The sequence below is a fragment of the Candidatus Paceibacterota bacterium genome, from assembly GCA_041661265.1.
GTDB lineage: Bacteria > Patescibacteriota > Minisyncoccia > JAHIHE01 > JAGLIN01 > JBAZUT01.
In genome coordinates this window covers 1-57,671 of record JBAZUT010000008.1, presented here as the reverse complement: position 1 = coordinate 57,671, position 57,671 = coordinate 1, and the positions used below count along the sequence as shown (strand labels likewise).

General features: G+C 41.1%; 53 protein-coding genes and 2 tRNA genes (1 of these 55 running past the window's edge). 13 read left to right on the top strand and 42 right to left on the bottom strand.

Annotation, left to right across the window (positions count from 1 at the left end; translation table 11 throughout):
- From rfbB to xerA, 21 genes are all read right to left on the bottom strand, one after another.
- On the bottom strand, positions 1-704 hold the 5' portion of the coding sequence (gene rfbB, locus WC788_06450; GenBank protein MFA6097240.1) for a dTDP-glucose 4,6-dehydratase. 310 nt of this gene lie to the left of the window's left edge; only the first 704 of its 1,014 coding nucleotides appear in the window; the start codon lies at positions 702-704; its stop codon lies off the left edge, out of view.
- Positions 705-814: 110 nt separating this feature from the next.
- Positions 815-2,008, bottom strand: a complete 1,194-nt coding sequence (locus WC788_06445; protein MFA6097239.1) for a glycosyltransferase — start codon at positions 2,006-2,008, stop codon at positions 815-817.
- 12 nt (positions 2,009-2,020) lie between these two features.
- Positions 2,021-3,487, bottom strand: a complete 1,467-nt coding sequence (locus tag WC788_06440; GenBank protein MFA6097238.1) for an MOP flippase family protein — start codon at positions 3,485-3,487, stop codon at positions 2,021-2,023.
- A gap of 377 nt (positions 3,488-3,864) precedes the next feature.
- Positions 3,865-4,503 (bottom strand): class I SAM-dependent methyltransferase, encoded by a 639-nt coding sequence (locus WC788_06435; protein ID MFA6097237.1) that lies wholly within the window; start codon positions 4,501-4,503, stop codon positions 3,865-3,867.
- 127 nt (positions 4,504-4,630) lie between these two features.
- The gene (locus WC788_06430) at positions 4,631-5,422 is read right to left on the bottom strand and encodes a class I SAM-dependent methyltransferase (protein MFA6097236.1); all 792 of its coding nucleotides are present in this window, start codon (positions 5,420-5,422) and stop codon (positions 4,631-4,633) included.
- 6 nt (positions 5,423-5,428) lie between these two features.
- The gene (locus WC788_06425) at positions 5,429-6,574 is read right to left on the bottom strand and encodes a DegT/DnrJ/EryC1/StrS family aminotransferase (protein MFA6097235.1); all 1,146 of its coding nucleotides are present in this window, start codon (positions 6,572-6,574) and stop codon (positions 5,429-5,431) included.
- Positions 6,575-6,715: 141 nt separating this feature from the next.
- On the bottom strand, positions 6,716-7,642 hold the full coding sequence (locus tag WC788_06420; GenBank protein MFA6097234.1) for a glycosyltransferase family A protein: 927 nt from the start codon (positions 7,640-7,642) through the stop codon (positions 6,716-6,718).
- Between the two features lie 317 nt (positions 7,643-7,959).
- Positions 7,960-8,940 (bottom strand): methyltransferase domain-containing protein, encoded by a 981-nt coding sequence (locus tag WC788_06415; protein ID MFA6097233.1) that lies wholly within the window; start codon positions 8,938-8,940, stop codon positions 7,960-7,962.
- A gap of 73 nt (positions 8,941-9,013) precedes the next feature.
- Positions 9,014-10,057, bottom strand: coding sequence for a glycosyltransferase family 2 protein (locus WC788_06410; protein MFA6097232.1), 1,044 nt, complete (start codon positions 10,055-10,057; stop codon positions 9,014-9,016).
- Positions 10,058-10,089: 32 nt separating this feature from the next.
- Complete coding sequence (locus tag WC788_06405) at positions 10,090-11,205, bottom strand: glycosyltransferase family 1 protein (GenBank protein MFA6097231.1); 1,116 nt, start codon at positions 11,203-11,205, stop codon at positions 10,090-10,092.
- A 15-nt stretch (positions 11,206-11,220) separates the two neighbouring features.
- On the bottom strand, positions 11,221-12,363 hold the full coding sequence (locus WC788_06400) for a glycosyltransferase family 4 protein (protein ID MFA6097230.1): 1,143 nt from the start codon (positions 12,361-12,363) through the stop codon (positions 11,221-11,223).
- Positions 12,360-13,310 (bottom strand): glycosyltransferase family 2 protein, encoded by a 951-nt coding sequence (locus tag WC788_06395; GenBank protein MFA6097229.1) that lies wholly within the window; start codon positions 13,308-13,310, stop codon positions 12,360-12,362. Before WC788_06395 ends, WC788_06400 begins: the two co-directional genes overlap by 4 nt.
- Positions 13,311-13,328: 18 nt before the next feature.
- On the bottom strand, positions 13,329-14,972 hold the full coding sequence (locus WC788_06390) for a glycosyltransferase family 39 protein (protein MFA6097228.1): 1,644 nt from the start codon (positions 14,970-14,972) through the stop codon (positions 13,329-13,331).
- A 62-nt stretch (positions 14,973-15,034) separates the two neighbouring features.
- Positions 15,035-16,690 carry a glycosyltransferase family 39 protein gene (locus WC788_06385; protein MFA6097227.1) on the bottom strand — a complete coding sequence of 552 codons (1,656 nt, stop codon included), beginning with the start codon at positions 16,688-16,690 and terminating at the stop codon, positions 15,035-15,037.
- A gap of 66 nt (positions 16,691-16,756) precedes the next feature.
- Entirely contained in the window at positions 16,757-18,454 is a 1,698-nt protein-coding gene (locus tag WC788_06380; GenBank protein ID MFA6097226.1) for a glycosyltransferase family 39 protein, read from the bottom strand.
- A 73-nt stretch (positions 18,455-18,527) separates the two neighbouring features.
- Positions 18,528-19,262 carry a methyltransferase domain-containing protein gene (locus tag WC788_06375; protein ID MFA6097225.1) on the bottom strand — a complete coding sequence of 245 codons (735 nt, stop codon included), beginning with the start codon at positions 19,260-19,262 and terminating at the stop codon, positions 18,528-18,530.
- On the bottom strand, positions 19,259-20,557 hold the full coding sequence (locus WC788_06370; GenBank protein ID MFA6097224.1) for a UDP-glucose/GDP-mannose dehydrogenase family protein: 1,299 nt from the start codon (positions 20,555-20,557) through the stop codon (positions 19,259-19,261). Before WC788_06370 ends, WC788_06375 begins: the two co-directional genes overlap by 4 nt.
- Positions 20,558-20,600: 43 nt before the next feature.
- Entirely contained in the window at positions 20,601-21,923 is a 1,323-nt protein-coding gene (locus WC788_06365; GenBank protein ID MFA6097223.1) for a hypothetical protein, read from the bottom strand.
- Positions 21,924-21,966: 43 nt separating this feature from the next.
- Positions 21,967-23,295 (bottom strand): hypothetical protein, encoded by a 1,329-nt coding sequence (locus WC788_06360; GenBank protein ID MFA6097222.1) that lies wholly within the window; start codon positions 23,293-23,295, stop codon positions 21,967-21,969.
- Positions 23,296-23,414: 119 nt separating this feature from the next.
- Positions 23,415-23,497 (bottom strand) — tRNA-Leu (locus WC788_06355).
- A gap of 181 nt (positions 23,498-23,678) precedes the next feature.
- On the bottom strand, positions 23,679-24,614 hold the full coding sequence (xerA, locus tag WC788_06350; protein MFA6097221.1) for a site-specific tyrosine recombinase/integron integrase: 936 nt from the start codon (positions 24,612-24,614) through the stop codon (positions 23,679-23,681).
- A gap of 350 nt (positions 24,615-24,964) precedes the next feature.
- Here xerA and rpsO point away from each other — a divergent pair, with 350 nt between their 5' ends.
- From rpsO to WC788_06320, 6 genes are all read left to right on the top strand, one after another.
- Positions 24,965-25,270, top strand: a complete 306-nt coding sequence (rpsO, locus tag WC788_06345; GenBank protein MFA6097220.1) for a 30S ribosomal protein S15 — start codon at positions 24,965-24,967, stop codon at positions 25,268-25,270.
- Positions 25,254-25,793 carry an NYN domain-containing protein gene (locus WC788_06340; GenBank protein ID MFA6097219.1) on the top strand — a complete coding sequence of 180 codons (540 nt, stop codon included), beginning with the start codon at positions 25,254-25,256 and terminating at the stop codon, positions 25,791-25,793. Before rpsO ends, WC788_06340 begins: the two co-directional genes overlap by 17 nt.
- 40 nt (positions 25,794-25,833) lie before the next feature.
- Positions 25,834-26,046, top strand: coding sequence for a hypothetical protein (locus tag WC788_06335; GenBank protein ID MFA6097218.1), 213 nt, complete (start codon positions 25,834-25,836; stop codon positions 26,044-26,046).
- A 144-nt stretch (positions 26,047-26,190) separates the two neighbouring features.
- A complete protein-coding gene (locus WC788_06330) occupies positions 26,191-28,272 on the top strand; it encodes a polyribonucleotide nucleotidyltransferase (GenBank protein MFA6097217.1) in 2,082 nt (693 codons plus the stop codon).
- A 95-nt stretch (positions 28,273-28,367) separates the two neighbouring features.
- Complete coding sequence (locus WC788_06325; GenBank protein ID MFA6097216.1) at positions 28,368-30,785, top strand: hypothetical protein; 2,418 nt, start codon at positions 28,368-28,370, stop codon at positions 30,783-30,785.
- A 680-nt stretch (positions 30,786-31,465) separates the two neighbouring features.
- Positions 31,466-31,552: transfer RNA gene (locus WC788_06320), tRNA-Ser, on the top strand.
- 119 nt (positions 31,553-31,671) lie between these two features.
- Here the strand turns inward: WC788_06320 and WC788_06315 are convergent.
- Genes WC788_06315 through WC788_06305 form a run of 3 tightly spaced genes read right to left on the bottom strand, consistent with a single transcriptional unit; the run spans position 31,672 to position 34,210 of the window.
- Entirely contained in the window at positions 31,672-32,703 is a 1,032-nt protein-coding gene (locus WC788_06315) for a hypothetical protein (GenBank protein MFA6097215.1), read from the bottom strand.
- Entirely contained in the window at positions 32,700-33,551 is an 852-nt protein-coding gene (locus tag WC788_06310) for an ABC transporter substrate-binding protein (protein MFA6097214.1), read from the bottom strand. Before WC788_06310 ends, WC788_06315 begins: the two co-directional genes overlap by 4 nt.
- Before the next feature lie 44 nt (positions 33,552-33,595).
- Entirely contained in the window at positions 33,596-34,210 is a 615-nt protein-coding gene (locus tag WC788_06305; protein ID MFA6097213.1) for a LemA family protein, read from the bottom strand.
- A 299-nt stretch (positions 34,211-34,509) separates the two neighbouring features.
- On the opposite strand from WC788_06305, the gene WC788_06300 reads away from it, so the two are divergent.
- Complete coding sequence (locus tag WC788_06300; GenBank protein ID MFA6097212.1) at positions 34,510-34,812, top strand: hypothetical protein; 303 nt, start codon at positions 34,510-34,512, stop codon at positions 34,810-34,812.
- A gap of 100 nt (positions 34,813-34,912) precedes the next feature.
- Here the strand turns inward: WC788_06300 and WC788_06295 are convergent, their stop codons facing one another.
- Positions 34,913-35,158 carry a hypothetical protein gene (locus WC788_06295; protein ID MFA6097211.1) on the bottom strand — a complete coding sequence of 82 codons (246 nt, stop codon included), beginning with the start codon at positions 35,156-35,158 and terminating at the stop codon, positions 34,913-34,915.
- A gap of 396 nt (positions 35,159-35,554) precedes the next feature.
- Positions 35,555-36,010, bottom strand: a complete 456-nt coding sequence (locus tag WC788_06290) for a hypothetical protein (protein MFA6097210.1) — start codon at positions 36,008-36,010, stop codon at positions 35,555-35,557.
- 459 nt (positions 36,011-36,469) lie between these two features.
- Here WC788_06290 and WC788_06285 point away from each other — a divergent pair, with 459 nt between their 5' ends.
- The 6 genes from WC788_06285 to WC788_06260 all read left to right on the top strand — a co-directional run bounded on the left by WC788_06285 (position 36,470) and on the right by WC788_06260 (position 41,553).
- Positions 36,470-37,096: a hypothetical protein gene (locus tag WC788_06285; protein ID MFA6097209.1), complete on the top strand. Its 627-nt coding sequence runs from the start codon at positions 36,470-36,472 to the stop codon at positions 37,094-37,096.
- A gap of 162 nt (positions 37,097-37,258) precedes the next feature.
- Positions 37,259-37,897, top strand: coding sequence for a hypothetical protein (locus WC788_06280; protein MFA6097208.1), 639 nt, complete (start codon positions 37,259-37,261; stop codon positions 37,895-37,897).
- Positions 37,890-38,720, top strand: a complete 831-nt coding sequence (locus WC788_06275) for a nucleotidyl transferase AbiEii/AbiGii toxin family protein (GenBank protein MFA6097207.1) — start codon at positions 37,890-37,892, stop codon at positions 38,718-38,720. The genes WC788_06280 and WC788_06275 overlap by 8 nt, the downstream gene beginning before the upstream one ends.
- Positions 38,721-39,141: 421 nt before the next feature.
- On the top strand, positions 39,142-39,780 hold the full coding sequence (locus WC788_06270; protein MFA6097206.1) for a hypothetical protein: 639 nt from the start codon (positions 39,142-39,144) through the stop codon (positions 39,778-39,780).
- A 164-nt stretch (positions 39,781-39,944) separates the two neighbouring features.
- Positions 39,945-40,439: a hypothetical protein gene (locus tag WC788_06265; GenBank protein MFA6097205.1), complete on the top strand. Its 495-nt coding sequence runs from the start codon at positions 39,945-39,947 to the stop codon at positions 40,437-40,439.
- Positions 40,440-41,037: 598 nt separating this feature from the next.
- Positions 41,038-41,553, top strand: coding sequence for a hypothetical protein (locus tag WC788_06260; protein ID MFA6097204.1), 516 nt, complete (start codon positions 41,038-41,040; stop codon positions 41,551-41,553).
- 134 nt (positions 41,554-41,687) lie between these two features.
- On the opposite strand, the gene WC788_06255 is transcribed toward WC788_06260, so the two are convergent.
- The 16 genes from WC788_06255 to WC788_06180 form a co-directional block, all read right to left on the bottom strand.
- Entirely contained in the window at positions 41,688-42,686 is a 999-nt protein-coding gene (locus WC788_06255) for a pilin (GenBank protein ID MFA6097203.1), read from the bottom strand.
- 131 nt (positions 42,687-42,817) lie between these two features.
- Entirely contained in the window at positions 42,818-43,096 is a 279-nt protein-coding gene (locus WC788_06250; protein ID MFA6097202.1) for a GIY-YIG nuclease family protein, read from the bottom strand.
- A gap of 411 nt (positions 43,097-43,507) precedes the next feature.
- Positions 43,508-44,479 carry a pro-sigmaK processing inhibitor BofA family protein gene (locus tag WC788_06245; protein ID MFA6097201.1) on the bottom strand — a complete coding sequence of 324 codons (972 nt, stop codon included), beginning with the start codon at positions 44,477-44,479 and terminating at the stop codon, positions 43,508-43,510.
- A gap of 277 nt (positions 44,480-44,756) precedes the next feature.
- Positions 44,757-45,035, bottom strand: coding sequence for a GIY-YIG nuclease family protein (locus tag WC788_06240; GenBank protein MFA6097200.1), 279 nt, complete (start codon positions 45,033-45,035; stop codon positions 44,757-44,759).
- Positions 45,036-45,205: 170 nt separating this feature from the next.
- Positions 45,206-47,065: a DUF87 domain-containing protein gene (locus WC788_06235; GenBank protein MFA6097199.1), complete on the bottom strand. Its 1,860-nt coding sequence runs from the start codon at positions 47,063-47,065 to the stop codon at positions 45,206-45,208.
- A 55-nt stretch (positions 47,066-47,120) separates the two neighbouring features.
- Positions 47,121-47,492 carry a four helix bundle protein gene (locus WC788_06230; GenBank protein MFA6097198.1) on the bottom strand — a complete coding sequence of 124 codons (372 nt, stop codon included), beginning with the start codon at positions 47,490-47,492 and terminating at the stop codon, positions 47,121-47,123.
- 30 nt (positions 47,493-47,522) lie between these two features.
- Positions 47,523-48,197: a hypothetical protein gene (locus WC788_06225; GenBank protein MFA6097197.1), complete on the bottom strand. Its 675-nt coding sequence runs from the start codon at positions 48,195-48,197 to the stop codon at positions 47,523-47,525.
- 55 nt (positions 48,198-48,252) lie between these two features.
- Complete coding sequence (locus WC788_06220) at positions 48,253-48,624, bottom strand: four helix bundle protein (GenBank protein ID MFA6097196.1); 372 nt, start codon at positions 48,622-48,624, stop codon at positions 48,253-48,255.
- A gap of 31 nt (positions 48,625-48,655) precedes the next feature.
- Positions 48,656-49,108: a PrgI family protein gene (locus WC788_06215; GenBank protein MFA6097195.1), complete on the bottom strand. Its 453-nt coding sequence runs from the start codon at positions 49,106-49,108 to the stop codon at positions 48,656-48,658.
- Positions 49,109-49,214: 106 nt separating this feature from the next.
- On the bottom strand, positions 49,215-49,580 hold the full coding sequence (locus WC788_06210) for a four helix bundle protein (GenBank protein ID MFA6097194.1): 366 nt from the start codon (positions 49,578-49,580) through the stop codon (positions 49,215-49,217).
- A 76-nt stretch (positions 49,581-49,656) separates the two neighbouring features.
- On the bottom strand, positions 49,657-50,439 hold the full coding sequence (locus WC788_06205) for a hypothetical protein (protein MFA6097193.1): 783 nt from the start codon (positions 50,437-50,439) through the stop codon (positions 49,657-49,659).
- A complete protein-coding gene (locus tag WC788_06200; GenBank protein ID MFA6097192.1) occupies positions 50,439-52,751 on the bottom strand; it encodes a hypothetical protein in 2,313 nt (770 codons plus the stop codon). Before WC788_06200 ends, WC788_06205 begins: the two co-directional genes overlap by 1 nt.
- Positions 52,752-53,416: 665 nt before the next feature.
- Complete coding sequence (locus WC788_06195) at positions 53,417-54,190, bottom strand: hypothetical protein (protein ID MFA6097191.1); 774 nt, start codon at positions 54,188-54,190, stop codon at positions 53,417-53,419.
- A gap of 38 nt (positions 54,191-54,228) precedes the next feature.
- The gene (locus WC788_06190) at positions 54,229-55,686 is read right to left on the bottom strand and encodes an SPFH domain-containing protein (GenBank protein ID MFA6097190.1); all 1,458 of its coding nucleotides are present in this window, start codon (positions 55,684-55,686) and stop codon (positions 54,229-54,231) included.
- Positions 55,687-56,268: 582 nt separating this feature from the next.
- Positions 56,269-57,096 (bottom strand): 16S rRNA (adenine(1518)-N(6)/adenine(1519)-N(6))-dimethyltransferase RsmA, encoded by an 828-nt coding sequence (rsmA, locus tag WC788_06185; GenBank protein ID MFA6097189.1) that lies wholly within the window; start codon positions 57,094-57,096, stop codon positions 56,269-56,271.
- 45 nt (positions 57,097-57,141) lie between these two features.
- Positions 57,142-57,513: a four helix bundle protein gene (locus tag WC788_06180; GenBank protein ID MFA6097188.1), complete on the bottom strand. Its 372-nt coding sequence runs from the start codon at positions 57,511-57,513 to the stop codon at positions 57,142-57,144.
- Positions 57,514-57,671: the final 158 nt, after the last annotated feature.

The following is a 57,671-nucleotide window of genomic DNA, read 5'->3' as shown; positions in this document are numbered from 1 at the left end:
ACATTTCCTTTGTGCAAAACAATGTCTATTCCGATACAATTGTCTAAAACATAGATCCAATCGCGTATATTGGAACCATCTCCGTATAATGTAACTTTTTTATTTTCCAGAAGATTTGTAATAAAAAAAGGAATTAGTTTCTCCGGAAACTGAAATGATCCGAAATTATTGGATGAACGCGTAACAACCACCGGCAATCCAAAGGTATTATAATAAGACCTCGCCAACAGATCGGCTCCGGCCTTGGATGATGAGTATGGATTATTTGGAGATATGTTATCGGTTTCTTTGAATTTATGTTCGTCTGCACTGCCATAGACCTCATCGGTAGATATTTGTAAAAATTTCTTTATGCCGAATTTTCTCGCCGCTTCAAGTAAAATATGAACGCCTAAAACATTCGTTTCCGTGAACACTTCAGGTTCAATGATCGATTGGTCGACATTAGTCGCAGCAGCGAAGTTAACAACAAGTTCCGGCATTTCTCTCTTAAAAATCCCTTCTATCGCTTTTTTATTGCAGATATTTCCCCTTATGAACTTATAGCGAGGATCTCTTTCAACATCTCTCAGATTATACAGATTTCCTGCATAAGTTAACTTGTCTATGTTTATAACAGAATAATCGTCATATTTTTCCAAAATATAACGAATGAAATTGCTTGCAATAAATCCCGCTCCGCCAGTTATAAGTATTTTAGTCATGATGCTTCTTATATTGATAAAATTCGCCGGTATTCTCATTTTAAATCATTTTCACATAGCCTTGCGCAATTTCCTTGACTGTCAATTCCGGTATTATCCCTAAAACTGCATTATTGTTTTAAACTTGATCTCATACTAACACATTCGTCATATATGTCCTCCAATTTTATGGCTTGTTTTATCATATCATATTCGTCCTCAATACGCCGTCTTCCACATAAACCCATTTTCTTCCATAAATCACAATTAGTCAACATGAATTCCAACCTTTCCTCCAAAGCCTCGACATTTCTTTCCGGAACCAAAAAACCGCTCTTATTATCAATGACTACTTCCGGTATATCACAATGAAAAGTCGACAAAATTGGAATCCCGGAAGCAGAAGCTTCTATTATGGACACGGGAGATCCTCCTTCGGTGTCACCATTAGAAGCATGAACGCTTGGATGTATAAAAATATGATTTTCATAAAGCTCCTTCACAAAAATATCATGCGGCTGATAGCCCAGCATCCTGACTTTGCTCTTTAGGTCATACTTTTCTATCAATTCAATGATCTTCTTCTTTTCCCTCTCTCCCTCGTCGTTTCCATTCGAATCTCCGATTATAGTAAGTGTTAACCCGGACCGCTTCCTAGCCACCCTCCCCACCGCCTCAATTGCGAAAGGTATGCCCTTTTTTTCTCTGAAACTGGCAGCTATAAGAATTTTGATATCCCCGTTTTCTGCGTATTTGTCTCTCGCAACAAATTTAATTTTTTTGAGATCCACGCCAAGATGGAAGATGCGTATTTTTTCTTCGGGACAGCCCAACTTCACCAAACAATTCCTCATATGGCTTCCTTCAACAAGAAATCTTTCTCCTTCTGCGAATAATTTTTTATATCTCTTTCTCCACTTGGGCTGCTCCAGGGGGAGCATGCTAAGGTCATAGCCATAAAAAGTCGTTATCATGGGCACATGATAATAATCCTTTAGTTTTAAAAAACTATACCCGGAAGGACCGAAATGGGCATGTATCAGATCGGGCTTATCTTTTCTTAAATAGTAGCAGAACATCGGATAAAAACTAAATATTTTATTGAATATTCTGTTAAGAAACATCAGGGGCGTTCTGCGCTCTGAAGATCCTTTTCTGCAAGGCCCAAATGATCTTATGCATTCGGTCGGATAGACATTCAGATTCTCCGAACATAATGCGTAAACGATTGGCCTATATCTTTTCAGGTTCTTTGTCTGGCTATATATCCAATTTTCAGTAATACCAAGATAAGAACCGTTCTTGTAGTGAATAACTACTTTCATAATTTTTAAGATTTACTTTCCGGCATCTGTAAAATATAACAATTGCCTGATTAAAATAATACTGTCTCTGCACAAAGGCTTATCAAATATCGACATGAAGATAGCATAACTTATAGCGCCAATAAATACTTCTGTAAGAAAAATGATCATATCATTTTCTACTGACAACTTTATCATTATAACATTCGAAAATATTACCATTAATCCCATTCCCATCGCTGAAAGAAAAATCGATCTGAATTGCTTGATAAAATAAGACAATTTTAGATCTATTAACCTAAAAGGAATAATAAAATTAGGAAGTGCCAGAGATAATGAAACTATTGCATAGGCAGCAGCCACTCCCTCTATATCCCACTGCGCCCCCACAATAAAAGAAGCTACGATTATGATCGAAGCATATCTTCCCCAGCGAAACATAATATCCATCCTTCCTTGTGATTGATAGATCCACCCCACAGTTGTTCCAATTGACTGTATCAATCCGATAAAGGCAAGAATTTGAAGAATCAAAACAGATCTTTCCCACTTATCTCCGAAAACTATCCTTATAAACTGAGGCGCCACCAAAAAAAGGCCCGTCATCAAAGGGAACGTTATTGCGGCAATATGTCGAGTCGCCTTAATATACATAAGACTGATTTTATCTTTATTGCCCTGGATCAATGCAAGACTGGGGAACATGACCCTGCCAATAACCTGGGAGATGTTATTTAAGGGAAAAAGCATCAGCCTATAAGACAAATTATAGAATCCCAATGATACGGGTCCTAATGTTTTTCCAATAAAAATATTATCAAAATTACGGTTAAAATAATTCAGCAAACTGAAACCGGTGAGGTTTAGACCGAAACCTAACAACTCCTTTATCCGCTGCCATTCGAACAATAGTTTAGGCCTCCATTTTGAAAACACCCAAAGAAAGACCGTTGCAATGAAACTAAGAATGACTTGCTGCCAGACAAGGCTCCAAACCCCAAACCCATAAAAAGCTAATGCTATGGCGATTACACCGGAAATAAAAACTGCCAGTATTTCAATTATGGCCAGAGACTTGAAATCAAGCTGCCTTGTGAATATGGCGGATTGAACCATGCCAAAAGAAGAGATGAAGAATATCGAGGCCAACACCAGAACAACGGATATGACCCTGCTCTCCCCATAGAAACCGGCAATTGTCGAGGCCAACAACATTACCACCAGCATTAAAATAAAACCGGCCAAAATATTTAACCAGAACACTGAGGAAAAATGCTCTTCCATGGGTTCTTTATATTGTACTAACGCTGCAGTTAATCCAAGGTCATAAAAGATTGCAAAGAAATTTGTGAAAGAAACAACCATCGCAAACATTCCAAAATCTCCCGGCACCAGCACTCTGGCCAGGATCGCCGTTATGACAAAATTAAACAACAAACGGATAAACAGTGAAATGCCGGACCAACCAAGACCCCTAATGGTCCTTTTTTCTAGATTCATATATTCTCAACTAATTAATACCAACCGCGTAAAGCTTTCTGAATGGTCTATGCAGTACAAAGAATAGTATCGAAACAACTATCATCTGCAGGAAAAGAATAGTCATCCCCAATCAAATCAATTTTTGACTTGTTGCGAAACATATCTTTGTGATAAAAGCCGATATTCATCGACACAGGATATAACGATGCTTTCATGCAGTTTATCGCCGCACCCGATATCTGAAAACTTGCCAATTGAATATTTCGATATGGCACCTTCTAAACCGGGAACAAATGTTTTGTAAACGAGAAGATCCATTAATTGCGCGAAAGACACAGTAAACAATAACGCTTCTTGCCTGCCGGCCGCACACCAACCAGCCCCATCTGATGTCCTCACTTATCTTTAACAGCGATACAATTTGCCGAAGCCGACAAGTGATCGATCGGAAACAGTTTAAATAACAGATAAATTATATTTTTTGATATTCTGTTTGTACCAAGAATCTTCATGGGACTATTGAGCGATGCGACTGTCCTAAAACCCGCTTTTTCAAGCTTCATCTTCAGCGAACCGGGAGTGTACAGATTTATATGAGTTTCATCAGAATATCTTTCTCTTGTATTATATTTACAGGGAGAATTGATAAATATCACCCCATGAGGCTTCAGAATTCTATGACATTCCGAAAGCATATGATCTGCAGCTTCGAGCGAAAGATGTTCTATTACTTGATTACACATTATAGTCGACATAGAATCATCTTCGAAAGGTAATTTGTTTTCCAAAAAATGCTGTCTGATGTCCAGACTGGAACACCGCGCTTTAGCAATATTTACAGCATCGGCCGATCCATCTATCCCGACACAATCGATCCCAAATTTTCCGGCACATTCGACAAAATAACCTGTGCCGCACCCTACATCAAGCCACTTCCCGGGAGCGCCATATTTTATGCATCCTGCCACCAGATCGCGATATCGATCCCAATTCCTTCCTCCATACCATTTAATGAAATAATCTTTTTCTGGCACATTATCTCCTATCATATAAACAATTTATCAAGTTAGTAATCACTTTGCCGCTCATTATGAATGCATCATCGGAATTCAAATTAACTGCCCCGGGCAAACCCCCGAAATTTACACTGCGCGGTAAAAATCAGCAATTTCTTTTAAATATCATTATTTTAATCGGAGAACTCTCTTTATTATCCTCTATCAAAAAGTCTCGCTTTCCTTTCAAGTATCTACGCGCTAATTCATTTAGATATCCGCTTGCCAAATGAGAAGCGGTATATTTCGAGAACATGTTCAGTGCTTTTACCAAAAAGCTGTTTCTATAGGACAGATAACTGTCACAGGGATGCTCTATCGGATGATAAAAGTTATAATATTTATTTAAGCTGAATCCACTTTCCAAAAACATCGAGCGCCATTCTTCCAGTTCCATAAATCTTTGATATTGCGTCTTCTGCTTCTTATGGTCCAGCGCATATTCGAATATAATAAGAGTGCCGTTGTCTTTTAATATACCCTGGAAATGCTTTATTGTTCTTGCCAGCTCGGAATCATCGATAATATGATCAAGCACCGTTACGGATAAAACAAGATCCAACGCCTTGTTTGACACTGGCACATTCTCAATGGAACCGCCGGAAAAAAATTGAATATTCTTAACTCTGCCGTATCTTTTCTTCGCTTTGACAATTACACTTTCGGAAACATCAAAAGCAACTACTTTGTTGAAATATCTTGACAACAGATCAGCAAAATCTCCCACACCAGTTCCAAAGTCCAAAGCAATTGATCCGTTTAGCGCCATAAGCTGTAATATCTTTTCGACAGCCATAAGACGAGCCTGTTGATCGTATGCATAGATAGAGCTATCGCTCCAGCCGGTGTGCCCATACTTGTCAACCCTATTATCCCAAAATTTCTTTATTTTATTCATATTTTGTTACAAAATATCTCTAACTGCCTCGATTACATCCTTCACATCTTTATCCGTCAGCTTCGCAGATAACGGCAATGAAACCGTTCTTTCAGAGATCCATTCTGCATTTGGAAAATCTCCCTTTTCATATCCGAACTCTTCCTTATAATACGGATGCAGGTGCAAGGCAATATAATGAACCCCTACGCCGATGTTCCTTGCTGTCATTTTGTCTAATAATTCATCTCTGCTGATTTTGATCTTATCAATATCTATCAGCAATGTATATAGATGATATGCATGCCTTGTATTTTCTTCAATGGGAGCAGGGATGAAAACGGGCAGATCTTTAAGTGCCTCATTGTACTGATTCCAAATCTCTTGGCGACGGAGCCAATATCTATCCACCCTGGGCAATTGATGGATCCCCAGTGCTGCCTGAATATCCATCATATTATATTTATACCCCGGATACAATACTTCATAGTGCTTATATCCGGAACTGCCGAATCTCTTCCATGCATCCTTGCTCATTCCATGAAGTCCGAGCATTTTTATCTTATCCCCATATTCTTCGTTATCAGTGATCGCCATCCCCCCTTCACCGGTAATTATATTCTTGGTCACATAGAAGCTGAAACATCCCAAATCCCCGAAAGTTCCGGCTTTTCGGCCTTTATATTCGGTTTCGATCGCATGTGCGCAATCTTCTATCACTTTCAACCCATGACGCTGTGCAATATCCATTATAGCGTCCATATTACATGCACGCCCGGCAAAATGAACAGGAACTATCGCTTTCGTTCTTGCAGTTATTTTTTTTTCTATGTCCAAAGGATCGATATTCATCGTATCCTTCTCGCAATCTGCAAAAACCGGCTTCCCGCCCGCATGAATTACAGTGCTGGCCGTTGCCGTAAATGTCATGGCAGGAACAATTACCTCGTCTCCGGAACGTATTCCGATGGCCAAAAGAGATAAATGCAGAGATGCCGTGCAGGAATTTAGAGCCAGTGCGAATTTTCTTCCTTTGTAGTCTTTGAACATATCTTCGAACTTCTTCACTTTCGGTCCAGTACCAGGCCAGCCGGCCCTGAGGGAATCAACTACTTCGCTTATTTCCCCCTCCTCAATTATCGGATTTCCAAATACCAAGAAGTTTTTTCTCATATTTACAAATATAATACTAATTACCGGAATACTTACTTCTTCCAACCTGCTGATGACCGGTCCAGTCTAAACCTTTCGGCTGACTATATATATTTCCAACGGCATTTTTAGATATTCAGTAAAACTCTCATCAAACTAAGCTTAATTCGTCAAATACGTTATCAATTCATCCAGTCTTTTGAAATTGTTTTTACCGAATCCTGCCCCGGACAATGTGAAAAATAACAGTGCTGGAATATTTAAAATGTTATGCCTGATCGACTTGATAAGATAGCTCCTTCCATCCTTGATCCTTCCATCCGAACACAATTCACTACCCATCCGGAAATAATGCCTCGACAGTATTTTTTTGTGTTTATATAAATATTCCCTATTTTTATCTATTATCAGTTCAATTGACTCCATAAGCGCACCGGAATTGTCCGATATGCTTCCGGGAGTATAGTGTTGCAACACTAAAGGTTCTTCGATAAAACAAAACTTATAATACCTTGAAAGCCTTAGTACAATGTCCCAGTCCTGAAGCCTGGACAATTTTTCATCAAACAACCCGGTTTTTGCGAAACATTCGCTTCTCACCAGGATCGTCTGAGTCGAAACGAAGTTTCTTTTGATCAGCTCTTCGTATATGGCGCCTTGTCTCTTCTTTACGGCCTTAGCCGGAATGTATATTTTTCTGCCATTTTTTAACTTCCAGAAACCTACATAAACCACGCCCACATCCCGAGCGGCTTTTTTGAAGACATTCATTTGTTTTTCCAACTTTTCAGGGAGCCACTCGTCATCACTGTCCTGAAAAGCAATAAATTCACCTCTGGCTGCCCTAATCCCGACATTTCTGGCAGCCGTAGCACCCCTATTTTCATTATACTTTATATATTTAATCCTCGGATCCCTGACCCCGCACACCACCTCTTCCGTATCGTCCGTAGATCCATCATCAACAATGATCACTTCAAAATCTCCGAATGTCTGGCTTAGAACGCTATCGATCGATCTTTTCAGCAAACTAGCCCTGTTATATGTAGGTATTATTACACTTACCGTAATTCTGTTTTCGTGTATCATTATATCTTACTATTATAGCATTTTATCGCTCAAATCCCTTGACTATTCAGTTTACCCAAATCCACATATTCCATTATAGCATAAAGATAATACAACATCTATTGTCAAATACAATACCTAATGTAAAAAATTCAGGCCATCCTTGCGGTTAACCTGCGAGTCCTCATAGACCGAAACAACGGAATATAGTTATCAAATCGACATCATATTGGCAGCATACTATCTGATTCGTCAGAACTAAGCAATAATCCTGTTTTTCCATACAATAAACCAAACCTCCTCCCGGAAACCTTCCCGCTTATATTATCCCGAAATAGTCATTCTTTTCTGCACACAGCAACGACAAAATCACTTTGAATCTCCTTGTGTTTGATTAAAACATCTTCAACATTGAAGCAGAGATCCAATAAATCCCTTGTTTCCTTGTCACCCGACAGAAAATTATGGCCGATTTCACTAAGTAGCATCATCAGGATAGTCCCGCCATATTCTTTAATCTCCATGACGTTAAAAACATCTTTCAACAAAGGAATTATATTCGATGATTCAACAGCCTCTGACGGATCACTTAAGATCAAATTTAACTTGCTCGGCCTGTAAACCCTATTCTTTATGCCACCACTTAGTTTTTTCTTGTATTTGACGGGCAGAACCGACAGTAAACCATTTATTATATCCAGCTGCCTATCTGTCCATTGAAATCTCGTCGGACCAACAAATTCATTGATGACAGCAAATCCGTGTGGCTTGAGAAAATTATCCATTTTAAGCAATATATTTCTTAGCGGAGAAAAGTGATGTAATGACTGTTCCATCAAGATGACATCGTACTGATTATCTAATTTTTCCAGTCCATAGATATCTCCGACCTGATAATTAATAATATTTTCGTATCCCGCCTCCTCGGCTTTTTTTTTCGCATATTCTATCCTATTTATTGAGAGATCGTATGCATCTATCTTTTCAAAATTACCCAACCCTGCCCACCTTAGCTCTCTATGTCCGGTTCCGCAACCAAGAGATAACGCTTTCATGTCTTTACGGTCCGAAAAATACTTTCGCGAGATATATTCATTATAATCAATATCTGCTCTTCCGGAGATCAGAAGATTCCAATGCTCATTCACCGCCGGTATGTCATACCAATTAGTAGGCGGTTTCTTTATATGCCTCCAGGAATCGGCTATCTTTGTCTGCTTGCTGCCTGTCAATTTGGATAAAACTCTCCCTAATTTTCCCTCCCTTACTGCGTTGCACAGCAACACGGCATCATATTTATTGATAAGATTATTGAGCATTTGTGTTATATATTTGCTTATAATAAAATCCATATTATGCCGAAGATCATCCCATTGCCATTCTGTCGCAGGCTTATTCAGCCTCCGATACATTATCGGCCTCACCAAGCAATGTAAACCATTCCGACACATCCCGATCACTCGCTATCCTCATCTTCTGTATTATTCTCCTCTTCTTTAACATCTTAAAGAAATGTGAGAAATAGCTGGACCATCCCAAGATTATGAACTTTGCCGTATTTAAATATCCTATTTTTTCCTTCGTTCTGGCGGAATAACCCTTGTTTCTGAATATGCTTTTAAAATAATGCAGATAACTGAATATAAATACAGCCATCCCTCTCGCCAAAAAGAATAGGGGATAGTTTTTCAACATCACGAACAAACGATTTCGATGCGAATGAAATGCCTTGAAATAGGAATAAGTTTGGCACGTCGCCGAGCCCTTATGAAACACGACCGATCCGGGAGCCGTGAAGCTTTTCCATCCCCTAAGCCTCATCCTCCAATCCAGATCTATGTCTTCACAATAGGCAAAAAAATCATTATCAAAATACTCATCTTCGATCACGATATCTTCAAGCATCTTCCTTTTATATAAGCAAGAACAGCCGCTTGTCCCGAATACCTCATATGACCTATCATAGCTTCCATCATCCTTCATATTCAACAGGTTATTCATACCGCTTCCAATAATGCGTATTTTTATGCCAAAACAGTCAAATTCATTTTTATGGTAATATTTGAGTATTTTGGGAGCAACTGAACCTATTCTATCATTTTGTTCAGCGACTTCCAGCATTTTGCCCAACCAGGACTTTTCCGCAACGGCATCGTTATTTAACAATGCCACATACTCCACTTCTTTGTCCTCAAGGGCCCTATGGATACCGACATTATTCGCCTTTGCAAAACCGGTATTCTTGTCTAACTGAATAATATCCACCTTTGGAAATCTTCCCCTCACAAATCCCGCTGATCCATCCGAAGATCCATTGTCGACAAATATTATCTTGCTATTGCCATAGATCTGGTTCTCAACCGAACATAAACATTCTTCCAATAGGACAATACCATTCCAATTTATGATAACGACCGCTATTTTCGGCTTATTCATGGTTTTGGATCTTTACTTATTAACAACTGCCGTTAAATACTTTCAAATATCTCCAAATGTTTTTTTGCGGTTATTTTCCAGCTGAATTCTCTCGCTTTCAGTTTTCCTTTTTTGGCTAATTCTGTTCCGAGACCGGGATCACTCATTATCATGCTGATCTTGTCTGCAATATCTTCCGCATTATATTCGTCCACATAAAGCCCTGCATCACCGACGAGCTCGGGAAAAGAAGAGTTATTGGGTACGATAACCGGAACCCCAAGACTCATAGCCTCCAAAACCGGAATTCCGAATCCTTCGTAAAGAGAGGGGAGTGCGAACATTAATGCCTTGCAATAAATACTTTTTAGCTCCTTCTCGCTTACTCCGCCTGTTACAAATATGTCTTTGGAATATCTGCTTCGGCTTATTCTCGCCAATATTTCCTGGTACAACCACCCTCTCTCTCCGCAAATGACAAGGCCGATATCGCTATTTCTATCCTTGCAGATTTCAAAAGCATCAACGAGTTTTATTATGTTTTTCCTGGGTTGTATCGCTCCCACAAAAAGGATGTAAGACTTTTTGATGTTAAGTGCATTATGAACATCAATTTCGCACAACTTCGGGCATTTCTCGCCCATTCTGCTCGCAAGATATACTACATCTATTTTTCCATCATCCGTTTTGTAATATTTGATAATATCCCTTTTCGTCGATTCCGAAATTGCAATTATCTTATCGGATCGTCGGACCGCAATTTTTGTATTTATATCCAAACCAATCTTATCCCCGGCCCTGAAGTGCTTCGGAAAGATCCTGAAGGCAATATCAAGAACGCTGGTTACGGTCTTTATTCCATACGGTTTCATGAAAATAAACGGATAGTTTTGCGCAGGTGAAAAAAAAATATCTACCTTATCTTCAATAGCCTGTTTTGGAAGTTTAAAATAAGTCCAATAAAGAAGGCCGAAATTTGATTTTACCAGGCTTAATGAAAATCTCGGATTGCTCAAAAAAGGCTTATCGCCGATATCACGCCTTGAGTATAAAATATAATCATTCTTATTATCAATCTCGGACAATTCCTTCAAGATCTGATAAATATAAACGCTTACGCCCCGTTTATTCGTCCTTGAAAGTTTATCAACATTAATTCCTATCTTCATTCTGTTGAAAAAATATTATTTATTCAAAACGGACATTATTGTCTCTTTTACACCTATTCCTATTTTTTCCAAATCGGCATTTGCCTTAAAAAGCAAATAAGCATTCTCTTCGATAGTTTTTTTCAATTCCGGGCTATTTCTAAGAAGCAATATGCTTTCCGCCAACGATCTGGGATCTTTATTCAAACAAAATAATATGTCCTCCCTATCCTTAAAAAACTCCCTTATAGCTGGCGTCTCACCCGTAATTACCGCCTTCCTGCATGCAATTGCCTGAAAAACCTTGTTCGGAATAACCCTGGAAGCCTTTTTGGAACCTCCGAAGACACCTAAAACGACGTCCGCTTTCGCAATCTCATTCAATAACTCATTATACTCTATCCATTTGACAAAATCAACGTTTACTACGCCCAACTTTTTGCTTAAATCAAGCATTTTTTCATATAATTGGCCGTTTCCAACCATTCTTATCCGCACGCCGTCATTTTCCAGCATCTTGGCCGCTTTTATGATATATTCAATCCCATGAAGCGGAATATATTTTCCAAAGAACAGCGCTGTGAATTTATCCGAATTGACCTTCGCGTCTATCGGATAAAAAACATCCTCGTCCGCTCCGACCCACACTCTTTTCAGCTTATTTTCATCCAGACTGAAAAGACTAGAAATGTATTTCACATGCTCATCGGTATCCATAATCATCACGTCCGCCGATCTGAAAGACAGCTTGTCGATAAAAAACAGGACTTTGGCAAAAAATCCTTTTTCTTTCGAGAGATTCCTGTCCACGATCGCCGTATCATAAAGCGAAACAAGCGGTACGAATATTATTTTCGGTTTTTTCCGGGTGAAAATTGTCAGAAATCTGAGAAAAATAATGTCTAATTGGCCGATATATCCGACAATAACGGCATCCGAGTTTCTGTGTGTCGAAAAGTATCTCGCTCCGAGCTTAAAATAGGCCAAAAGCATATCTATCGCAAACCTTGCAAGCGATGCAATAGTCAGGAATTTTCCATGTTTATCTCTATGCTTCTCCCATAAAGAAACATGGCATTCCTTCACGGCAATGCCATTTTTCTTCAAGCCTTTTATGATAACCCTGTTCATGGGATAATCTTTTTCATATGTCCCGAAAAAACAAACTTCCATTGTCATTTTTTAATAATTTTTTTTATCTTGGAGGAATCATCCTCTCTTCCATAATTTTTCACGAACATTTCACCGATCAATCCGAGCGAAATGAACTGAAAACCTACCATAATAAGCAGAATTCCCGCGATAAAAAGGGGAAGCCTCGATTGTATGCTCCCATAGGCAAGCCTTAGATAGGTGATATACAAACCTATTGCAATTCCGGCTGCAAGAGCCAGAGATCCTATTCCGCCAAAGAAATGTGCCGGCCTTTTGAAATATTTCGTGAGCATCATAACCGTCAGAAGGTCCAGGTAGCCGTTTATGAATCTGATCGGACCATATTTCGATCTTCCGAATTTTCTCTTTCTGTGATGAACCGGGATCTCTCCGATGACATAACCCTGATTCCTGGCCATGACCGGAATATATCTATGCATCTGGCCATAAAGGTCCAACCCCTTGGCCACTTCTTTTCTGTATGCCTTAAAGCCGCAGTTGAAGTCATGCAACTTCACCCTCGAGAACTTAGAAGTGATGTAATTGAAAAATTTTGAACTGTTGTTCTTTATAAACGTGTCCTTTCTGTTCTGCTTCCATCCCGAAACAAGATCATAACCCCCTTTGATCTTCGCGATAAAATTCGGTATTTCCGCCGGATCATCCTGAAGGTCCGCATCCATCGTAATTATTATTTCTCCCCGTGCCGCGGTAAATCCCGCTTTCAAGGCCTCAGCTTTGCCGAAATTGGACCTGAATTGTATTCCCGAGACATGCTCGGGATCCCCCCTGAACAGTTTCTCGATGGCATCGGTTGTCCTGTCCGAACTCCCATCATCAACCACTATGACTTCGTAATTATTCGTGATTCTCTTCATGACACGTGATATTTCTCCGATCAAACAGGGTATGTTTTCCTCTTCATTATATGCGGGAATCACTATGGATATTTCCTTCTCAATATCGTTCATTATTTTAATTTATACCACTTAATAAGAAAGCTTGAAAACCCTCACCGGATAAACGGAATCATCTTCGTAAACCAATTTAATACCTACGGCATATCTGTCGAGATCGGCCAGTTCGTCATAATTCTCTCTTATTTGCAAAAATCTTTTGTCAATTACAATATAATTTACTTTGTTTGCTTTGGCAAATTTAATGACATTAAGAGCATCTGTATATGGAATATTGACCCCCCCATGCTCAGTATTGGCATAATATGAAACGATGCTCCTGTTTCTTGACATTATTACAACATCTTTCTCCTGCAGATGATCATTTTTTATAAATTCTCCGGCCAGCTTATACTCCCATGGATAGTCTTCGGTTCTGGAAAAAAGGGAAAACAAGACAATAGAGAAAACAAATTGCAGGGAAACCAGGAATAGGATCATTATCCTCATATAGCTAAAAAATATTTTACTGGGCAGCTCCAGCCTCAATATACTTAGCTTGAAGTCTTTCCGCATGGCATATCCGAAAGAGGAAAGAAGGATCAGAAACACCAGCACTTGAAGCAAATATCTGCTCTCTATGTGAAAAAAGGGCAAAATAAGAAAATATAAAAAGGAAATCAGGGACATGACTCCGATGTTGTTTTTGTCCTTTTTTGACCTGATAAAATATATATACGTAACAAGAAGAGGAAGCAGAATCAGATTTACGCTATGATCAGCCAGCAAAACCATGATCTCTGATTTGACACTTCTTATATATTTAAGAATAAACTTATCAGAATCATTCAAGATTGACTTATCGAGGCTTATTTCTCTGAATTCCGACGGATCCTTTATCATATTCGTGCTTTCGTCATAATAGGCTATGCTTCTTTCATAATAACGAGCTTCTTCGTCGCCCAATCTTTCCTTGTCTATGCCATCGAAAATCACTCCGTGAATAATATTTGAACTTGCTTTTTCAGTCAGGGATATTTTCCCGGTATATTTATAAAGAAAATAAATATAGGGAGTTGAAACCGCAAGAAAAGAAAAGAGCATAAGGAAAAATCCGAGAACGGCTTTCTTGGGTTCAAAGCCTCTCATTCTTTGTATAAAAAACACCAAAGATAAAATTAAAAAAAGCAACGCTTCCGGCCTGATCAGATAGGCAATAGCCGTCGACGACCCCATGGCTATTGCAAAATTATTTTTGTATTTCTCAGTGATTTTCAGATAGAAGTAGAAAGTCAGCAGTATAAAGAACAAATACATGGACTCGGCCTGTGTTTCTTGAGAATATATAATCAGCGAATAATTCGTTGCAGCGAAAAAAGACGCAAAGAGTCCCGCCTCCTTTCCATAAAGCTTCTTGCCAAACGCATAAAATGCATAGACCAGCAGCATCCCGAATAGCAGCGAAACAAACCTTCCGGAAAAAAGCAGGTTACCGGAAAAATGATCGACTATCCCTATGGCTATGGGATACACGGGAGGATATATCAGCAATGGATCGCCGTAAACTTCATATTTTCCGCTTTCGACCAGATTCTTTCCGGCAAGTCCATATGCGATCCCGTCATTATCTATGGTTACGTCATGAAAGAACAAAACCAGCCTCGCAAAAAGAGCTATTGCCAGGATCAGGAGCACTGGAATGCTCCCTCTGCAGATTTTATTGATATTTTTCAGCATCTGTCGGACAAAAATATATTAAGGATCGTTATTTACCCAAAAAGCAGCGCTTCCGATCACAATTAATTTTCATTTGCATCGCGAAATCTGAATATTCGGATCGGCATTACGGAACTGTCTTCAAAAATAAGTTCGGCATCATTTGAAAATCGATCTAATTTCCAAAGTTCGTCGTAATTCTCTCTCACCGAAAGGAACCTTTCATCAATTACAATGTAATTTGCTTTGTTTTCCCTGGCAAACCTGATGATACTTGGGACATCGGCATAAGGCATTCTGATGCCGCTATTTCCGGCATTTGCATAGTATGAGATTATGTAACTATTTCTGGACATTATCAAAACTCCGTTTTCCTTAGTATCATATTTTCCAATGAATTCTCCGGCCAGCCTATACTCCCATGGATAGAATTTGCCGTCATCTTGTTTATAAATATTAACAATTGAAAACGCAAATTGGATCATGACAAGAAACAATGTTATCGTTCTGAAAATACGGAAAAAATCCCCGCCATTGAATTCTATACCCAGGACCTTAATTCCGCGCTCAGTGCGGAAAGAATATCCCAGCGAAGAAATAAGTATCAAAAAAACAAGTACCTGCAGCATATACCTGCTTTCAATATGGAAGACCGGTATTATCATCAGATACAGGATTGCGACTAACAACAACACAGCAACACTCTCCCTCTCCTTGGTTTTTTTAAACAGAAACAAAAAAGACAACAGCAGCGGCAAGAGTATGAGACTGATCCCGTGTTCAATGAATAAAATTGAGATTTCCGACTTTATACCCCGTACATAATTATTCAAAATAATGTCCGGTTTTTTTAAAACATAACTTACCGCATCGCCATTGGAATACTCCTTATAATCGATGATCGTATTAGTATCTTCGTCATAATAATCTCTGCTTTTTTCATATTTCAGCCATTTCTCTCCGCTCAAATCCTCGATCGCACTGCCTCCGAAGATCACTGCCGGGATTACATTGGAATTCGTCTTCTCGGTCAATTCCACCCTTCCCGTATTTTCATATAAAAAATAAATATAAGGGGCGGAAATTATCATAAACGATAAGAAAATAATAGCCAGAGAACGCAGGGCCGCATAGATATTTGTCTTTTTCAGAAGCTTATAAAACAATAATATCGGCAAGATCCACATCAGTAGTCCTTCCGGCCTCGTAAGATATAATGCTGCCATCAACGATCCCAGAACTGCCGCCTTGGCATCTTCGCATTTTTCGATCAGCAGAATATATACATACAAAATAAGTGCCAGGATGAATAAATATATCATTTCCGATCTGGTCACTGACGAATATGCGACCAGCGAATAATTCGTTGCAGCGAAAAAAGACGCAAAGAGTCCCGCCTCCTTTCCATAAAGCTTCTTGCCAAACGCATAAAATGCATAGACCAGCAGCATCCCGAATAGCAGCGAAACAAACCTTCCGGAAAAAAGCAGGTTACCGGAAAAATGATCGACTATCCCTATGGCTATGGGATACACGGGAGGATATATCAGCAATGGATCGCCGTAAACTTCATATTTTCCGCTTTCGACCAGATTCTTTCCGGCAAGTCCATATGCGATCCCGTCATTATCTATGGTTACGTCATGAAAGAACAAAACCAGCCTCGCAAAAAGAGCTATTGCCAGGATCAGGAGCACTGGAATGCTCCCTCTGCAGATTTTATTGATATTTTTCAGCATCTGTCGGATCTTAAATAAACAAAACATCCCGGATAACGAGCTCACAAGCACAACGCAGGCCCTGCGTCACTTGACTTGGAACAATTTAATGTCAGATACCGAGCTGTCTTCAAAAACAAGATAAACGTCGTTCGAAAAATCTTGCAGACTGGCCAAATCTTTATAGTTTTTCCTTACGCCAAGATATCTTTTGTCCACTATGATATATTTAACATTGTTGGCTTTAGCGAATTTTATCACATTTTCCGCACTGGTATCGGGAAATGTTATTCCCAAACTGTCCATACCCGCGTAAAAAGAAACTTCGACGGGCCGTCTGGACATGATAAGACCGCCGCCCTCGCCGCTATCTGAATTATTTTTAATATATTCTCCCGCAATTTTATATTCATATGCCAGGCTGTTTTCAGTGGGAGGAAATGACCTGTCACGGACATTGGTATTGATGCAAAAAGCATAATTGCAGAAACCCCCGAACTCATTGGTAACGAACGATAGATATAAAAATAATATAAAACTTGACGATATCAGGACTATCACCAAATTTTTTATGAAAACGGTGAATTTCCTTGGCAACAACTCGGTTCCGGGACCTTTATATCCGGCATACCCCAAAGAAGCAAACAGGATCAGAAATATCAGCACCTGCGCGAGATACCTGCTTTCAATGTGGAATATCGGAAACATTATGAGCAGTTCGGCCGACAGGATGGAAAGCACAAGGATGTTTTTTCTGTTTTTCTGATCCCTGACCGCATAAATGATAGCCAATAATATCGGCAGCAAGAGAATGCCCGCCCAATGATCGGCTGACAAGGCATATGCCTCTGATCTGAATCCGGCAATATATCTTCCGGAGAAATTATTATCCAAAAGAACGGTCAGAATGCTGGTATTTTTGAACTCTTCTTTTGGATAATCCAATTCATTCGTCTGTTCATTATAATTCGCCTCATTTTCCTCATACCGCAAAAAATGATCTCTGCTCAAACGGGACATATCCGCACCGTCGAAATTTATTCCGGCAGCCAGATTCGTGCTCATTTTGGCGGTAATGGCAGGCTTTCCGGTCTTTTGCGAAAGAAAATAGACATACGGAAACATCACGAAAAATGTGACAAATAAGACCAAAAGAAAGCGTAATAAAATTTCATACTGAAACTTCTTTATTATCCGCAATAAGAAAATAAAGGGCAGGACCATTAAAAGCAGTCCCTCTGGACGGATAAGATAGGACATGCCTATGGAGAAGCCGAAAAAAACCGCATTTTTGTTCTTGGGTTCCTTACTTAGCCTGAGAAACAGATAAAAAGAAAGCAGAGTGAAGAAAAAAAACATGGACTCGGAATAAACTTCCTGAGAAAACAATATCAAAGTGGAGTTCGTAGCGGCAAAAAAAGATGCGAACAGTCCGGCCTTCTCGCCGCTCATTTCCCTTCCGGTAAGATAGAACAGATGCACAAGCAAAGACCCGAAGACAAAAGATACGAATCTGAGGGAAAAGAGGGGATTATTGAAAAAATGATCGGCTAATCCTACGGCGATCGGATAGCCGGGAGGAAAAACAATATCCACCAGATCGCCTCCTGAAGTTGCATACCGCCCGGTCTCTATAAAGTTTTTCCCGGACTGGGCATAGAGGACTGCATCCGCAATAACAGGAACATCTCTGGCATAAAGGAACAAAAATCTTGCGAAGATCGCGACAAATAATATCGAGACCAGCAATGCCCTTGCTTTCCGTTCCTTGGTATAATTCATCATAAAACGAAAAAGAAATTATGAGAAACACAACGCCGGACGCGACCACAGAATCCTTTTATCTTATTTTGACAGATCAGATCTTTTCAGCAACGATAACTACCGAACAGCCAAATGGCATTTCTATCTTATCAATAAGACAGGACTCAACGCGTAATATTGCAGCAAGCAAACTGTTGATAATGCCGGGAAGCATAAAATATGCGCTATTGGTCCGACTACTCTTGGAAAATTTCTTGCTGATCAGCCTGAAAACAAAAATGATCGGAAACATAAAGGTTATGCAGTGTGTTATTTTTATTGTCCTGAAACCCCTTTCCTCAACCTTGCCTAACAGTTCCTTTTTTGAATACCTTCGGCGATGCCCGAGGATCTCATCATGGCTGGACCATATGGACATATATGCGGGGACGGCGGCCACGATCTTTCCGCCCTTTTTGAGTATGCGCCGGCACTCCTCGATCATTCTTCCGTCATTTTCGATATGCTCCAAGACGTCAAAAACGGTTACGAGATCGCATGATCCGTCCGGAAACGGAAGCACGTCTTTACTGACAAGCTTGACCGTTTTGCCCTTTTTTCGGCAATATTCAACGGCAAACGTCGAGTTGTCGGCGCCAAGGACGCGGCCGAAATTCTCCAGAAACTCGAAATTTCCGCCCGTTCCGCATCCGACATCAACGATCGACAGATCATTTTTAAAACAAGCTGCATATCTTCTTATCAGCCTTGTAAAAATAAATCTTCTTCCGACATGCCACCAGTATTGATGCTCGAATCTGTTCATTTGGTCATAATTCTCTTTTTTCACGATCTTCCTACGCTAATATAATTAAATCCTCTTTTTTTCATGTCATCAACCTTGAAAATATTCCTCCCGTCGATTATATTCGCTTCAAAAAGCAATCCTGAAATTCTTTCGAGATCGGCAGACTTGAACTCCTCCCATTCCGTTGTGATGATAAGGGCATGGCATCCTCTTGCCGCTTCATATTTATCCCGATGGAATGCGATATTTATCTTTCCGCCCAAAACTTCCCTCACAACGTCATAGTCGGCCTTTGGATCATATACATTTATTATCGTCTTCTTTTTATGAAAAAGCCTTACAAGATCCACTCCGGCCGATTCTCTGATATCATCGGTATCCGGCTTGAAAGTGAGCCCCCAGATACAGATCCTTCTTCCTTCCAGATCTCCAAGAAGTTTTTCCGTTTTTCTCATAACAAAAAGACGCTGATCGTTATTCACCTTTATCACGGATTTCAAAAGCTTGAAATCATAGTTATTCGTCATGGCCATATTATGCAGGGCCTTCACGTCTTTTGGAAAACAGCTTCCTCCATATCCGATCCCGGCCTTCAGGAATTTATTTCCGATCCGGGAATCCAGACCCATGGCATATGAAACATCCTCGATGTCCGCTCCGACCCTTTCACAGATATTTGCTATCTCATTCACAAACGATATCTTCGTGGCAAGGAATGCATTACTCGCATATTTTATCATTTCCGCAGTTTCAAGATTCGTGTTCAAAATGGGGCATGTAAAGGAATCATAGAGGCTGTTTATTATTTTCTGGGACCTGTCAGAACTCGCTCCGACAATGATCCTTTCCGGATTCATGAAATCGAAAACCGCACTTCCTTGCCTCAAAAATTCCGGATTGGACACAATGTCAAAATCCTCTTCATAATGCTCTCTGATAAATTTTCTGATCCCTTGGCCCGTGCCGACAGGAACAGTGCTCTTCGTGACTATAACGGCATATCCGGAAAGATTCTTGCCGATAGTTCTCGCCGCATTCTCCACATAAGAAAGATCCGCTCCTCCATTTTTTTTCTGGGGAGTTCCGACCGCGATGAAAATAGCTCCTCTTTTCCGTACGGCTTCCTTCGGATCCAGCGTAAAGCTTAGCCTTCCTTCGCCGATATTTCTCGCTACAAGACTTTCGAGCTCCGGTTCATGAATGGGGATCTTGCCGCTTTTCAGCAATCCGATCTTTTTTTCGTTTATATCATAACAGACAACATCGTTCCCGAGCTCTGCCAGGCATGCACCCGTGACCAATCCGACATAACCTGTTCCAAAGATAGAAATTCTCATATGTTTGCTTAATTTATCCGGTTTGTATATCTGCTAAAATAAATCATTCTATCGGCGCAATTTCAGAATAGTGGATAAGAAGCGCCTGTGAAATGAGAATGACAACAACCGCCCAGGCAAAGATCTCATTTCTGGAATAAACACTGTTCTTTCGCCTGAATATCTCGAAAAACTCATAAACCGCCCATCCCGAAATTATCTGAAAAACAACCAGGGCCGGCATTATGTATCTGAAAGAGTATGTTCTGCTGAACGTCGCCGAAAAGATCAGAAATGAGAATACAAAAATATACAACAGCAAGATCTCTTTTCGTACATTTATTTTATACTCAATCCTCCGAATAATCAAGAATAGGAACGCAAGAAAAGCCATGATAACGAAAAAATTGAAAGAGGGGAGGAATGGGTCCTCAAGATAGTTCCTCACCGAATCGAACAGGGAAAGGCTTCCCGGATCTTGCGCCTCGGCATTCTGGATCAAGTATCTTGAATCACTTTCCCTAATGAATAATCCGGCAACCTGCCTCGGATCTGTGATAATCGTCGGAAGAAATATTATACTCGTGACGATGAACGCCAAAAGCCATCCCGAGAAAACTTTCGCGCAAACTCCCGCCTTTTTTTGAAACACTTTCAAGTCCGCAAGATCGCTTTTCTTGAACACATAAACCAGCAGCGCGAACAGAAAGAACGGAATAAGGAATAAAGCCGACATCTTCGTAAGCGCCGCCCAGGAACCGACAAAACCGGAAAGATAGATGAACCCTTTGCCGCCTTTTTTTGCAAGGAACACCAGAAACGAAAGAATGCTTAAGGTTGAAAATATTCCGACAAGCTTATCGGTGGGCGTCGTAAAAAAAACATAATAGGGCGTCGTGGCAATAAGGAGAAGCGACAGAAATATCGCCCTTCTTCCGATCCCGAGCCTCCGCATAAGCGAATATGACGCCGGAAAAAATACCAGCATCAGAAGGATCACCGGAATATTGAACATGAAGCTTATAAATTCATATCCTACATAATAGTTCCTGCCGGTATCATTGATGACATTATATCCTCCGGCCTCGTTCAGGTTTTGGATCAGCAGCTGGATCTTCGTAAAATCAAAGTCAATGAGTTTCATAAATGGACCGGCAAACCACATAACCATTATCCCGGGCTGCGAAGACTGTATCAGATTACCGAAATCCAGACCCATGATCCTGTCAATGAAAAACCTGGACCTGTACATCCACAAGAATTCATCAAGGTTCATAAAACTGATGGAATGTTTCTCTTTAAAAAAAAGCATAAAGAAAAAACCCGCAGCCGCCACAAAAAAAAGGCATGCGGCATCTTTGTTTATTTTTGAAAATAATTTTGCCATATAAGATCAGTTTATGTGTCCCAACAATGATTGTCCGCAGACCTTACGACCTATTGAATATTTTTTTTATGAATTCTTGCATCATAAGTCCGGTTGAAAATATGGTCAGGATCTGTGACAGAATAATGACGATCATTGCCATTTGATAATAATATATCAGGCCGAAATTCAGCTTTTTCCTGATGATCTCCATCACGTTATAAAAAGCCACGCCCGCTATAATATTAAGCATGACAAAAGCGGGGGACATGAATCGTATATCATGATTTATACTAAGCACCGCCACCTCGATCATGAAAAGGATAATATATGCTCCGATAATATTAACTTCCTTTCTGGGACCATAATCGAACAAGCTCCTGTATTTTTTTTTCGACGCAAGATATGCAAAAACGACCAGATATATGATTATGCCGGGAGACATGCTGCTTCCGAGGATCATAAACATCGGCCCGAGATAATCCGGCAGCTTGAATACAAAACTTTTGGCCCCATAGGTCGTTTCATAGACATTCCCGCTGGTTGTAAAAATAAGATTATAGATCTCGACAGGATTTGTTACTATTGTCGGAAGAAAAATTATCGATACCAGACAAAAGACAATTGCCCAGACTGCCGCATCTTTAAAGACAATAATGATCTTTTTTCTATCGATCGGACAAAGATAATACGCGTAAACCATAAAAAAGAACGGAATAATGAACAGCGCCGATATCTTGGAAAGCACCGCCCAGGAACCGAATATTGCGGAATAAACCAGATATTTTTTCGATGCCCTGTTTCTCATATAGACAAGAAAGGTCAGCGTGCTGAGAGTCATAAAAATATTCAGCATCTTGTCGCTGGGAGTCGTCCAATAGATAAAGAAAATGTTCGAAACAAGAAAAAACAATGAGAAAGAAGCGATGACCCGGTTAAATCCGATTTTTCTTATAAGATAATAAAAAAGGATAAAAAAAACAACCATCAGCATGATCAGCGGAAAGTTGAAGAGAAAGCTCACTCTTTCATATATTGCATATACAGCTTGATCGTTGGTGTTCATTACGTCATTGAAGTTACCGCCGGCAGCCTCCTCCTTTTCAACAAGATAATTCATGTATGAAAAATCGAAATCTACGAATTTCATCATGAACCCCGTGAACCAATATACCATTATCCCCGGTTGTGCCGATTGTATGAGCCCCGAAAAATCGAATGTTGTGATCTTATCCCAAAATACTCTTGATCTTGTCTGCCACAAAAGCTCATCAAGATTCGGAAAGGTCATATAGTTGCTGATCTTATAGAGCGCCGTTATGACCAATCCCGAAAATATGATAAATAATACGCCGGCAAATTCCTCGCATTTTTTATAATTGGGTAAATTCATGTTGTACGAGTATATTTTATGCTTGGAGACTTCGCTAAAACGTAACTGAGATTCTGTTTGGCCCCAGGCCTCCTGTTTCATGCTCCATGCCTTATGTTTTATGTTTCATGCTTCACGATTGGTGCAGGCGGTGGGAGTCGAACCCACACTCCGAAGAACATGGTCCTAAGCCATGCGCGTATGCCAATTCCGCCACGCCTGCATATGAAAATTCAAAGATCAAAATTCAAAGATCAAAATGACAATGCAAAAAAAATAAAAATGTTGATATTTTTACATTTTAAACTGTCATTTTTCACTTTTATTTTTAAATTTTAAATTTCTATCACCTTAAAACAATACACCAGTTTTCGTTAATAATCAAGTCTTTTGGACTGATCTGCTCATCCGCCTTTGGAGTGATATTTTCTATACACATCCTTGAGTTGCTTGTTCGTTATATGCGTATATATCTGGGTCGTCGTTATGCTTGAATGTCCGAGCATGGTCTGCACGCTCCGGATATCCGCGCCGTTGAAAAGAAGATCCGTTGCAAAGCTGTGCCTCAGAGTATGCGGAGTCACTTTCTTCACTATTCCCGCCCTTATGGCATATTTCCTGACGATCCTCTGCACGCTTCTCGGGGTCAGTCTCAAACCCGCGCCTTTTGCTTCGTTATCCTTCTCCTTGGACTTTCTATCCCTGATCCTCACAAAAAGAGCGGGCTCGACGTCCTTTCTCTTTTCCAGGTAATCTCGGATTATTTTTTTTGCGCTATCTGAGATGAAAACCAGCCTGATCTTCCCGCCTTTTCCCCTGACCGGAAACTCTCCGCTTTCGAAATTCATACTGTCCCGATTCAGCCCAGTAAGCTCGGAAACTCGAAGCCCGGTTGAGAAAAGAAGCGACAGTATGGCCCGGTCCCGCGCACTCGAAAGATCCTCGCCAGCAACAACGGAAAGAAGCTTCTCGACCTCCAAAGGCTCAAGGAACTCAACCTCCCTGTCTTGTGTTTTTCCAAGTTCGATCTTTTCGCTCGGAAGCGTCTTAATGTCGCGCTTTGCAAGATAGTTCAAAAAGCCTCTGATGGCTATTATATAATAATCCTGCGTCACCTTTTTCAGCTCCTTCTGGTTATTTTCCTTCCTGCGATTCAAAAAAAGCCTGAATTTTCTCACCAGATCAGCATTTATTTCCTCCGCGCGCTTCACTTCGGCCCAATCCAAGAAATACTCAAGATAGTGATCATAGTTCCTGATGGTGAGCTGAGATCTGTTCTTTTCAATTTCCAGATATTCAAGAAATTCGGTTTTCAGCTTTCTTATGATATCTATTGACATTTTTGCATTTTATTATTAATATTAAGCCACTGCAAGATCGGGAACAACGCCGATCAGTAAGAATCCATAAATAGCATCAAGCGGCTAAAGCAATAGCTTTGGTTTGATTTTTGTTAAGATGGCGGTAAATAACATATTTCTAGTCACATTTTACGACATACTCCGGGATTTGTCTAACTTCAAAAAATATGTTATACTTTAATTGCAAGACATGAGTCTATTTATTGTTTGTGCCGTCTTGTTTGATACGGCTGAAACACAAAGAATGGCCCGAGGACTTGTCGCATCCATTCCGCTGTACGAGCATGGAATAAATCAAGTTAGAGTTTAATTAATAATCAGATTATAAAATGATCAAAAAAGAGAAGAAAAAGAAAATAATCACCAAGTTTGCGATTCATAAAAGCGATACCGGATCATCGGATATCCAAGTTGCCGTCCTGACGGAGAGGATCAAGGAGCTTACGGACCACCTAAAAAAGAACAAGAAAGATAATCATTCGAGAAGAGGTCTTTTGCAAATGGTCTCGAAAAGAAAAAAACTGCTCAAGGACATCAAGAATAATGATGAGGCGAGATATGCGAAACTGACAAAAGCCCTGAAACTGAAGGAAGTTAAGCAAACTAACGAAAGCGCTGATGAAGAAAAAGCTTAGCGAGGAATTCTCAAAATATACGACCATAAAGCATAAAGATCAGAGGGTCGGTGTTTTTGTCGATGCTCAAAATATGTATCACAGCTCGAAGAATCTGTATAAAGCGAGAGTTAATTTCAAAGAAGTGCTTCAGGTGGCGGTTGCGGGAAGAAACCTGATAAGAGCCATAACCTACGTAATAAGAACTGAAACCGGGGAAGAAAAAACATTTTTTGAGGCGATGGGAAAGCTCGGTTTTGAAATAAAAGAGAAAGACTTGCAGATCTTCGCCGGCGGGGCGAAAAAAGCCGACTGGGATGTCGGACTTGCGGTTGACACGATCAAACTCGCAGACAAGCTCGATGTGGTTGTAATTGTCTCCGGAGACGGGGACTATGAGCCATTGGTTGAGTACCTCAAAGTCAACAAAGGCTGCCGCGTTGAGATCATAGCTTTTTCGGAAAGCTCTTCCAGCAAGCTCATCAATGTTGCTGACGATTTCATCGACCTGAGCAAAGATAAAAGAAGATTTTTGATAAAGTAATCACGTATTGTTGTATTGCCAGAAACAATGGGACGATACAATGATAGAGCAACATAACAATTCAAGTCTTATGTTTTCAAAATTAAAAGCAAAAGCATCCGAAAAAATGAAAGTGCTGAAAAAGGCTGCTTTTTTGGCTTTGGTTTCATATTTATACGACATCATCGCAAATGCGATGAAGAAGAAGAAACAAGACGATAAATTCGTTGAAAATGTCGAATATGAAGTTAAAGACAAAAATAGCGGAGCATAAACGTCTTTTGAACTTTTTATAACTTTTCATAAAAAGCAATTAACAACTAATCAGTCGCGCTGGTTTGCAAACAGTTAGAGGAATATCGCACAAACGATATTAGTCTAGAGTTTGCAAAACAAAGCGGCATAAGGGAACAAAAAAATGGACATCAAGACATTTAAAAGGGAGATCGCGGGACGAACTATGACGATCGAAGCCGGCAAGCTGGCCGGACAAGCCAATGGATCGGTAACCATCCAGTATGGCGACACTGTAATCCTGGCAACGGCGACAATGAGCGGACACGTCCGAGAGGGGATGAATTATTTCCCCCTCATGTGCGACTATGAAGAAAGACTGTACGCTGCGGGAAAGATAAAAGGAAGCAGATTCATCAAAAGAGAAGGGCGCCCATCCGACGAAGCGATACTTTCCGGACGTATTGTGGACAGAACCATCAGACCGCTTTTCAATGGAAGAACCAGGAACGACATCCAAGTCGTTCTCACAGTTCTTTCTGTCGACCAGGAGACCGATCCGGATTATTTGGCGGTGATCGGAGCTTCTGCGGCTCTGGCAATTTCCGACATACCGTGGGACGGACCGGTCGGAGCGGTTCGAGCAGCAAAGGTTGACGAAAAGATCGTCATAAATCCCAGCTACGAACAGCGCAAGAAAAGCCAGTACAACATAATAGTGACCGGAAAGATCGGCAGGGTGAATATGATCGAAGCGGAAGGAAAAGAAGTTCCGGAATCCGATATCGTCGAAGCGGTGAAAGCCATCGAAGACACGATTAAGGACGTGATCGATTTTCAAAATGAAATAATTTCAAAAATAGGCAAAAAGAAAAAGGCGGTCAAGGTTCTTCAGGCCGATGAGAAAACGGAAGACGAGATCAAGAAATTCCTCCATGGAAAGCTCAACGCGCTGATGACCGAGAAAGATAAGGACAAGCAAGCCGAGATCAAGACGAAACTTAACGAAGAGCTTAAGACTTTTGCCGTAGAAAAATTCGGCGAAGACATCATGAAAATAGCGGATCTCATTGTTGAAGAAGAAATGGACTCTCTGCTTCGGAAATATGTACTCGATGAAAAGAAGAGGCCTGACGGAAGAAAAATGGACGAACTGAGGCCGATCAGCGCAAGTGTCGGAATACTTCCAAGGACTCACGGAACGGGACTTTTCAACAGGGGAGCGACGCAGGCCCTCACAATCGCCACTCTCGGAGCTCCGGGAGACGAACAGACCCTCGACGGCATGGAAGAAGAAGGGACAAAAAGATTCATGCATCACTATTCTTTCCCGGCATTCTCAGTGGGAGAAGTCGCTCCGATGCGAGGACCCGGACGCCGCGAGATCGGACACGGAGCATTGGCTGAAAAAGCTATCGAACCCCTGATACCGGACAAGGAAAGTTTCCCATATACGATCAGGCTCGTTTCTGAAACCCTTTCATCGAACGGATCAAGCTCGATGGCAAGCGTTTGCGGAAGCTCTCTCGCGCTCATGGATGCCGGCGTACCGATCCCAAGAGCCGCCGCCGGAATTGCCATGGGGCTCATCATGAAAGATGAAAAAGATTATACCATACTAACCGATATTCAGGGACCGGAAGATCATCATGGAGACATGGATTTCAAGATAGCGGGAACAGAAAATGGAGTGACCGCCATCCAACTTGATGTAAAGATCGAAGGAATAACCGTTGAAATAATCGAAAAAACCCTTGCAAAAGCTAAAGACGCAAGGCTCAAGATAATGGAGATAATGAAAAAGGCCATACCGGAATCCAGAAAAGACCTCTCTGTTTATGCTCCCAGAATAACCTCCTTCAGGATCAACACTGACAAGATCCGCGATGTCATCGGGCCTGGCGGAAAAGTTATAAACGAAATAATTGCCGACACCGGAGTGACCATCGATATTGAAGATGACGGACTCGTTATGATAACCTCAAAAAATGCCGAAGCTGCAATAAAAGCCGCCGCCTGGATCAAAAATATAGTGCGCGAAGTCGCTCCCGGAGAACTTTTCCAGGGAAAGGTCACCAGAATAATGAACTTCGGAGCTTTCGTTGAGATACTCCCCGGCCAAGAAGGCCTCGTGCATATTTCCGAACTTGCCCCGACCAGAGTGAACAGGGTTGAAGATGTCGTAAAGATTGGCGATGTCATTGCGGTCAAAGTGAAAGAGATCGATTCTCAGGGCAGGATAAACCTTACACACAAAGGCATATAGCTTATTTATAAGATTGCTGTCATATAGCATGCGAATTCGGTAGATCATACTATCGCATGTTTTATGAGTTGATCGATGAGATAAAATAAACATACATGTCGAACGGTACAAAAATAAAAACAATGAAAGACGACCTTCTCGAAATAGAGAACAAGGTGTCCCAATCCATGAAAATTCCCGAAAAGCAGCAGAAGTCTGCAACGCTTTCATCCGGAACTTCGAGCGTGCTGCCCGGCCAAAAACCGAGTGCCGGTTTTCCATTGCCAAAAAACGATTCCGAAGGCCATGACCTGAAAACCAAGGAACTCCGCAATATCGTTGACAGGCTTTCAAAGAACAAATCAGGAGTTGTTCCACCCTCAAGCCAAAAAACAGCTGCACCATCATACATTCCAGATATAAAAACCTCAACCTCAGAAGCAACCGAGCTCAAAGCTCTTATCGACAGGATATCGAAAAGAGAGGGCGAACGCGAAAAACCGCTGACAGCGTCTGAGGACAAAGAAAAAGAGATAGTGCCGGATACAGAACCGCAAAAAGAACCGGCAATTGCCGCCAAGATAGCGCTGCCTGCCGTGAAACCTTCCGTAATACCCAAACAGGAGCCGGAAAAGATCATAGAGCCTTTGAAAACTCCGATTGCAGATAAAACACCGTTTGAAAAACCCGACTTGAATACACTGATAAAGCCGGTTTCAAGACCAACGCCGGCATCTGAAGAAAAAAAGCCGGAAACCGCGCCGGAAAAGATGATAAGCGCAAAAAACATTATGGAAAAGGCCATTCCAGCCGAACAGCCCGCACCGCAGGCAAATGGCCGCGCCTTGGAAGAAAAAATCACAGAGACAAAGGAAGTTTTGGAAAGTATTACGAAAAAAGAGAATGAATTGAAAGAGCTTCTCGAAAAAATGTCAAGGAACAAAAGATCTGACACTGTCATAACCGATTCCGAAGTGAAAGCGATACCCCAAGCGCCCGCCAGGACGTCCGCTGTCCCGAGTATGCAAGCCAAAAAAACAGCAGCACCGGCCGCAACAACATACCTGGACAAGCTCATCAAACCCGCCGAAAAACCTTCTCTAAAGTCTCTCGGGATCAAAGAAACACTGGTAACTTCTCCGGAACAGAAAACCGTTCCTATAAAAAATACGGGGTCGGGAGAAGAAAAACCCATAATGAAGAAAATAAGAGAACGCTTGTTCGGCTTGGAAAAAGAGATCTCGCAAGCCAAGCCCGTGACAGAAACCGCGCCCGTTCAAACAGCCAAAAACGACAAGGAGGCCATGCAGGTCCCTGCCGAAAACCGGAAAACTGAAGAAAAGAATACCTCGGCGGCAACCCCGGCAAAAAAAACGGATGCCAAAGATTATTTCAAAAAGATCTCCGAGGATAAAACTCTTTCCGCCGCAAAAATAGAAAGCGTAGAGGAAAAATTCTCGAATCTCCCTCAGGAAAAACAGTCATCCATCATTAAACCGGAAAAAATAAATGAATTTGAAAATACCTCAGGAGTCATAAAAAGCAGCTCGAAATCGGACTTGAAAAAAGAAGATGAGCTTACAAAAGCTCGCAGGAACTATCTGGACTCCCAGTATGTTTCTCCGACAAGCAGGCTGGTTTTCGGAAAACAAGAACACTACAGCTCGATCAGAAAACACATAGAAGAGCGCCACCTGGACGCAAACCTTAAGGACCTTGAAAGCAGGGTAGCGGTCGCGAAGAATATTGTCATTTCCGAGAAGGAAGAGAAGAAGAGGTTAAGAGAAAGGATAATGAGCAAATATCACATCAGGTCCTCTCCATTCCTGAGAAATATCCTGATCCTTGCCGTTCTGGTCATTGTGATCGGAGGAGCGGCCCTCTATGGCTATCTTTCAAAGATCGAGGTCAAACCGCCCGATATTATAGTGCCTGTGATCACAGGGAACGAACTCAAAGAACTTTCCCAGATAAAGGATTCTCTTGAAATAACCGCAGAGAAACTGAAAAACCCCACTGCCCTCAGGGATGAGGCCGGCAAGAAATTCGCATCGGATCCGAACTTAAAATTATTCAGGCTTATTATTAAAAATGATAAGGGGGATATCGTCGACCTGAAAAACGCTCTTGGGGGGATCGGTTTCAATGTACCAGCCTTGCCCCAGAACTTCATGGGCGCGACTGAAAACGACTATAGCTTAATAATTTCCAAAACATCCAAGCTGACAATGAGATTCGCAATAGCGATCAGATTGAAATCTCCGGAATCCATGCAAACCACAATGAACAGTTGGGAAAAAGACAGGATAAAGATGAAAGACGGATTGAATCCGCTGTTCATCTCGGACAGAACCTCTGATATACAAAACAGCTATTTCCAGGCCGGAAGCTATAAGAATATCAGCATAAGATATGTTTCCCTCCCGGACAAGGACTCTGCAATAGACTATTTCATCCACAAAAACATTCTCGTTATCGCAACGACAAAAGACGATACATTCAAATTTATAGACATCCTAACGTCTGTTCAATGACCAACACCATAACTTACATTACCCCATATGAGTAAATACAAGATACTTCCCATAATTTCCTCGATATTGCTCCTTGGGGCGATCATTATGGCAATCGCCTATAAACTGGCTTCAAAATAGTCCGACATATGACAGAAACGCCTGGCTCGCCATGGGGCGTTTTTTTTGCCACCACATTATTGACTTAGTTCATTTTTCCCTATAGACTAGAGCTCAGAAAGAGGATGATAGAATGCCAGCGGAAAAAGAATTCGAAATAAATGATATTTTGATAAGATCCGCGAAAGCCGGGGACAAAAGGCCCCGCCTAAAAAGAATATATGATACTTTTATCCACAATTTAAAAGTATTCAGAGAAAGGCTTTCACCGATAAGATAAAGAGTAAATACTCTTTTCTTTTTTTCATTATGTGATAAAGTGGATTAGTAGTAAGTAGTTTGATATTGTTCTTTCTACCTGCCACTTTCGACTTTCTACATCCCAATTCCGGAGAGGTGACAGAGCGCCTGCATGCTCGCCTCGCTGTCAGCCTTCGGCGAAGCGGGCCGGAAGACAGGGTTTAACGTACTGGTTTCGCCGGCCTGCGACTGGTCCGCCGAAGGCGGAAAATCCTCCAATATGGTAATCTGCAAACCTAGTTGCTTGTTTATATAAAATTCTCAACAATCATTGACAGAGCGGAGAGGTGACAGAGCGGTTTAACGTACTGGTTTCGAAAACCAGCGTCTCTTCATCGGGACCGTGGGTTCAAATCCCACCCTCTCCGCTCTGCCAATGATTTTCCGTTATTTCCAAGGTCTGGCCTCGCTTCCCAACCCACACACCCCTGCCCCTCTCGAGAGGGGACTTTTTATCCATAAAAAAAGGACAGTGCGTTCACTGCCTTTATTTTTTTGTTACGTTCGTCGTCTTAATCCAGGTTCCCATATACTCCGTGCGACCGCCCGAATTATCTCTGACCGGTAATTCTACCGATGAGACTGAATTTCCTTGAATGTACACATCCAATCCAAGTAGTTCTCCTTCCTTCCGTTCCCATGCCCATTTATTGTCTTTGCTGTAGAACCGGTAATTATAGACCTTAAAATCATATGATGTTATGGTCACATAATTGAAGTATTCCGTATGACGGTCCCACCAGCAAATCTCGTCATCACCAGATCCGCTGCAATGACGTTCTGTATATTCGTGGTCTTTCAGCTTCGTGGAAGTTGTTATGCCGAATTCTTTTGTGTATGACGGCAAACTGTCATTTGAGCCAAGCGACATTATGCCCACCGCGAAAAGTGTGAGGACCAAAATGATCGCTGGCAAAACAAGATCACTCGACTGGTAGCCATCTTTCTGTTTGTATAGCAACACAAACAAAGAGATCATAAATGCCCAGCCCATGATTATGTGAAAGTTATCCGCCACCGCCTTTCCGGTATTATATGCTCTCTCGTATGTCGCTGAAACTCCCAATTCTTTCTTCAGATCAAACGTCAGATTGTTCAGAGCCCTTGTTCTGTCATTCTCTATGCCAGCAAGAGATCTTGCCGAAAAATACGACAGATATGGTGTTCCGATCCGATCATGTTTTCTTCCGATCATTCCGAAAACGGAATTGTCCGGAAATATGAAGAAAGCTAAACCGGTTTCGGTTTTGGCATTTCCCACTCCGTGATCATTGAACCACTTCGCCATTTCCCTTTCGGTAAGATTGTCCTTTGGAAACACATACACGGTTTGATATCCCGTTTTCGCATCCAGCTTCCATAAGGAAGAACTCAGAAAGAGAGTATCTTGAATGCTCAAGGTTCCTCTTTCATCGTATATATACTTTCCCCTCGGGACCGTATTTTCTTGTGCCAACACCATAGGAATCGACAAAGAAACGACAAGGAACAGCATCAGATATGCGGTTATCGTTTTCATTTCTGACCGCCTCCGAAGTGCTTCTTGATCAATTTCTCATACTCCCCGTTCCCTTTCAGCTCTTTGATGAGCTCGTTGATCTTCGGGAGCAGTTTTTTCGGATCGCCTTTCTTCACGGCTATCCCATATTCCTCTTGAGTGTTGTTGATAACTCCAGCAACCACCATTCCGGGATTTTTCTTTTCAAGAGCGCGTGCGGCCGGTTCATCCAAAATGATCCCGTCAATATCGCCGGATCTCAATATCTGTAATCCGCTGTCGACATCGCCGAAGGATACATTGCCGGCAAGATCTACTTTTCCGAACAGATTTGCCGCTGCCCAGCCTTCATTTGTGGTGGATCCCTGATATCCCACCCTCATGCCCTTGAAATCGCCCGCGAATAATTCGTTTGCGATCTTGAACTTTCCATTTTCCATAGCTAGCACTGCCTGTGAAGCATTGTAATATCCAATTGAAAAATCGGATAAATTGCTTCTGCTGGAATTGCCGGAACTGATCGTAATGGCCGAAATAGCCATATCCGCCTTTCCGTCTTTCAATGCCAGGAATATGTCATCAAATTCAGGAACGTCCGTCACAATCACTCTTGTGTTGTATTTGTCCCCGAATTTATATGCAATATCGATATCCAAACCGGTGAATTCACCGCCTGCCAAGTCCTCAAAAGGAGGATATGGCAGATTGGTTACGACTGTGATGTTCTCTCTGGGGGGTGCATATATTGCTTTGCTTGTCGCAGGCACTAATAAATACAGCCCGACCAAGATCATTGCTATTATAGCCGAAATCACTATTTTCGAAGGTTTTCCCTTTCTTTCATTTCCGTAATCTCTGTCAAAATTCATAACTTCACCTCTTTAAAATAAAGGGATTGGGTTCTCCAATCCGATTAAACGTTTATCTTTGTGTCTGGCATTGCCTCTTCTTCGGCAGTGGCTTCAAATGTCTTTCTTGTCTTGAAGCCAAAGAAAGATGCCACGATCGATGAAGGCGGGTTTGTAACCTTTTTGTTATATTCGTTTACAACCGCATTGTAGTCGAGCCAGAAACCCGAGATCACATTCTGCCTCACAGAAATTTCATTCTGTAGCCGAATAAGCGCCTCAATATCTACATCAGGTACCGATTCCTGGCGGGCATTTATGATTATGCCTTCAAAACTATTCTGTGCCTCTCTGATAGCCTCAGCCATCTTTACAGGCGCGTCAGGATCATCTGAATTGTTACGAGCTTCGTTATATAGTTTCTCTGCCCGATCCAAACCTTCTCTGTTCTTCGCATAGTTTGTAAGAATCTTATCCTGAGCCTTGAAACTGGCTTCGGCAGCATTTATAAATGCAGGTATGACATCATGCCTGTCTTTCATTTTGACAGCGACATCACTTCTTGCCTTGTCCGCGTCGAGTCTTGCATTGTTCAGTCCGATATACATGCTCCATCCGCTGAATGCCAGTATAACCAGCACTATTACCGCTCCGATACCTATTGTTTTTGCATCTACCATGTTAATCACCTGTTTTCTTCTTTTTCTCCTTAACTATTCATTACTTTTATTCTTGTTCGTATACTATCGGACCGATGGAATTCTTGTGAATCCTTCGGTTGAAACAACGCCAAAAACCATTTAGCGCTATTTTAACCGAAAGATTATTTTTCAACGAACCTGAATATTTGCTGTTTAATTAGCACAGCAAACATAAAAGCATAGCATATAATATAGTTTTTGTCAATATCCCGGCTCATTTACTTTTATCCCATAATATACTATTCTTTATTCAGGATTTTCAGATCGGAGGTATAGAAATGGTTAACACAGTTTCCCTGAAGAAAAAAACCGGATGGACATTCATCGGCATAGGTCTTGTGATCGTGATAATGATGGGATTATACGTAAATGACGTGTATAGCGGGAAGCAAAACCTCGCGCCACTGTTTAAAAATGGCGCCCAGGTCGCCCAAGGAATGCAAATCCCTCCCGAACTGCTCAACCTGAACGGCTTGCTCGTTTATGGCATTTTGATGCTCTCGGTCGGAACCAGGCTCATGAATCTGGGATTTCAATTGATAAGGGAAAGCGAAATAGAAAGAGCTTACAAGAAACAATAAACTTGTTTCTTTTTTTATTTCGTGCGATATTCCCGGTCAAAATGAAAAAACTTCACTTATAAAAAGGAAGTAGGAAGTAAAATCAAAAAATATTTTTTGATCAATAATCTAATTTCATTCCGATTTTTTTCGCAATTTCCTGGATCCATCTTTCCTGACGATCGATCTTATGTGAAAACATCGCCATTTCCTGAAAATAAGCATCAGCCCTCTTGGCATAAGAGTCAATAGACAATTGAAGATTGCCGAAATCGCGTTTTAATTCACCCAATTCGCTCTTTGAAATCACCTCATCGCGAGTCGCGAAAACTTTTACCAGTTTTTGAACATCTTTGTCCGAAAGCATTGCAATAACCTATTCAAATTATATTTCTATTATACTCCACAAAAAACGAGTGTCAATTTCCCTTATCTTCAGATCGATCCAAGCCCACATAGTCTGTCTGTCTTGGACAAAGTGGATGGAGGGGTCCGAGGACGAAGGAGGTCCGCACCTCCAGCAGGAGATCGGATCCTCCGATAATTAATGAAGTTGTTCGATGTCTTCGCCGGTTCTTCAAGGATCTGATCTTGTGGACAAGGTGCAGACCTTGAACCTGAGAGAGATTTGCGTTCTTTTGCTTACCGGATTAATTCAAATCCACCCTAACCCTCCTTTTCATAAAGGAGGGATGAGATGTCACAACAAAACAAAAAACCACCCCTCAACCGGAAGTGTGGCATATTTCTAAAACGATAAACTCTATCTCGCCCTGACCTTTGACTCCAGTGCAGCGACTCTTCTTTCCAAAACCGAAAACTCTTCAGCATCAACCTTTTTCTTGAGAGAGTTTTTCACAAACTCCACATCAGTTTTGATGATTTCCACATCTTCCTTCAGTGAGCCTATCATCTCAGTGTGAAAATCAAGAGTTCTTGTGTGAGATTCGAGTGTTTTGGTATGCGATTCAAGTATTCTACCATGCGATTCAAGTGTTTCGGAGTGAGAATCTAGTATCTCAGTATGACGATCCAGCGTTTCTTTGATTGAACTATATTGTTCAGAGATCAGCTTCACGCTCGAATGAAAATCTTCCGAAATCACGCTCACATGCCGCTTGAAATCATCACTTTGCTCCTTTAGTATTTCTTTTAATTTGTTTTCATCGATATTCATGGCCTGTTTTGAAAGTAAGAATATTTCATTTATTATCTTCATTCTAATACAACTCAAAAGTTATTGCAATACAGTTTATTCTCAAATCCACCAGGTCTCCTCATCTTGTGCAGAAAGAGCGGGGAGATCCGGGGACGAAGGAGGTCCGCACCTCCAGCAGGAGGTCGGATCCTCCGATAATTAATGAAGTTGTTCGATGTCTTCGCCGGTTCTTCAAGGATCTGATCTTGTGGACAAGGTGCAGACCTTGAACCTGAGAGAGATTTGCGTTCTTTTGTTTATCAAATTAACTCAAAGCGACCTAGCCGCGCTTCCCAACTCACACACCCCTGCCCCTCTCAAGAGGGGATTATTAATAATAGAACAATATGGTCATGGAGCAATATCAAAAGATTCTTCAACAATTTGCCACTTTCCACATTCTACCCTCCACTTTCCAGCCGATAGTGTTTGCAAAACCCAGAAAACACTTTATGATGTTCGCATTGAGGATAAGACAAATTGATCCTTAAAATATGGAAAACAAAACAAAAAGGATGTGAAAAAGTGAAAATAAGAATGAAAATATTGGCAATATTTCTGCTTGCGGGAGCTTTGTTGATCTCGGGATGCGTGTCGGATAAAGACCCGGGAACAATATCGCCAAAAGTAACAGAAGTAGCAATTAGTGAGGCAAGTCCTGGCAGTTCGGGAAGTTCGGGCAACTCCGGAAACGTCGGTCCGGGAGTTACTGAAACGCCAAAGAACAGCGATGCGCAATCAAAAATAGAAGTTTTTAAGTCAGATAACTGGTATGATTTCTTTGAAGACTCGACGCAACCACAAACATTAGATCTCGGAGATCTTAAAATCAAAGTATACGCTGGCAAAGCTATTACTGTTGTTTCTGAGTTGAAACCAGATAATGCCAGGTTCTATCTGGAATATCAGTTTAAACTAAGAAACAAAAAGAGTTCTAAAACAGTTATGATGGAAAAATGTATAACAGAAGCAGGCGGAGGGAATTGCCCAGGGATCGATGCCATAAAAGAATGGGAATGGAGCGTTGAAATTACAAAAGTTAATGCTCCGCCCGCTCAACCAAATCCAACTGCAAGACATCCGGAAAAACTAATAAAGACGACTTAAATGCCGTCTCTTTTTTATGACAGTTTTAATCTTTACGACTCCAGCCACTTCGCAAGAATTAGGTGAGTGCACTCACCAAAATTTCAACTTAACAGAATTCCAAGCTCTTGACATTCGTTCACGTTTTGGTATAATTATTATACTATATCATAAACATATATAATGAACTATAATGATTTTGAGAAAATAAGCCAAAAGTTCCTTGTTTTCAGCAAAAATACGCTTCGATCGCTTGAAAGCGACCCTGAATCGCTGAATGCCAACATCAAATATTGGCTTAAAAACGGGAAACTCATTGGCCTGAAAAACGGCCTATACGTGCTAAGCGACCGATTCCGCATGGAAGGAGACAAGAACTCCTATCTCGAATACATCGCCAATCAAATGGTGATGCCATCCTATCTCTCAATGGAATATACGCTTTCCAAATATCAGATCCTGAGCGAACCGGCCAACGCCCTGACTTCAATGACCGTAAAAACAGGAAGGGAAATTGTGAACAAGCTCGGAAGCTTCCGCTATTACTCAATAAGCCCGAAGCTTTTTTGCGGATATTCCGTCAAATATTTTCAAGGCGCGCCCGTTCTTGAAGCCGAAAAAGCAAAAGCTCTGTTTGATTTTCTCTATCTTCGCTTTTTGAGCAAGCGTGAAATAAACCGAGAAGCGCTGGAAGATCTGCGCCTCAACTGGGAAAATATTTCCGCTTCCGACATCAAAAAAATGGAAGAATACATAAAAATATGCAACAACAAACGCATGAATACACTATTTAAACTCATTAATGAACAATATTATGCTTAAAGAGACCATGAAAACCCTGGTGCAGGAGAAAAAGAGAGCCGGGCTTCCTGATTTTGTGATCGCAAACTTCCTTAAAGAGGTCCTGCAATTTCCAGTTCTGAGCTATATATATAACAGCAAAGAATATAAAAACTTCATCTTCACCGGCGGATCGTGCCTTCGCATTTGCTATGGCTTGTCGCGACTTTCCGAAGACCTGGACTTTGACCTCGAAGAATCTGATTTCCGGACATTGGATCTGGAAAAAATGGGCACGGCACTTTCTGCATATTTTGAAAACAATTTCCTTATAGTTCCTTCCTTCCGGGTCCAGGGAAAAAACAGGCTCTATCTCAAATTCCCGATCCTGAAAGATCTTGGTCTTATTTATGGAGAAAAAAGCGATTTTCTCTATGTCAAAATCGAGCCGGAGATCAGCCAATTCGAAGTATTTGAAACCGAGCTTTCCCCAGTCTCTTCATTCGGCTTCAATTTTCTTGCCAAAAATTACACCCTAAAATTTCTGATGACCGGAAAGATCATGGCGATACTGGGACGAAAATGGTTCAAGGGAAAAAACAATGTTATCGACATAAAGGGACGCGACTTCTATGACCTATTCTGGTATCTCAGCAAAGGCATCAGTCCTGACTTTGCTGTCCTTGAAAAGGCTTTCTCCATCAAAGACGAGAATGAACTGAAACAAGTCCTGAAAAACAAAATCGAAAAGGAGGTCGATGAAAGAAAGCTCGCATATGATCTTCAGAATTTCTTTCCCGACCAATCTTTCGTGACTGATTTCTGCAAAAATTACAAAGAAATAATGAAAAAATATCTGGTCTGATCGAGATCCGAGGGCCCTGATTCCAAATCCACCTGGCCTCTTCCTCTTGTGTGGAAGGAACAGGGAAGTCCGAGAACAAAAGAGGTCCGCACCCCCTCAAAGAAGTCGGATCCTCCGATAATAAATGAAGTTGTTCGATGTCTTCGCCGGTTCTTCAAGGATCTGACCTTGTGGACAAGGTGCAGACCTTGAACCTCAGAGAGATTTGTGTTTTTTTGTTTATCAAATTAACTCAAAGCGACCTAGCCGCGCTTCCCAACTCACACACCCCTGCCCCTCTCGAGAGGGGACTTTTTAGTAATGGGACAATAGATGCCTCAATTCTTGACAAATCTCAAAAAAAACTTTATGCTGGTGGCATTGAGGATAAGACAAATTGATCCTTGAAATATGGAAAACAAAACAAAAAGGACGTGAAAGAATGAGAATAAAATTGAAAATATTGGCAGTATTTCTGCTTGCGGGAGCTTTGTTGATCTCGGGATGCGTGTCGGACAAAGGTCCGGAGACAATAGCGCCGAAAGTAGCAGAAACGGCCATCAAACAGCCAATTTCCGAAAATACTGGAATCACAGATTCCAACAGTTTAGATGATTCGAAAAAAATTGAAGGAAATACTCTCAACGGAATTACTGTCAAAGGCCTCCCCGTAAAAGAGCCCCTGGTCGGTGCATACAACAATAGAAGCTACGAAAATAATGTAGCGTATGTTCAAAAATATGCCAGTTTCAGAAGCAATGGTGTAGTGGAGGTTTATTTTACTGTCCCAAAAAATAAACTGCAAAACATCGCAATTGCAGTTGATGACAATCTAGTCCTGGATAATTTCAAAGCGGAAATTTCCGGAGACAATAAGATACTGACAGTTAATTCATATCTCCGTGATCTGCAAGGTGTGGTCAAACTCACAGTTGAGTCTGGAAATGGCGGCAAATGGAATAGAGGCGGTTCTGTAGAAGGAGTGAAGGGCCCACAGAGAAAATCCACCGTCTGGATGGCAGACAAAAGCGCTAATGATGAACTCTATAGAGTAAATATCAATATAAGGTTCTATCAATAAAGGGATAATAAATCCCTATTTTTTTAACTTTAGGACATTTTTAAACATTATTAACAAATCCCGTATCATCAACCTTTGACAAATTTAGAAAAACAATTTATGCTGATGACATTAAGGAAAGAATAATCAATCCTTAAAATATAAAACAAAAAGGACGTGAAAGAATGAGATTTAAAGCAATTGTAATTATGGCAGTTCTAATTGCTATATTTGCATCATTTTCAGGATACGCATCAAGCGCCATCCCGGCAGAAGAGGCAAATAAAACATCCGACATGACGGCTAAAACATTTGTCATCCAGCCAAAAATAGGAGAGGTAAATATAAATACGAGCAATCCGAGAACCTTAGCGACTAGAGATTATTTCGGAAATGCTATCGTTCTGGAAGAAGATAAATCCTTCGTCTTGGACTTCAGTGACTCTATCGTGCCAAATCCGCCTGCAACTTATCTGTACGACAATAATGGAGATGGAGTGACGGAAACACCTTTCAAAAACGGTGATTGGGCCCTCTTTACGATGATAAAAACAGATCCGCTTTATGAAGTTTGCAAAAAGGTTTCAAACGGGGAATCCTGCATATCAAAAATAAGTGCGATCGATAGCGCGGGAAACAGGGCAGAATTTGTTTTTAGTTCAACAACGATATATAAATAGCATTGCAATTGAAGAGTATAACATATACTCTTTTTTTATCTTTATTCCCCATCTTCTCCACAGGAAGTCCACAATACGAACTCTGCAAAAATTGACTCAACGTGGATTTCTTGCTATTTTGATGGTAGAGAAGAGAGTTTCAGCTTTTGCTGAAAAATGTCGTTCGTTAACAATTTTATATACAAAAGAAGTGCGATCTGGGAATATTACAAAGCAATCCGCACCTCCAAGCAGGAAATCGGTCCTCCGATTGCAAAGGATCAAAAAGATCCGATGCTGGGCGCTTCAGAGGACTGACCTCATAGACGAGGTGCAGACCTCTTGCGCTGTGGATAAAGGGGATTGACAAATGTCATATTTATGCTATTATATCCAGTTAGCTCATTTACAGTTCACAGAACAAATCCGACAACAAGTAAATCCAGCATGGTTTTTTGAAGGGTATAAAAATAGTCGAAAGTCAAAATATCCATAAAGCCGAAAGCTTTGCTTTAGAAACTTTAGACTTTAAGGACTTTAGACTGTTACATACCCGCTAAAAAACCTTGCTGGAAACAGGAGGTGATAAAGAAAGAAAACACAAGGAGCGTGAAAAAAAATGAACGAAACAATACGTAAGAGAGGAATAGTGATTCCGACATGGATGATTGGCACCGTGGCCGTAGCGCTCATAGCAGCGGCCGTACTAACGGCGCTGGGGACGTTTACAAATCCCACATCCATGCCCACTGTATTAAACAGCAAAACAGCAGCCGAAGGCGCATTTGTCGGTTTCTCGTATGAGAAACAGGACCTGAACAGCTTGGACGCAATAAAAGCATTTATAAACGGTATCGATACGAAAGATAAGACCGTATCAATAGATGCACATCGCAGGCCTCTTGTCAAAGTATCGGCAACAGACATTGCAGGATACAAATTCCTTGGATGGAATTTTGACGGAGTTGAGTCAAAGGATGATATCCAGAACCCAACAAAGACAACTGGGTTCTCTCCAGTTGAATATGCATTCGCATCCGGCGAAACAACGTCTATCGTAGCAATCTACGAAAAAACTGACAACACTGACGGCAATGAGCTGAAATTCGACCACGTAATAATAAATTGGGAATAAATTCCCAATTTTTTTTGTGAAGATAGGGTTATTAGTAAATATGTGGTGCTAAAATTATATTTCGCGCACTGCCAGAATCATAATCAGCAAATCCTTTACGCCATAGCCACAAGAATTCGTCGTTAAGCCCATTCTTATGGATATATTGCTTCATAAATAACAGTGTCCGCAGAACTTGCTCCAGTAACAGAGTCAGTCACTGTAAGCGTTGCTGTATAAGTTCCAGCGATAAAGACGCCACTTACCGGACAAAATCCTGTAAAACACGAGGGATTGTCAGGTGTGCCGTCGCTTTCAAAATCCCAACTGCACGTATAGGGATTTACAGCAAATGTTTTGTAAGCATCAAATGCCAAAGAATCCGTGCAAGGATTTTTTATGTATATAGTTGTCCTTTTTTGATCTACCACTCCTGAGACAAAACCTGTAATTCCTGTATTTCCAATTCTTGCATCAGCCTTTATACAATTTGCTATAGCGCAAGTCGCTTGACATGTAGCTGGCGGTATAGGCACAACATCCACTCCATTAGCACATAAACATTTTCCGTTATTCGGAGCTGTATTAAATTTCGGACTGGTCGTTTCATTCACTCCATCCCTGATACAACTATTCACCAAACCGCCGCAATGATTTCCGGCTTTGCATGCATCATTGCAGGCGGTCGGAGATGCAAAAACTCCCAAACCCACGTCATCATTGCACTTGCATATCGCGGCCGTATATTGCTTCGTACAAGATAAATATGAAGCATTTTTGAATCCCGATCCGGGTTTCTTTATGAACAAGACGTCGGGATTTATTGCGGCAACAATGATCCAGGCAAAAATGGCAATAACGAGACCGGCTACGGCATTTGAGATAATATCTTTTGCATCGCTAATCGCCGTTGAACTTCCCGCAGCAGTTATATATCTCATGCCTCCCACGATCATCATCATGACAGCAACTATTCCCACAATACTGACCATAAAATTATATAATCCCACCAGATACATTGAAAGATTTATGCTTCCCGCGGCGGTGAGCCCGGGAATCCTGACCATTGGGGTATATTGGGCAAAAGCAGGGTAAGCAAATGTGGCAGATGCAACAAGGAGAAGCAGGAGCAAGGTGCGTTTTCTGATAAACATAGTTTTAGATGTTAATATTATAAGTTAATTTTTAATTTCCAATTTTGGATTTTGAATGAAACCCTAATTTTCATTTGCTTAAACAATAATGTCATTCTGAATGAAGCAAAGCGAAATGAAGAATCCCGGTTTTATATCAACAAGTCTGCAAATTCGGGATTAATCCCTTCGATCAAATCTATCTTTTTCTTTCTTGTCCATCCTTTAATTTTCTTTTCGGCGGCAATTGCTTCTCCCGGAGAATTAAATTCTTCACAATACACTAATTTATCAACATTATATTTTTCTGTAAAACCTTTAACTAATTTGTTTTTATGTTCGAACATTCTTCGATTTATGTTATGTGTAATGCCGGTATATAAAACTGTATTTCTGCTGTTCGAAGCTATATAAACATAGTATTTATTCATACTATATTGTCTTGAGGTATTGTAAAAGCAAATATCCCTTCTATGCAATACTTGTCACTCTGAGCCCGCTCGCCTCGCTGTCAACCTTCGGCGAAGCGGGTCGAAGAGTCCCGTTACATAAGGCGCTATTTTTTTCTACTGGGATTCTTCACTTCGCTCCGCTCTGTTCAGAATGACAATGAGTCCATTTTTTTTGAACGTGATATCCATATTTAAATACGGGATCCTTCTCCGCCAATCGGCGGATCAGGATGACAACGGTTATTAATTTGAGTCTTGAAGTTAAGTACGATGCTTAGCTCAATTCAAAATTGGAAATTTTAACTCATCCGCTTCCTTCTGCCCTGCTCTTTAGTCAACATTGACTAGGTATTATCAAAAAATAATATCAGGATCTTTTTGCGATATTCTCTAAGCATATTTCATGGATTGTCCTTTTATTTCTCCCGTTTTTGCATAAACTTTTGAAAATCTTTTCAATTCTTGCTTCGCTTCACTTCTTTCTTTGCTATAATCATACCAGTTCCAGCATACCATAAAAACCGTAAATGGAAATAATTCTATAATTGGGATGGAATCAAGTATCAATCCAAATATGATATACCTGACAAGAATCTTCCAAAAAAACTTGCTATGTCCGCCACCTGCAAGCAACATCCAAAAAATATTTATGATCAATGAAAGAAGTGTGTTAATCAGAAAAATAATAAGCCAGCCTAGGATCGTTTCAATAAGAAGAGTGCCTACAATATCTAACGCGTCAACTATTATAGCTATCAGTAAAGTTACAATAAAAACGATCACCGCCCAATGCCCCCCTTGTTTCGCCTTTTCGCTCAACCTGGAGGCAATTTGATAGGCTGCTTCCGATACGCCCCGGCTGGCGATTTTTGACGCCACTCTCCCTTTCACTCCGCTCATTCTTGCCGATTTTTGGAATTCATGATTCATATGCCTCTCGGCTTCTCTTTGAGCTTCGCTTTTTATCCTTTGCGCTTCCTCATTTCTGCCGGCTTGGCTTTTGATACGATAATTATCAGCCGCAATGCCTCTTTTAATGACTTGGTCTTTAATTTCTCTTGTGGCTTCCTTTTTTGTATTTTCTTCCAGACCGCTTGCTATCTTTTTTCCAATATATGCCATTTTTGCGCCTTTCTCAACCTCTCCAATTCCGGTAAAATCCAAAGCCAGATCAGCTGCTCCTCCAGCGCCATGTTTCCACCTATCCCTGCCTGATAATTTCTCTCCGGCCAATGTTTTTCCCGCTGCACTCTCTGCCATTCTTTTAGCTCCACCAACAAAAGGAGTTGCATTCGCTACTCGATTAGCACTTTCATTTTTGGCAATTCTGGATACACCACTTTTTATTCTTCCACTTTCCATTTTTTATAGATAATAATATTACTCCCAAAACAGAGCTTAGCTGCAATTGCCGGCTTTCATCGAATCATCAATGAACCTTGATGATCTGATGGAAGACGAAAATATATTGAGTTATTTTCTTGTCTTATCCATAATTCGAATTTCGAGATTTTAGACTTTATATTTTATTAATTTTCAATTACCAATTCTCAAGTCTCAATCAAGTCTAGAAGTCTGATTTTTGCTTAAATAATGATGTCATTCTGAATGCAGCGGAGCGGAGTGAAGAATCCCGGTTTTATATCAACAAGTCTGCGAATTCGGGATTAATGCTTTTGATCAAATCTATCTTTTTCTTTCTTGTCCATCCTTTAATTTTCTTTTCGGCGGAGATTGCTTCTCCTGGCGAATTAAACTCTTCGCAATATACTAACTTGTCAACATTATATTTTTCTGTGAAACCTTTTACCAGCTTGTTTTTGTGCTGAAACATTCTTCGATTTATGTCATTTGTGATACCGGTATATAGAACTGTATTTCTGCTGTTTGAAGCTATATATACAAAATATCTATTCATATTGTATCATCTTGAAATCCTATATTAACAATGAATTGTGAAATTTATAGCGATACGAAATAATTGACGGGATCCTTCTCCGCCAATCGGCGGATCAGGATGACAACAAATTATCACTTTTTAATTTTCAATTGCAATTTTAACTTTTGAGTTTTTACTTTTGAGTTTTTTTACGCCACATCTTCCAGTTCTTTCTTTGCCTTTTCGATCTCAAGGAGCTGGGCGGGATCGGAAGTTATGATCTGATCCTCGGAATATGAAGCGACCACTTTGATCGCGGCGCGCTTTGCCCCTGCAAAGAATATCCCTTCTCCGACATTGCTTTCCAATAGCAAGAACTTCTCCTCATCCGTAAGATAGAATGTGTCCACGATGACCTTGATGGCGGCAGGGGACTGCTTCAGGAGAAGCTGGATCGAGGAATTGGTGACGATCGGCTTTCCATATCTCGAACCCATGAAGTCGGTGACGTCCTGGGTGATCGTCGTGAGGCCCAAGAAATATTTCCTGCATCGTTTTGCGATCGAAAAGAGAAATGAGGCCGCGTCTTCGTGCTGCATCATCCACCACGCCTCATCGACCACAAGCATCCTTCTTTTCCTTTCGGACCTGATCAGCGTCCAGATATAGTGCAGAATGAGATACATGGCGACCGGACGGAGCTCTTCTTCCATGTCCCTGATGTTGAAAACGACGAGGCCTTTGTCCACGCTGACATTCGTCCTGTGGTTCAAAAATCCTGCAAAAGTTCCTTCAGTGTATTTCTTGATCCTGGTCGAGAGGCTTTCTGCGCCGCTCATATTCTCAAGCACCATCTGCAGATCTGTCATTGTCGGAGGTTCAAGCTTCGCGAATTCCGCTTCCGGAGTGATGTCTTTTATGGCATAGGTTTCCGCAATGGCCTTGTCCAAGATCGAGTCTTCCTCTGCGGAAAGCTTTCCGAGCATAACCTTGAGAAGTCCGGAGACATTGGCGATCGCCGTACGAAGCACGTCCGCGGGAGCTTCATCCTCAAGCGCAGTCGGAAGATCAAAAGGATTAATGTGATGCTTCGCCGAAAGAGAGATCCTCATGAAAGTGCCGCCGACGGTCTCGCAAAGATGCTTATATTCATCTTCAGGGTCTATGACAATGACATCCGTTTCAACCATCAAACTTCGCAGTATTTCCAATTTGACCGTATAGCTTTTTCCTGCGCCGGACTTTGCGAAAATGACCATGTTCGCATTTTCCATCGAAAACCTGTCAAAAAGCACCAGACTGTTGTTGTGCCTGTTTATCCCATAGAGAATGCCCTGATTCGAAGTGAGATCGCTCGAAACGAACGGGAAAGTCGTGGAAAGGGGAGAAGTGTTCATATTGTTCACGATCATGAGCTTGTCGCTCGCCAGCGGAAGCGTCGAATTGAAAGCCTCCTCCATTTGCATTATCGCCGGCTTCACATAGATGAGCTTTGCCTCAAGGATCGCCTCTATCTGCGTCTCAACCTTCATCAGTTCGTCTTTCGTATCGCCATAGATTGTCATATAGAGCCCGAACTGGAAAAAATGCTCGATACCCTGCTGGAGGTCATCTCGGAGATTCTCAACGTCCTGATATGCGGTCTCGAGGATCGGATCCCTGACCATTCCTCTTTCCTCGTTCATGGAGATCTGCGACTGGATCTGCGTTACAACCTTGAGAAGATGCCTCAATATCTCCGCGCTGCTCTGCGGATGGATGAACATCGCAATGTCGAATGTCGCGTCAAGATTGACGATCGGGGAGAACCAATTCGTCTGCAAATATCTCGGATAGGCATAAACGAAGAACGTCGCCGCCATTTTCCGGTTTATCATCACATAATCCGCTTCGATCCTGAAAGCGGCGGGAGCGATGATGTCCTTTACGGTCGTAAGTCCCTGCTTGTATATCCTCTCCGAAGCGATCACAGCGCTCGATTCGCCTGTTGCGGTTCCTTTCTTCGGCGAAGCGGAATTATTTTCTTTTGCCTTATTTCCGGATGGCAGCAAACTGCTGAAAATTGACATATTTCAAATTTAAAATTTAAAATGAAAAACGAAAAAATATTATATATAAGATGGACTATCTTTTGTTCTTCAGCGTGATAATGCTTGAGCCCAGTATGTTTGAAATTTCTATAAGCTCTTTCAATAAAGCTTCAGCCTCTTCTTTTCCAGCCTTTTTGCTATCTCTTAAGATCGCGATCCAGAACTTGCTTTCATTGGCCGATTTTAAGGAATAGTGGAAAAAGTTAGTAAAGTCCTTCTTTGAGCTTGCCGCTTGTGCTTCGATATAGTTTGCGCCGATGCTTGTGCCGCTTCTGAGGAGCTGTTTGGCGATTATATCCGTAGCTCTGTCGGAGGGCAGGTTATCTATGAATTTTATCAGATTCAATATGAAGTTGTAGATTCGCGCCTTAAATTCATTTTTAAATTTTTCTCTGTCGTTTTTCATTTTTAGCTTTTCATTTTTCAATACGTAAGTTTACTCCACCGCAAGGTCAAGTTCTTCGATGTCGGCCAGCCCTTTCTTGTCCGCGAGATCGGGGTTATAGAGATTATAATACAATTCAATAAGTTCCTGCGTGTTAAGCATTGTCATTCGAAGCCCAGTTCCGCTCAGATTCTCGATTATATGATCGACCCTCTGAAAAAGCTGATCTCTATATTTTTCAAAAACTTCCCTGCTGGAAATGATCTGTGTCGCGGTTGAAGACGCTTTCAGTTTTGAAAGCCCGCCTTCTTTCGTTTCAGCGGCGGAGAAGGGAACAACGATATAAAAAGTCTTGCTGACAATGTTCGCCATTTTGACCAGCCCCTGGATGTATTCGATATAGCTTGCGGTCTGCATTCGCAGGAGCTCATTCGTCTGCCTTTTCTCCGTTTCTCTCAGAACGTCCAGATAATTCTCAATATTGAGCTTCCTTGAGTTGATGAGGATCTGGATGGAAAAATCCAAAGAATTCAGAAAACTTTGGAAATGATAGATGATCGCATCCTGCTCATCGATGGATTTCAAGGCGAAATTTATCGAGGACACCATGAGAACAGCCCTCAAGTTTCCGTTTTTCATCACGACAACGCTATCCTTTATCTCGGCTATTTCAAGATATCTTTGGGTGCTGAGACCCTTAACCGGTTTTTTTTCAGGAGTTGACATATTTCAAATTTAAAATTTAAAATGAAAAACGAAAAAATATTATATATAAGATGGACTATCTTTTGTTCTTCAGCGTGATAATGCTTGAGCCCAGTATGTTTGAAATTTCTATAAGCTCTTTCAATAAAGCTTCAGCCTCTTCTTTTCCAGCCTTTTTGCTATCTCTTAAGATCGCGATCCAGAACTTGCTTTCATTGGCCGATTTTAAGGAATAGTGGAAAAAGTTAGTAAAGTCCTTCTTTGAGCTTGCCGCTTGCGCTTCGATATAGTTTGCGCCGATGCTTGTGCCGCTTCTGAGGAGCTGTTTGGCGATTATATCCGTAGCTCTGTCGGAAGGTAAGTGGTCGATAAATTTTATCAGATTCAATATGAAGTTGTAGATTCGCGCCTTAAATTCATTTTTAAATTTTTCTCTGTCGTTTTTCATTTTTAGCTTTTCATTTTTCAGTTGCCAAAAATCATCTTCTCACCGCTTCGTCCGGCCTCTCTTTTGCCTCATAGGGAACGCTCACCGCAGTGCTGGTGTCGAGAACCCAGGCAAGTTCGCGGATCTTGCTTCTTGTGACAGTCTTAGCCTCGACTTCCACGGTAGCCTTTTTCTTCTTCTGTACTGTTTTGAAAAAGCTTCCTTCATTCTCCCTCCTCCAGACATAAAGACGATTCGATGAGAAAAACTTCATGAAATTCGAGAGATATTGGGCAACGGTGATGCCTTTCGGCTTATAGAAAGCGAAAACCAGCGTAAGCGGAAGAATGATGACAACGGCGACGAGAAAAAATCCCAGAGTGAAGAACGAGAAGATCAGGATCAAAAATCCTCCTCCGATCATCATATACAGAGTTTGTTTGCCGGTAAAAGGACCTACTATCTTGTCTTCAACGTCGATAAATTGCGGTACGCCGTACTGCATAAATTCTATTGTTAAATTGTTATATCGTTAAATTCATTGCTTATGTCTTCAAAAGTAAAGATACAATAACCAAGCTACAAGGATACAAACAAATCTCAATGATCAATTATCGAACAGGATTGTTATTTTTTACCGTTTTGCCGATTATTGCTGATAGAATATTCTTCAATTCAGTTGCTTCTTGTTTTAATTCTGCCATTCTTGGTTTCAGCTCAGGATTCGCTTCTTCAACCAGTTCCAGCCAATGCATCGTTTCCTTTGCTTCTTTTCTGGCTATTTTAAGCCTGAGAATAAAGTCCTTTTTCCCCAAAGCATCATTTGCTTCACGATAATTTGCGCCGACGGAACCAGCCGAACCGACAACCTGTCCGCTTAATCTATTGTTAATTGAATCTTTCGGTAATGATCTGCATAAACGAACTACTCTTTTCGCGAATTCAGTTGTTCTTCTTTCTAAATCAAAATCGTGCATAATTGATTATTGAAATTTGGTTGTTGATTATTGTCTGGTTATTGTATCTTGTGTCCTTGTATCTTATAAATATATTTTACTCTTCAGCAATTTTCGAAAAGTCGATCTTGACATGCTTGGTGGAATAGGGGAGGGGTATTTCTTCATCAAAGGATTTCAAAACCAAACCCAATTGCCTTCTTTCTTCCTCATTCATATTCTTTGTGTTCTTGTCGTGATAGACATAACTGACCCGATCAAGATTCGAGTGCATGCGATATCCCGCCTTTTCCATATAATCTTTCATCCAGTATTTTATTTCCGGTTTCATAGGCACATCGCTTCCCTGAACGATGATCGACTCCTGCGATCCGATCCGCTGGGATTGAACCTGAGGATATTCTTTTACAAGTTCAGCTATCGGAAGACTCACCATCATGTCTTTTTCCGCTTCTTCTTGCTCTCTTTCTTCAGCCTCTTCCATTTCTTCCATTTCCTTCTCTCTTTTGAGCATCTGCTGATCAATGCTAATCGGATTCGTTTTGGGGATCTCCCCGCCAAGTTTGACGATCACATCTTCAATGCCAGGGAAAAAATCTTTCATCGGGAATAATATCTCGCAAAGAACGATCAATGTGACGTCTTTCGCCTTTTTATCATCAATCCCAAGTTTTTTTATGAAATCAAAAACTTCTTCTATTCTTATTTCTTTCAAAACTATAAGACCGATTATATCTTTCAAATTATCCATTGTTTCTTCATTCTGGATATAGTCATCAATTATTTTTTCGATAGCCTCAGAACTATAATCACTATAAAGACTATCCAACACGAAAGCCGGAAGGGTGTTTTTGATTTTATCTTTAATTTCTTTTTTCATTATATTTTACTATTTATTTTATTCAGTCTATCTGTTAATTTTTGAGCATCCACCAGCTGATTTCCGCGATAAAAATTATTAGTTCCTGCTTGTGCCCTTACAATCGCTTCTTTCATTGATTTAAGCTGTTCCGTATCGCCAAATTTGGCAATATGGTCAATATTAGCATCTGAAACCATGTGCCCATATTCCTCAAAGAAATCTTTATTCAAATCAAGGAATTGATCCTTGGACATGCTATCCATGACTTCATTTACAACGTCCAAATTAACAACCGGCCTGTTGTTGATGTTTGGCGCATATTGAATTTGACCATTTACAACTCCCGTCATCTGTTTCATGGCTTCCACTTTATCATCTGGACTTGCAAGGCTTGCAATCTCAACCTGTTTTTTTTGTAAATCAGCAGGAGATAGCGTTGCATATTCCACTGCTAATTTTTTCTCTTTATGCTTTGAAAGGCTTGATTTTTCTTCTTGTGACTTGTTGTTTATAAATTCATCATATTTTTTCTTGCCAATCAATCCTTCCAATTCCTTAGCAACGGTCTCATTTGCGAGAGCATCGCTCTTTATGTTCTTATAGTTTCCATCCTGGACAACTTTTTTGACTTTTTCCCTTATGTCATCATCTTTCGTCAACATATCAGGCCTGTAGGTCTCCAAAGTGCCCGTGTCATGTCCATAAGCCTTTGCCCGATTATAATCGCTTTCAAATTTCTTCTTATCAAACACCTGCTGTCCGTTCACTTCTTTCTCATAACCCATCTTCTGCAATCTTGCATCCGTCAAACCCTTGCCGGAATCCTTTGCAAGCAAATTAAACATAGCCTGCTGAGCATCTGCTTTTGCTTTTCGATCGATCGAGAAGCTATCGACATATGATTTCTTATCTTTGTCGGAAAGATTTTCCATGATCTTCTGATGCTTTGCAACATCTTCCTTTTTCTGTACGGCCTTGTCAGCTTCGTATTGAATGAATATTCTTCCTGTGCCAAGGGGCAGTTTTTTCAATCCGCCGCTTAATTTATCCACCGCTGCTTTGTATCTTCCGTTCTGGCCCATACCGTAAGCATGTAACCTGCTCGCCGGTGCTTCAACCGCTTTCTTTCCCCATCCTCCTGCAAGCTTCGTCGCGCCATAGCTTGCCATGGCCACAGTGCCAAGACCGAGCGTTCCGCCGATCAGTCTGCTCGAACCGGCAATTCCCAGTTTCTGAGTGATCGGAATTGCCATCCAAAGCATCATCAGCGCGATAACATTCGGAATAAGCTTCGGGATGAGTCCTTTCACGGCTTCGATCTGCGCATATCCGGCAGGAACGACTGCCGCAGGATTGTAATTGTTTGTAAGTTCAAAGGCCATGGTCGCGGATATGAAAACGAAGAAAATGAATATCGGACCGAAAAGAGAATATTTCATTATGGATCTCCACCAATCGCTGGAATAGTGCCTTGTCCCCGGAAAAATATTCGCGAAAAAGGCAAAAGGAGAGAGGATCATCAGAACAGCGAACATCAGCAGTCGGATAAGAAGGAATCCCGCCATCATGATATAGGTGAATCCGAGCATGAAAGAATAGGCGGCCGCAAAAAGAATAGCTATGGCCGAATCTGCCGTAATGTTCGTTGCACTTGCATTGAAATATTCATTGAAATAATCCACGATCGAAGTGAGGCTGCTTCCTCCTCCCGTCGTTCCGGAAAAATCACCCATCCAGCCCCTGATCTCATACATAAAAACCTGTCCGAAATCGATCACGAGCTTCGTGATCTCCATGCTGAAATTGATCATAAAGATCGCGATCAGAAACTTCGGAAGTATGACTTTCGCGCTATATTCGCTGATCCGAAGTACTGTTGCGAATGCTACGATGAGCAGGAAAAAAATGAAAAACATGTTGCAAAAATCCCTGATAGTTTCCCATCCGATCTTGATGGCTGTGGAATCAACCAAAACCGCCTTGTATATTCCCTGGTCCATCATGAGATCGACGAGCCACGCTCCAAAATGGACCAGCTGTCCGGCTATATTCAGGGCAAAGTTGCCGAGATTATAGACGATCAAGTTAAAACCGAATAAAATTGCCTCCAGTATTTCTTCTCCAACGCCCCTCAGTGTCCATGTCCATGGTTTGTACCATACCGCATTTGCCATATGAACAGGCAAGGCCAGCATGGACACAAAAACAAAAAGCATCTTCAAAACTGAAATATGCTTTCCCTTTTTTCCGGTTACTTCGCTTTCTTTGATTTTTCCAAAGTTGAAAGAATGCATCATATTTTTTATTTTTTCTTTTAAATTTATGTTCATAGTATTATAAAATAAATTAGGTCGGAAATGAACATTACGGTTTTATTTTTGTCTTTGAAAACTTCCACTTCAAAAAATTTCGCACCTTCGCGCTCGCATCGTAACTGGCTTCATTATAACACAAAATCAAAAAGAAAGAAACAGGCTTATATGCTGAATAGTCCACACTGATCCGTCAGAACTGCTTCTCGGTTATTTATGATAGATTGGACAAATTCCGGCTTTAATTTCAAGGTTTAAATTTGTCATTAAAGACAAGACGAAGCTCTCGCATAGTACCGAAGTAACCTAATTAATTCCTGATGAAATAGCCATAAATTTCGTCATTGCGAGGAGTAACAACAACGAAGCAATCCCAAAACTAAGCCGATAAAACTCTTATAATAAAGCATAATTTGCATAGAATAGGGATTGCCACGGCTCTGATGAGCCTCGCAAAGACACCTGAAATTACCGCTATTTCAACGGAAACTAATTAGCGCTGTGAGTATTTGTCATGGTGAACCTGCTTGCCTTGTCGAAGTATTGGCGAAGGCAGGTCGAACCATAACGGCTACCCTCCGGCCCGCTTCGCCGGATGCTGACAGCGAGGCGAGCAGGCAGGCGCACACACCGGCTGATACCAAGGCTTTTTTCCCCAATAAAAAAAGTAGGAATTGTTATTCCTACCAGTTTCTGCGCAAAATCATATTGCTGAGTTCAACGTAGCTGTTTGGAGCCACATATACCTCAAGCTCTATGTCATGCCTTATCGGATCTTTGCGAGGAAGATTTCCCTTGCTCACGACTTCCTCACTCGTCCCGTTCTTGATCCAACCGCGATAATCGCTTAGCTTGTATTTATTCGAATACCCGAAGCTATAGTTGGCCGGAATTGAAACCTCTTGAAAACGAATGCTATTCTTCAAATTGTCCGCATCAATATATGACACCTTCAACGTCGAACCTCCTTTTGGAGAATATACATCGGCCCCGAATGCAGGCCAGCCTGTCACAGTTTCCTTTGTTCTGATGATGAAAGTCGTTCCGGTTGTCGCGCCTCCGGTTGCAAGCTGGATCCCATAGGTGCCGTTGTTATTCACTATTCCAGCGCCTTCCTGGCTTTCAACATAGATCACGCTATTCAATGGACCTTTATTTTCCGACGTATCCATACTCATAAGATATGAAATGAGAAAATACAGGATCACGGCAACAAGTGCAACAAATAACAAAGTTTTGAAGATCTTGCCAAAATTCAGCTTAGCCGCTATCCCTTCACCCGCGGGTGTTCCTCTTTTTGCGTTTATGTATCGGACAATCTTCGGGCCGATCACCAGAATAGCCATCAGTACAATTGCATTAACTATTCCAAGAAGATAGACCAGCACCGCGAACAAAAGGTAGAAGAGAACCATTTTTTTGGCTTTTTTTGACCTTTCCGGATCATTGTCTGACATTCCATCACCTCCTGATCTTTTGTATCAAAGATCCTTTTCTATTGTTTTTTCTCCGTCTCAATCACGTTTTTATCGGTTTCGGAAACTTCCTCTTCCTTCTTGGCTTTATTCTTTTTCTTATACCCATTTCTCTTATTTTTTTCTTTATTCTCCTTTTTTTCAACCGCTTTCGTATCGGTTTCTTCTTTTTCTTGTTCGCTATCCTCGCCTTCCTCCTCAGATCCCTCTTCCTTCTTCTCTTTTTTCTCAGGCTTCTGCTTTTCTTTTCTTGCAGCGGAATCCGATCCGGTTCTGAAAGCCGCTCCCATTCTGGCCGCGATCTCAAGCGGAATAGATTCATCTTTCCCGCCGGACAAAACCGAAATATTGTCAACCGATTTTGCCACTTCCATTGATGCCTCCCATTTCATGACATCCGCGCGTGACAAGCCGGAAGACTTTTTCCCGACAACTCTTGACTTTTTCTTGTTGCCATCCGCATGGTCCGTATATTCTTCCTTGATTTCCTCGTCAGACGCAATAGCATCCAGCCTGTTCCTTGTTTTTAAGCCTTCTTGCTCGCCTATTTTTGCATCAACTATTGCCACTTCGAGCAATTTATCTTTTTCTTTCTTGGTCTCAACTGCTATCTGGATCTTGTTTCGTGCTTCTTCAAGTTTCTTGGGCAGTTCAATTGAAGAAAAAGCGACCTGCTCAAAGATTATGCCATATTTCTCAACGCTTTTATTGCATTCATCTAATGCCTTGGAAATGATCCCTGCTCTGAATTCACCGACTTCTTGTTTCCCAACCGACCTTGCTTCTATGGCTTCGTCGATCGTATATCTGCCGCATACGCCTCGAATAGCAGCTTCAGCCTTTATCGCCGCAAAATACATCCAGTTCTCGGGAAGCTTGTCAAATCCCATATCCCTTTCTGTCTTTTCAATTGCGGCTATTTCTTCATCGGTGATATATATTCCGAAACCCAATTCATAGGAATCATATGCTCTGCATATCAACTTGATGTTCACACCTATAGTTCCGCCCTTGAACTCCAACCGAGCTGAATCTGTTTTCATATAGATATCAAACATTTTTGTGGCGGCAAGCGTCAGTTCCCGTCCGACTTCCATAATATATGGAACGATCAAATGCAGGCCCGGACCAAGAGACTTGTAGTACCTCTTAAAAGCAAGAAGCAAATATCTCTTTTTTTCCGGAACCATAACTATGATCATTTTCATATATATCGCATAAGCGAATGGAAGAAGAAGAATTATTCCTAGCCCGATATTCTGGCTGTTCATTCCGCTGAATATGCCATATATGGTTATGAGTGCGATTCCCGCGCCAATCGTAAGACAAAGAAATACTTCCACAACATATATAACCAGATATTCATACCATCGCAGCTTCGCTTCTTCTCTGTCACTAACCTTTTTTTCTTCAGTATCTTCATTTATTTTTCCCGATGAAAGCGCTATACGCCCCGGGTTTTCCTCTGGTAATGCCATATCAATCACCTCTAGTGTTTTTTCTGTTCATAATCGATTCCGCGTGTTTTTTCAAACTATTATCCGCTATCTTCATCATTTCACCTTCATTATTAAGTTTTCAATGACCATTCTTTTTTTGCATGACATGAAAAAAACCATGTCTTATGCATTCATTTCTTCGGAATGATGGCTGAAATACCTGTTTTGGTACTATTCTTCCATTATCCGAACAAAGTATTATAAACTGAAAAAATGCTTTTGTCAAGCACTTTCGGAAACGAAAAGATTAGACCTGGAACAGAATCGATTCCATCAAGATTTGCACAGTTTCTGTGTATTTTTCCCGTAACGACAAGTTGCGACTTGTCGTTATGAACGATGTTTGTCGCTATAATCTAACTGAAATTATGTTTCTTAGGGATACAAAACAATACAAAAACTGTTGATTGAAAACGGGATTGCCACGTCACTCTACTGAGTTCCTCACAATACACCAGGACGCAAATAGAAAAACAGCCGACACGGGCCGTTTGGCAATAGAACAACCGATAGAAAAGACACACCCCTAACCCCTCTCAAGAGGGGAATATTGAGTTGCCGTCAAAACATTTCCATAACTCTTTCCCAGTCCTGAAGCGAAAGTTCCTGCGCGCGGGCATTCGGACCAATGCCGATAGCCGAGAGTTTCTTTTCGACTTCGCTCTTTTCAAGATGGAGTCCGCCGGAAAGATTGCTCGATAGCTTCTTTCTTTTTGAAGAAAATCCGATCTTTATCATCCTGAACATCTTCCTGTAATATTCATCGCCCTTATCTTTTCTGATATTTTTGATCCTGATTATCGCGGAATCGACTTCCGGCGCAGGATAGAAAGAATCCCTTGTGACAAACGAAATGATCTCCGGCTCGCCATAGATCTGGACCGAAAGCGAAAGCACGCTGTGTTTTCCCGCTTTCTCGCATATCCTTTGCGCAACTTCTTTCTGCACAAGGAGCACCATCAATTCCGGCTGTTTTGAAATCTCCAGAAAATACTTGATGATCTTCGAGGTTATGTAGTAGGGGATATTCGCCACCAATTTATACATCTGTCCCTGGAAACTCTTCTCGGCAACTTCATTCACATTGAGTTTCAGGACATCGCCTTCGATGATCTCGACATTCTTGAATTTCCCCTGAAGAAGTTTTGCAAGTGACTTGTCTTTCTCGATCGCCACAACTTTCCCGCTTCTTTTTGAAAGCTCCTGCGTCAGAGTTCCAAGACCCGGACCGATCTCCAGAACATGGTCTTTTTCGCTCAACTCAGCCGCATTTATGATCTTCTCCAGCGCCATTTCGTCAATCAAAAAATTCTGACCCATGACCTTGTTGGGATGAATACCGTATCTATTGAGAAGCGCATTTATTTTTTCATTGGATGAATCGAACATGGTAATCAATTTTAAATTTTAATTGAATTTCTAATGTCTAAATTTTCACTTTTTGTTCCTTTCGTCCAGAGTGAGCACGATCTTCGAAAATATCAAGGTCAGCTCCTGCGCCTCCTTCCATAATTTTCTACATTGATCTTTTTGGCCAGGATTTGCCACGGACATCAGCTGAATCCAATATTTCGTTTCCTTAGCTTCTTTTTTACAAATACAAATCTTATTCCTGAAATCTTTCTTTGAGCTGGCGCCATTTGCCTCACAATAGTTTGCGCCTATGCTTGTTGCGGATCTTATTAGCTGTCCGATCAACTCATTATTAACCCTATTGGCCGGCAGTTTATTTACAAAAATTATCATTTCCTCCCCGAATTTTAAGGTTCGCTCTTCCAAATTATAATTTTCCGAAGTTTTATTCATTTTAAATTTAAAATTGATTTAAAATTTATCATGTGAATTTCCCTGTGGCAGAGACCACAGGGCGTCCAGTTAAATCTCGAACAATCTGAGCTGTTTAATATCTTCTTTCCTGCCCTGCTTGATTATGTATTTTTCAATGATAGCCTTATCTCCTTTCC

Coding starts and splice junctions, on each gene's coding strand:
- WC788_06445 (MFA6097239.1), bottom strand. CDS start 2,008: ATGAAAGTAGTTATTCACTACAAGAACGGTTCTTATCTTGGTATTACT.
- WC788_06440 (MFA6097238.1), bottom strand. CDS start 3,487: ATGAATCTAGAAAAAAGGACCATTAGGGGTCTTGGTTGGTCCGGCATT.
- WC788_06430 (MFA6097236.1), bottom strand. CDS start 5,422: ATGAATAAAATAAAGAAATTTTGGGATAATAGGGTTGACAAGTATGGG.
- WC788_06425 (MFA6097235.1), bottom strand. CDS start 6,574: ATGAGAAAAAACTTCTTGGTATTTGGAAATCCGATAATTGAGGAGGGG.
- WC788_06420 (MFA6097234.1), bottom strand. CDS start 7,642: ATGATACACGAAAACAGAATTACGGTAAGTGTAATAATACCTACATAT.
- WC788_06415 (MFA6097233.1), bottom strand. CDS start 8,940: ATGCTCAATAATCTTATCAATAAATATGATGCCGTGTTGCTGTGCAAC.
- WC788_06410 (MFA6097232.1), bottom strand. CDS start 10,057: ATGAATAAGCCGAAAATAGCGGTCGTTATCATAAATTGGAATGGTATT.
- WC788_06405 (MFA6097231.1), bottom strand. CDS start 11,205: ATGAAGATAGGAATTAATGTTGATAAACTTTCAAGGACGAATAAACGG.
- WC788_06400 (MFA6097230.1), bottom strand. CDS start 12,363: ATGACAATGGAAGTTTGTTTTTTCGGGACATATGAAAAAGATTATCCC.
- WC788_06395 (MFA6097229.1), bottom strand. CDS start 13,310: ATGAACGATATTGAGAAGGAAATATCCATAGTGATTCCCGCATATAAT.
- WC788_06390 (MFA6097228.1), bottom strand. CDS start 14,972: ATGCTGAAAAATATCAATAAAATCTGCAGAGGGAGCATTCCAGTGCTC.
- WC788_06385 (MFA6097227.1), bottom strand. CDS start 16,690: ATGCTGAAAAATATCAATAAAATCTGCAGAGGGAGCATTCCAGTGCTC.
- WC788_06380 (MFA6097226.1), bottom strand. CDS start 18,454: ATGATGAATTATACCAAGGAACGGAAAGCAAGGGCATTGCTGGTCTCG.
- WC788_06370 (MFA6097224.1), bottom strand. CDS start 20,557: ATGAGAATTTCTATCTTTGGAACAGGTTATGTCGGATTGGTCACGGGT.
- WC788_06365 (MFA6097223.1), bottom strand. CDS start 21,923: ATGGCAAAATTATTTTCAAAAATAAACAAAGATGCCGCATGCCTTTTT.
- WC788_06360 (MFA6097222.1), bottom strand. CDS start 23,295: ATGAATTTACCCAATTATAAAAAATGCGAGGAATTTGCCGGCGTATTA.
- xerA (MFA6097221.1), bottom strand. CDS start 24,614: ATGTCAATAGATATCATAAGAAAGCTGAAAACCGAATTTCTTGAATAT.
- rpsO (MFA6097220.1), top strand. CDS start 24,965: ATGATCAAAAAAGAGAAGAAAAAGAAAATAATCACCAAGTTTGCGATT.
- WC788_06340 (MFA6097219.1), top strand. CDS start 25,254: ATGAAGAAAAAGCTTAGCGAGGAATTCTCAAAATATACGACCATAAAG.
- WC788_06335 (MFA6097218.1), top strand. CDS start 25,834: ATGATAGAGCAACATAACAATTCAAGTCTTATGTTTTCAAAATTAAAA.
- WC788_06330 (MFA6097217.1), top strand. CDS start 26,191: ATGGACATCAAGACATTTAAAAGGGAGATCGCGGGACGAACTATGACG.
- WC788_06325 (MFA6097216.1), top strand. CDS start 28,368: ATGTCGAACGGTACAAAAATAAAAACAATGAAAGACGACCTTCTCGAA.
- WC788_06315 (MFA6097215.1), bottom strand. CDS start 32,703: ATGAAAACGATAACCGCATATCTGATGCTGTTCCTTGTCGTTTCTTTG.
- WC788_06310 (MFA6097214.1), bottom strand. CDS start 33,551: ATGAATTTTGACAGAGATTACGGAAATGAAAGAAAGGGAAAACCTTCG.
- WC788_06305 (MFA6097213.1), bottom strand. CDS start 34,210: ATGGTAGATGCAAAAACAATAGGTATCGGAGCGGTAATAGTGCTGGTT.
- WC788_06300 (MFA6097212.1), top strand. CDS start 34,510: ATGGTTAACACAGTTTCCCTGAAGAAAAAAACCGGATGGACATTCATC.
- WC788_06295 (MFA6097211.1), bottom strand. CDS start 35,158: ATGCTTTCGGACAAAGATGTTCAAAAACTGGTAAAAGTTTTCGCGACT.
- WC788_06290 (MFA6097210.1), bottom strand. CDS start 36,010: ATGAAGATAATAAATGAAATATTCTTACTTTCAAAACAGGCCATGAAT.
- WC788_06280 (MFA6097208.1), top strand. CDS start 37,259: ATGAACTATAATGATTTTGAGAAAATAAGCCAAAAGTTCCTTGTTTTC.
- WC788_06275 (MFA6097207.1), top strand. CDS start 37,890: ATGCTTAAAGAGACCATGAAAACCCTGGTGCAGGAGAAAAAGAGAGCC.
- WC788_06270 (MFA6097206.1), top strand. CDS start 39,142: ATGAGAATAAAATTGAAAATATTGGCAGTATTTCTGCTTGCGGGAGCT.
- WC788_06265 (MFA6097205.1), top strand. CDS start 39,945: ATGAGATTTAAAGCAATTGTAATTATGGCAGTTCTAATTGCTATATTT.
- WC788_06260 (MFA6097204.1), top strand. CDS start 41,038: ATGAACGAAACAATACGTAAGAGAGGAATAGTGATTCCGACATGGATG.
- WC788_06255 (MFA6097203.1), bottom strand. CDS start 42,686: ATGTTTATCAGAAAACGCACCTTGCTCCTGCTTCTCCTTGTTGCATCT.
- WC788_06250 (MFA6097202.1), bottom strand. CDS start 43,096: ATGAATAAATACTATGTTTATATAGCTTCGAACAGCAGAAATACAGTT.
- WC788_06245 (MFA6097201.1), bottom strand. CDS start 44,479: ATGGAAAGTGGAAGAATAAAAAGTGGTGTATCCAGAATTGCCAAAAAT.
- WC788_06240 (MFA6097200.1), bottom strand. CDS start 45,035: ATGAATAGATATTTTGTATATATAGCTTCAAACAGCAGAAATACAGTT.
- WC788_06235 (MFA6097199.1), bottom strand. CDS start 47,065: ATGTCAATTTTCAGCAGTTTGCTGCCATCCGGAAATAAGGCAAAAGAA.
- WC788_06230 (MFA6097198.1), bottom strand. CDS start 47,492: ATGAAAAACGACAGAGAAAAATTTAAAAATGAATTTAAGGCGCGAATC.
- WC788_06225 (MFA6097197.1), bottom strand. CDS start 48,197: ATGTCAACTCCTGAAAAAAAACCGGTTAAGGGTCTCAGCACCCAAAGA.
- WC788_06220 (MFA6097196.1), bottom strand. CDS start 48,624: ATGAAAAACGACAGAGAAAAATTTAAAAATGAATTTAAGGCGCGAATC.
- WC788_06215 (MFA6097195.1), bottom strand. CDS start 49,108: ATGCAGTACGGCGTACCGCAATTTATCGACGTTGAAGACAAGATAGTA.
- WC788_06210 (MFA6097194.1), bottom strand. CDS start 49,580: ATGCACGATTTTGATTTAGAAAGAAGAACAACTGAATTCGCGAAAAGA.
- WC788_06205 (MFA6097193.1), bottom strand. CDS start 50,439: ATGAAAAAAGAAATTAAAGATAAAATCAAAAACACCCTTCCGGCTTTC.
- WC788_06200 (MFA6097192.1), bottom strand. CDS start 52,751: ATGAACATAAATTTAAAAGAAAAAATAAAAAATATGATGCATTCTTTC.
- WC788_06195 (MFA6097191.1), bottom strand. CDS start 54,190: ATGTCAGACAATGATCCGGAAAGGTCAAAAAAAGCCAAAAAAATGGTT.
- WC788_06190 (MFA6097190.1), bottom strand. CDS start 55,686: ATGGCATTACCAGAGGAAAACCCGGGGCGTATAGCGCTTTCATCGGGA.
- rsmA (MFA6097189.1), bottom strand. CDS start 57,096: ATGTTCGATTCATCCAATGAAAAAATAAATGCGCTTCTCAATAGATAC.
- WC788_06180 (MFA6097188.1), bottom strand. CDS start 57,513: ATGAATAAAACTTCGGAAAATTATAATTTGGAAGAGCGAACCTTAAAA.